Source organism: Rhodococcus sp. GQ147 (assembly GCF_059759155.1).
In genome coordinates this window covers 343,253-399,184 of sequence record NZ_JCAXDU010000002.1, presented here as the reverse complement: position 1 = coordinate 399,184, position 55,932 = coordinate 343,253, and the positions used below count along the sequence as shown (strand labels likewise).

Annotated in this window: 56 protein-coding genes and 1 tRNA gene (2 of these 57 only partly in view); 36 read left to right on the top strand and 21 right to left on the bottom strand. The window is 68.5% G+C overall.

Annotated features, from left to right (window positions below; genetic code table 11):
- From AC6CID_RS04245 to AC6CID_RS04225, 5 genes are all read left to right on the top strand, one after another.
- Window positions 1-792, top strand: the 3' portion of a protein-coding gene (locus AC6CID_RS04245) for a S1C family serine protease (RefSeq protein ID WP_174556320.1). 423 nt of this gene lie to the left of the window's left edge; only the last 792 of its 1,215 coding nucleotides appear in the window; its start codon lies off the left edge, out of view; the stop codon is at window positions 790-792.
- Window positions 793-866: 74 nt separating this feature from the next.
- Entirely contained in the window at window positions 867-1,364 is a 498-nt protein-coding gene (locus tag AC6CID_RS04240) for a MogA/MoaB family molybdenum cofactor biosynthesis protein (protein WP_006553786.1), read from the top strand.
- Window positions 1,365-1,371: 7 nt separating this feature from the next.
- Entirely contained in the window at window positions 1,372-1,581 is a 210-nt protein-coding gene (locus tag AC6CID_RS04235) for a hypothetical protein (RefSeq protein WP_006553787.1), read from the top strand.
- A 637-nt stretch (window positions 1,582-2,218) separates the two neighbouring features.
- Window positions 2,219-2,995: an MspA family porin gene (locus tag AC6CID_RS04230; RefSeq protein WP_442978755.1), complete on the top strand. Its 777-nt coding sequence runs from the start codon at window positions 2,219-2,221 to the stop codon at window positions 2,993-2,995.
- A 53-nt stretch (window positions 2,996-3,048) separates the two neighbouring features.
- Window positions 3,049-3,687 (top strand): MspA family porin, encoded by a 639-nt coding sequence (locus AC6CID_RS04225; RefSeq protein WP_217580086.1) that lies wholly within the window; start codon window positions 3,049-3,051, stop codon window positions 3,685-3,687.
- An 89-nt stretch (window positions 3,688-3,776) separates the two neighbouring features.
- Here the strand turns inward: AC6CID_RS04225 and mscL (AC6CID_RS04220) are convergent, their stop codons facing one another.
- From mscL (AC6CID_RS04220) to AC6CID_RS04205, 4 genes are all read right to left on the bottom strand, one after another.
- Window positions 3,777-4,208, bottom strand: a complete 432-nt coding sequence (gene mscL / locus AC6CID_RS04220) for a large-conductance mechanosensitive channel protein MscL (protein ID WP_006553790.1) — start codon at window positions 4,206-4,208, stop codon at window positions 3,777-3,779.
- A gap of 125 nt (window positions 4,209-4,333) precedes the next feature.
- Window positions 4,334-5,059 carry an SAF domain-containing protein gene (locus AC6CID_RS04215; RefSeq protein ID WP_006553791.1) on the bottom strand — a complete coding sequence of 242 codons (726 nt, stop codon included), beginning with the start codon at window positions 5,057-5,059 and terminating at the stop codon, window positions 4,334-4,336.
- A gap of 103 nt (window positions 5,060-5,162) precedes the next feature.
- Window positions 5,163-5,453, bottom strand: coding sequence for an FmdB family zinc ribbon protein (locus tag AC6CID_RS04210; RefSeq protein WP_217580085.1), 291 nt, complete (start codon window positions 5,451-5,453; stop codon window positions 5,163-5,165).
- Between the two features lie 84 nt (window positions 5,454-5,537).
- Window positions 5,538-6,140 (bottom strand): 5-formyltetrahydrofolate cyclo-ligase, encoded by a 603-nt coding sequence (locus AC6CID_RS04205; RefSeq protein WP_217580084.1) that lies wholly within the window; start codon window positions 6,138-6,140, stop codon window positions 5,538-5,540.
- A 61-nt stretch (window positions 6,141-6,201) separates the two neighbouring features.
- Here AC6CID_RS04205 and AC6CID_RS04200 point away from each other — a divergent pair, with 61 nt between their 5' ends.
- The 7 genes from AC6CID_RS04200 (at window position 6,202) to AC6CID_RS04170 (ending at window position 11,598) form a co-directional block, all read left to right on the top strand.
- Window positions 6,202-7,113: a UTP--glucose-1-phosphate uridylyltransferase gene (locus AC6CID_RS04200; protein ID WP_498353609.1), complete on the top strand. Its 912-nt coding sequence runs from the start codon at window positions 6,202-6,204 to the stop codon at window positions 7,111-7,113.
- Between the two features lie 31 nt (window positions 7,114-7,144).
- Window positions 7,145-8,398: a molybdotransferase-like divisome protein Glp gene (glp, locus tag AC6CID_RS04195; RefSeq protein WP_024103192.1), complete on the top strand. Its 1,254-nt coding sequence runs from the start codon at window positions 7,145-7,147 to the stop codon at window positions 8,396-8,398.
- Window positions 8,398-9,033, top strand: coding sequence for a GNAT family N-acetyltransferase (locus AC6CID_RS04190; RefSeq protein ID WP_255027780.1), 636 nt, complete (start codon window positions 8,398-8,400; stop codon window positions 9,031-9,033). Before glp ends, AC6CID_RS04190 begins: the two co-directional genes overlap by 1 nt.
- A gap of 256 nt (window positions 9,034-9,289) precedes the next feature.
- Window positions 9,290-10,108, top strand: a complete 819-nt coding sequence (sepX, locus tag AC6CID_RS04185; protein ID WP_498353608.1) for a divisome protein SepX/GlpR — start codon at window positions 9,290-9,292, stop codon at window positions 10,106-10,108.
- A gap of 163 nt (window positions 10,109-10,271) precedes the next feature.
- Window positions 10,272-10,344 (top strand) — tRNA-Ala (locus AC6CID_RS04180).
- A gap of 101 nt (window positions 10,345-10,445) precedes the next feature.
- Window positions 10,446-10,589: a hypothetical protein gene (locus AC6CID_RS04175; RefSeq protein ID WP_153811617.1), complete on the top strand. Its 144-nt coding sequence runs from the start codon at window positions 10,446-10,448 to the stop codon at window positions 10,587-10,589.
- 160 nt (window positions 10,590-10,749) lie between these two features.
- Window positions 10,750-11,598, top strand: a complete 849-nt coding sequence (locus AC6CID_RS04170; protein WP_024103196.1) for an SDR family oxidoreductase — start codon at window positions 10,750-10,752, stop codon at window positions 11,596-11,598.
- A 61-nt stretch (window positions 11,599-11,659) separates the two neighbouring features.
- Here AC6CID_RS04170 and AC6CID_RS04165 read toward each other — a convergent pair whose 3' ends face one another.
- Window positions 11,660-12,127, bottom strand: coding sequence for a heme-binding beta-barrel domain-containing protein (locus tag AC6CID_RS04165; RefSeq protein ID WP_217580082.1), 468 nt, complete (start codon window positions 12,125-12,127; stop codon window positions 11,660-11,662).
- A gap of 100 nt (window positions 12,128-12,227) precedes the next feature.
- Here AC6CID_RS04165 and arcA point away from each other — a divergent pair, with 100 nt between their 5' ends.
- Window positions 12,228-13,439, top strand: a complete 1,212-nt coding sequence (arcA, locus tag AC6CID_RS04160; RefSeq protein ID WP_006553799.1) for an arginine deiminase — start codon at window positions 12,228-12,230, stop codon at window positions 13,437-13,439.
- Window positions 13,440-13,446: 7 nt separating this feature from the next.
- Here the strand turns inward: arcA and arsC are convergent, their stop codons facing one another.
- A complete protein-coding gene (gene arsC / locus AC6CID_RS04155; RefSeq protein ID WP_006553800.1) occupies window positions 13,447-13,794 on the bottom strand; it encodes an arsenate reductase (glutaredoxin) in 348 nt (115 codons plus the stop codon).
- 150 nt (window positions 13,795-13,944) lie between these two features.
- On the opposite strand from arsC, the gene mscL (AC6CID_RS04150) reads away from it, so the two are divergent.
- The 5 genes from mscL (AC6CID_RS04150) to AC6CID_RS04130 all read left to right on the top strand — a co-directional run bounded on the left by mscL (AC6CID_RS04150) (window position 13,945) and on the right by AC6CID_RS04130 (window position 17,826).
- Entirely contained in the window at window positions 13,945-14,394 is a 450-nt protein-coding gene (mscL, locus tag AC6CID_RS04150) for a large conductance mechanosensitive channel protein MscL (protein WP_006553801.1), read from the top strand.
- A 12-nt stretch (window positions 14,395-14,406) separates the two neighbouring features.
- On the top strand, window positions 14,407-14,769 hold the full coding sequence (locus tag AC6CID_RS04145; RefSeq protein ID WP_006553802.1) for a GntR family transcriptional regulator: 363 nt from the start codon (window positions 14,407-14,409) through the stop codon (window positions 14,767-14,769).
- A gap of 114 nt (window positions 14,770-14,883) precedes the next feature.
- Complete coding sequence (locus tag AC6CID_RS04140) at window positions 14,884-16,494, top strand: BCCT family transporter (protein WP_498353607.1); 1,611 nt, start codon at window positions 14,884-14,886, stop codon at window positions 16,492-16,494.
- The gene (locus AC6CID_RS04135) at window positions 16,491-16,937 is read left to right on the top strand and encodes a hypothetical protein (RefSeq protein WP_498353606.1); all 447 of its coding nucleotides are present in this window, start codon (window positions 16,491-16,493) and stop codon (window positions 16,935-16,937) included. The genes AC6CID_RS04140 and AC6CID_RS04135 overlap by 4 nt, the downstream gene beginning before the upstream one ends.
- Before the next feature lie 88 nt (window positions 16,938-17,025).
- A complete protein-coding gene (locus AC6CID_RS04130; RefSeq protein ID WP_498353605.1) occupies window positions 17,026-17,826 on the top strand; it encodes a T3SS (YopN, CesT) and YbjN peptide-binding chaperone 1 in 801 nt (266 codons plus the stop codon).
- A 31-nt stretch (window positions 17,827-17,857) separates the two neighbouring features.
- On the opposite strand, the gene AC6CID_RS04125 is transcribed toward AC6CID_RS04130, so the two are convergent.
- Entirely contained in the window at window positions 17,858-19,435 is a 1,578-nt protein-coding gene (locus AC6CID_RS04125) for a dolichyl-phosphate-mannose--protein mannosyltransferase (RefSeq protein WP_498353604.1), read from the bottom strand.
- A 23-nt stretch (window positions 19,436-19,458) separates the two neighbouring features.
- Between AC6CID_RS04125 and rsmI the strand changes: the two genes are divergently transcribed.
- The 3 genes from rsmI (at window position 19,459) to AC6CID_RS04110 (ending at window position 26,235) form a co-directional block, all read left to right on the top strand.
- Window positions 19,459-20,346 carry a 16S rRNA (cytidine(1402)-2'-O)-methyltransferase gene (rsmI, locus tag AC6CID_RS04120; RefSeq protein ID WP_071934491.1) on the top strand — a complete coding sequence of 296 codons (888 nt, stop codon included), beginning with the start codon at window positions 19,459-19,461 and terminating at the stop codon, window positions 20,344-20,346.
- A 224-nt stretch (window positions 20,347-20,570) separates the two neighbouring features.
- Window positions 20,571-21,974 carry an alanine/glycine:cation symporter family protein gene (locus tag AC6CID_RS04115; protein ID WP_041803560.1) on the top strand — a complete coding sequence of 468 codons (1,404 nt, stop codon included), beginning with the start codon at window positions 20,571-20,573 and terminating at the stop codon, window positions 21,972-21,974.
- Between the two features lie 286 nt (window positions 21,975-22,260).
- On the top strand, window positions 22,261-26,235 hold the full coding sequence (locus AC6CID_RS04110) for an nSTAND1 domain-containing NTPase (protein WP_064061784.1): 3,975 nt from the start codon (window positions 22,261-22,263) through the stop codon (window positions 26,233-26,235).
- Here the strand turns inward: AC6CID_RS04110 and AC6CID_RS04105 are convergent.
- The 5 genes from AC6CID_RS04105 to metG all read right to left on the bottom strand — a co-directional run bounded on the left by AC6CID_RS04105 (window position 26,199) and on the right by metG (window position 32,534).
- The gene (locus AC6CID_RS04105) at window positions 26,199-27,551 is read right to left on the bottom strand and encodes an aminodeoxychorismate synthase component I (protein ID WP_071934493.1); all 1,353 of its coding nucleotides are present in this window, start codon (window positions 27,549-27,551) and stop codon (window positions 26,199-26,201) included. The genes AC6CID_RS04110 and AC6CID_RS04105 overlap by 37 nt on opposite strands.
- Window positions 27,552-27,563: 12 nt before the next feature.
- The gene (locus AC6CID_RS04100; RefSeq protein ID WP_024103206.1) at window positions 27,564-28,445 is read right to left on the bottom strand and encodes an RNA polymerase sigma-70 factor; all 882 of its coding nucleotides are present in this window, start codon (window positions 28,443-28,445) and stop codon (window positions 27,564-27,566) included.
- A complete protein-coding gene (locus AC6CID_RS04095; protein ID WP_081263403.1) occupies window positions 28,442-29,593 on the bottom strand; it encodes an NAD(P)/FAD-dependent oxidoreductase in 1,152 nt (383 codons plus the stop codon). Before AC6CID_RS04095 ends, AC6CID_RS04100 begins: the two co-directional genes overlap by 4 nt.
- A 134-nt stretch (window positions 29,594-29,727) precedes the next feature.
- On the bottom strand, window positions 29,728-30,867 hold the full coding sequence (locus AC6CID_RS04090; RefSeq protein ID WP_051121661.1) for a DUF2786 domain-containing protein: 1,140 nt from the start codon (window positions 30,865-30,867) through the stop codon (window positions 29,728-29,730).
- Window positions 30,868-30,953: 86 nt separating this feature from the next.
- The gene (metG, locus tag AC6CID_RS04085; protein WP_006553813.1) at window positions 30,954-32,534 is read right to left on the bottom strand and encodes a methionine--tRNA ligase; all 1,581 of its coding nucleotides are present in this window, start codon (window positions 32,532-32,534) and stop codon (window positions 30,954-30,956) included.
- A gap of 22 nt (window positions 32,535-32,556) precedes the next feature.
- On the opposite strand from metG, the gene AC6CID_RS04080 reads away from it, so the two are divergent.
- From AC6CID_RS04080 to AC6CID_RS04050, 7 genes are all read left to right on the top strand, one after another.
- Window positions 32,557-33,387 carry a TatD family hydrolase gene (locus AC6CID_RS04080; RefSeq protein WP_060652139.1) on the top strand — a complete coding sequence of 277 codons (831 nt, stop codon included), beginning with the start codon at window positions 32,557-32,559 and terminating at the stop codon, window positions 33,385-33,387.
- A 40-nt stretch (window positions 33,388-33,427) separates the two neighbouring features.
- Window positions 33,428-34,504 (top strand): maleylacetate reductase, encoded by a 1,077-nt coding sequence (locus tag AC6CID_RS04075; protein WP_220666131.1) that lies wholly within the window; start codon window positions 33,428-33,430, stop codon window positions 34,502-34,504.
- A 79-nt stretch (window positions 34,505-34,583) separates the two neighbouring features.
- Entirely contained in the window at window positions 34,584-35,012 is a 429-nt protein-coding gene (locus AC6CID_RS04070) for a DoxX family protein (protein ID WP_019288774.1), read from the top strand.
- A 141-nt stretch (window positions 35,013-35,153) separates the two neighbouring features.
- On the top strand, window positions 35,154-36,833 hold the full coding sequence (locus AC6CID_RS04065; protein ID WP_024103212.1) for a sulfatase family protein: 1,680 nt from the start codon (window positions 35,154-35,156) through the stop codon (window positions 36,831-36,833).
- Window positions 36,834-37,225: 392 nt separating this feature from the next.
- The gene (locus AC6CID_RS04060) at window positions 37,226-38,353 is read left to right on the top strand and encodes a resuscitation-promoting factor (RefSeq protein WP_006553818.1); all 1,128 of its coding nucleotides are present in this window, start codon (window positions 37,226-37,228) and stop codon (window positions 38,351-38,353) included.
- A gap of 53 nt (window positions 38,354-38,406) precedes the next feature.
- Entirely contained in the window at window positions 38,407-39,315 is a 909-nt protein-coding gene (rsmA, locus tag AC6CID_RS04055) for a 16S rRNA (adenine(1518)-N(6)/adenine(1519)-N(6))-dimethyltransferase RsmA (RefSeq protein ID WP_006553819.1), read from the top strand.
- 226 nt (window positions 39,316-39,541) lie between these two features.
- Entirely contained in the window at window positions 39,542-39,748 is a 207-nt protein-coding gene (locus tag AC6CID_RS04050) for a cold-shock protein (protein ID WP_006553820.1), read from the top strand.
- 63 nt (window positions 39,749-39,811) lie between these two features.
- Here AC6CID_RS04050 and AC6CID_RS04045 read toward each other — a convergent pair whose 3' ends face one another.
- A complete protein-coding gene (locus AC6CID_RS04045) occupies window positions 39,812-40,078 on the bottom strand; it encodes a hypothetical protein (protein WP_006553821.1) in 267 nt (88 codons plus the stop codon).
- A gap of 89 nt (window positions 40,079-40,167) precedes the next feature.
- On the opposite strand from AC6CID_RS04045, the gene AC6CID_RS04040 reads away from it, so the two are divergent.
- Both AC6CID_RS04040 and AC6CID_RS04035 read left to right on the top strand, forming a co-directional pair.
- Window positions 40,168-41,103, top strand: coding sequence for a 4-(cytidine 5'-diphospho)-2-C-methyl-D-erythritol kinase (locus tag AC6CID_RS04040; protein ID WP_037216304.1), 936 nt, complete (start codon window positions 40,168-40,170; stop codon window positions 41,101-41,103).
- A gap of 43 nt (window positions 41,104-41,146) precedes the next feature.
- Window positions 41,147-42,940, top strand: coding sequence for an ABC-F family ATP-binding cassette domain-containing protein (locus AC6CID_RS04035; RefSeq protein ID WP_498353603.1), 1,794 nt, complete (start codon window positions 41,147-41,149; stop codon window positions 42,938-42,940).
- A gap of 308 nt (window positions 42,941-43,248) precedes the next feature.
- Here AC6CID_RS04035 and AC6CID_RS04030 read toward each other — a convergent pair whose 3' ends face one another.
- Genes AC6CID_RS04030 through AC6CID_RS04020 form a run of 3 tightly spaced genes read right to left on the bottom strand, consistent with a single transcriptional unit; the run spans window position 43,249 to window position 45,892 of the window.
- A complete protein-coding gene (locus tag AC6CID_RS04030; protein ID WP_064060580.1) occupies window positions 43,249-43,584 on the bottom strand; it encodes an acyl-CoA dehydrogenase family protein in 336 nt (111 codons plus the stop codon).
- A 2-nt stretch (window positions 43,585-43,586) separates the two neighbouring features.
- The gene (locus tag AC6CID_RS04025; RefSeq protein WP_220666129.1) at window positions 43,587-44,381 is read right to left on the bottom strand and encodes an enoyl-CoA hydratase/isomerase family protein; all 795 of its coding nucleotides are present in this window, start codon (window positions 44,379-44,381) and stop codon (window positions 43,587-43,589) included.
- The gene (locus AC6CID_RS04020) at window positions 44,378-45,892 is read right to left on the bottom strand and encodes a TLP1 C-terminal extension domain-containing protein (RefSeq protein WP_024103218.1); all 1,515 of its coding nucleotides are present in this window, start codon (window positions 45,890-45,892) and stop codon (window positions 44,378-44,380) included. The genes AC6CID_RS04025 and AC6CID_RS04020 overlap by 4 nt, the downstream gene beginning before the upstream one ends.
- A 101-nt stretch (window positions 45,893-45,993) precedes the next feature.
- On the opposite strand from AC6CID_RS04020, the gene AC6CID_RS04015 reads away from it, so the two are divergent.
- The 5 genes from AC6CID_RS04015 (at window position 45,994) to AC6CID_RS03995 (ending at window position 49,455) form a co-directional block, all read left to right on the top strand.
- Window positions 45,994-46,602, top strand: coding sequence for a TetR/AcrR family transcriptional regulator (locus AC6CID_RS04015; protein WP_024103219.1), 609 nt, complete (start codon window positions 45,994-45,996; stop codon window positions 46,600-46,602).
- A gap of 134 nt (window positions 46,603-46,736) precedes the next feature.
- On the top strand, window positions 46,737-47,219 hold the full coding sequence (locus AC6CID_RS04010; RefSeq protein WP_024103220.1) for a nuclear transport factor 2 family protein: 483 nt from the start codon (window positions 46,737-46,739) through the stop codon (window positions 47,217-47,219).
- Window positions 47,220-47,233: 14 nt separating this feature from the next.
- On the top strand, window positions 47,234-47,668 hold the full coding sequence (locus AC6CID_RS04005) for a VOC family protein (RefSeq protein WP_024103221.1): 435 nt from the start codon (window positions 47,234-47,236) through the stop codon (window positions 47,666-47,668).
- Window positions 47,669-47,693: 25 nt separating this feature from the next.
- Window positions 47,694-48,365: a pyridoxine/pyridoxamine 5'-phosphate oxidase gene (locus AC6CID_RS04000; RefSeq protein ID WP_006553831.1), complete on the top strand. Its 672-nt coding sequence runs from the start codon at window positions 47,694-47,696 to the stop codon at window positions 48,363-48,365.
- A gap of 49 nt (window positions 48,366-48,414) precedes the next feature.
- Window positions 48,415-49,455, top strand: a complete 1,041-nt coding sequence (locus tag AC6CID_RS03995) for an enoyl-CoA hydratase/isomerase family protein (RefSeq protein ID WP_217580072.1) — start codon at window positions 48,415-48,417, stop codon at window positions 49,453-49,455.
- Between the two features lie 34 nt (window positions 49,456-49,489).
- On the opposite strand, the gene AC6CID_RS03990 is transcribed toward AC6CID_RS03995, so the two are convergent.
- Together AC6CID_RS03990 and AC6CID_RS03985 are read right to left on the bottom strand one after the other, a co-directional pair.
- A complete protein-coding gene (locus AC6CID_RS03990; protein ID WP_217580071.1) occupies window positions 49,490-50,167 on the bottom strand; it encodes a hypothetical protein in 678 nt (225 codons plus the stop codon).
- A 95-nt stretch (window positions 50,168-50,262) separates the two neighbouring features.
- Complete coding sequence (locus tag AC6CID_RS03985) at window positions 50,263-51,972, bottom strand: peptide chain release factor 3 (protein ID WP_498353602.1); 1,710 nt, start codon at window positions 51,970-51,972, stop codon at window positions 50,263-50,265.
- Window positions 51,973-52,177: 205 nt separating this feature from the next.
- Here AC6CID_RS03985 and AC6CID_RS03980 point away from each other — a divergent pair, with 205 nt between their 5' ends.
- Entirely contained in the window at window positions 52,178-53,815 is a 1,638-nt protein-coding gene (locus AC6CID_RS03980) for a fatty acyl-AMP ligase (RefSeq protein WP_006553835.1), read from the top strand.
- A gap of 55 nt (window positions 53,816-53,870) precedes the next feature.
- On the opposite strand, the gene pth is transcribed toward AC6CID_RS03980, so the two are convergent.
- From pth to AC6CID_RS03965, 3 genes are all read right to left on the bottom strand, one after another.
- On the bottom strand, window positions 53,871-54,443 hold the full coding sequence (pth, locus tag AC6CID_RS03975) for an aminoacyl-tRNA hydrolase (protein WP_006553836.1): 573 nt from the start codon (window positions 54,441-54,443) through the stop codon (window positions 53,871-53,873).
- A gap of 95 nt (window positions 54,444-54,538) precedes the next feature.
- Window positions 54,539-55,147: a 50S ribosomal protein L25/general stress protein Ctc gene (locus tag AC6CID_RS03970; protein ID WP_006553837.1), complete on the bottom strand. Its 609-nt coding sequence runs from the start codon at window positions 55,145-55,147 to the stop codon at window positions 54,539-54,541.
- 218 nt (window positions 55,148-55,365) lie between these two features.
- Window positions 55,366-55,932 carry the end of an aminotransferase class V-fold PLP-dependent enzyme gene (locus AC6CID_RS03965; protein ID WP_498353601.1) on the bottom strand. 612 nt of this gene lie beyond the right edge of the window, so 567 of the gene's 1,179 nt are visible here — the last part of the coding sequence; its start codon lies off the right edge, out of view; its stop codon occupies window positions 55,366-55,368.

The window sequence follows — 55,932 nt, the reverse complement described above, 5'->3', positions numbered from 1 at the left end:
CTCACCAACAACCACGTCGTGGCGGGTGGAGGTCAGGGGGCGCAACTGACGGTCTTCTTCTCGGACGGGTCCACCGCGCCGGCGACGGTCGTCGGTGCGGATGCGGTGTCGGACATCGCTGTCATCCGGACCGAAGGGCGCACCGATCTCACTCCCATCGAACTCGGTAGTTCGGAGAATCTCGCGGTAGGCCAGGAGGTCGTGGCCGTCGGATCACCGCTCGGACTGCAGAGCACCGTGACGGCGGGCATCGTGTCCGCACTCAACCGGCCCGTGTCCACGAGCGGGGACAACGCCAATCAGGCGTCGGTCATCGACGCGATCCAGACCGACGCGGCGATCAACCCCGGCAACTCCGGCGGTGCGCTGGTCGACATGGAAGGCCGCCTCGTCGGCATCAACACCGCGATCGCCACGGCCGGCGGACAGTCGGGTTCGATCGGCCTCGGTTTCGCGATCCCCGTCGAACAGGCCCGGCGTGTCGCGCAGGAACTCGTCGACACGGGTAAGGCGACGCACGCGATCATCGGTGTCCAGGTTCCGTCCCGGGACGACGCCTACGGTGCGCGCGTCGTGGAGGTCGTGCCCGACGGGCCGGCCGACCGAGCCGGAATCCCCGACAACGCGATCATCGTCCGGATCGACGATCGGGTCGTGACCGACGGCGACTCGCTCATCGCCGCGATCCGCTCCCGCGCGCCGGGGGACACCGTGAAGATCACCTACAAGACGCCCGACGGCAACGAGACCACAGTCGACGTGGTGACTGCGTCGGATTCGGCCGGACGATGAGGAACGACATGGACATAGCTCACATTCCGGTACAAGAGCCGCATGCTTTCGAGCCGCAAACTACCGTGGACCTCATGGAACTCGAAGCTCCCAGAAAAGGCCGCGCACTCGTCGTCGTCGTCGACGATCGCGTCTCCCACGGCGACAGTCCGGACTCCGCGGGCCCGCTCGTCACGGAGCTTCTCGTCGAAGGTGGCTTCGCCGTCGACGGTGTCGTCACGGTCGCTGCCGACGAGGTCGAGATCCGAAATGCACTCAATACCGCAGTGATCGGCGGCGTCGACCTGGTGATCTCCGTCGGTGGCACCGGTGTCACCCCGCGCGATGTGACTCCCGACGCGACCGAGGACGTACTCGATCACGAGATCCGCGGCATCGCCGAGGCGCTGCGTTCGTCGGGCCTGGCGTCGGGCGCCGTCGACGCCGGCCTCTCCCGCGGTCTCGTGGGAGTCTCCGGATCGACGCTCGTGGTGAACCTCGCGTCGTCGCGTCCCGCCATCCGCGACGGAATGGCGACGTTGTTGCCTCTCGCCGCGCACGTCATCGAAGAGTTGTCCTGGATGGAGGAGTGACGACGCCGTGTCCGACGACCGTGATCCCTCGCACGACGAGGTGACCGGCGAGCAGCAGCAGAGCCGTGCCCGGATCGACCGGGCACGGCTGGCGCGCATCTTCGGGGATGTACTTCCCGAGACGACACGCGACGAACGCGGCGAGAACGACTCCGGCGGTGGCGACTCGGATGAATGGCTGCGCAGGCAGGTGCCTCCGCACCATTCCGGTGGGTGATCTGTATCACTGATGTCGAGTTGCGCTCAACCGGATTCCAACCCGTTGTCGACCGCAACGAAACGTCGCCGCAACGGTCCGTTCATCTCCATCTGGTCCGCGCGATCTTTTGGATCTGTGTTTCCAGTCACAGAAGGCATTTCGTCCTGCACTCCGAGTGCACTGAATATGTGGCTTCTACCTGCGCCGATGTGGCGGTGGGCGGGTCATGTACGTGTAATCCCGGGTTACATATTCCACCCCGAAAAGTGTCCGATTTGCCCGCTTCGGTGAATCGCTGGGCGTGTGGCCTGCACCGCGCCTATACCGGAGCGTTACGAAAGCTAGGCGTTGCTCCAGGAATGGTCACGGTCTAATCTCCCTCTCAGGTTCAAACCGGTCGAGCCCAGGCTTCACGGCCTGGGCTCGGTCACGAATCGGTAAAGCAAAACCGTGCGGACGATGGACGTACCGACACACCGACGGGTGATCCGCCGGTGTGTTCGCTGTGGACAGCGGCCCGCGGGCGACAGGGCGACCACTTGTTGTCGGACGCGGTGCGCAACCCGGCACGCAGAGAACGGATGAGGCATTCATGAAGATTCAGACGCGACGTGGCTTCCGGGCCACCCGCAACGCCACGGTGGCAGCAGCTGCTGTGGCCGGTCTGGTTCTCGGATCGGCCGGCGCCGCAGGTGCCGAGGTCAACGACCAGAACCGGATCGTCTCCAACGGCCACGAGGTCATCGTCACGCAGGAGGACACCTTCATCAACGGTGTGCCCCCGATCGGTGGCAGCCCGCTGAGCCGTGAGTGGTTCCACAACGGCCGCGGCATCGCCAACATCGTCGGCCCCGAGGCGGCGGACTTCGAGGGTTCGACCTTCCAGTTCGGCTACCAGGTCGCGTGGTCGGCCGCCATCGACGGTTCAATTGGGTTTAACTGGACCAGTCCCGACGCGTCTCTGAAATCTGCGGAGAAGCTGGTACCTCAGTACAAGATGATCCCGAATCGCTCCGAGCAGGACGGCGAGTACGTGGACGCTAACGGCAAGGTCGTCAAGAAGGGCGATTTGGTCGACTACGACGGAAACAAGATCGAAGACGCTTCGAAGGCGGTGCCGAAGAAGGACGCCGAAGGCAAGGAGTTGTACACGCCTACGGGTGAATCTAGCCCGGAGGTTGTGGACACGTTGACGGTCAAAAGCATCCTTCCCCAATTGACTGCGGGTATCGAACTGACACCTGCTCCTGGCATCGAGGAACTTGTTGTCGCCGAGGGGCAGTTCGACGGCGACTACAAGGAAGTCCAGATCGCCAACGTCCACGGTGCCGCCACCGGCGTGGTCGGTCCTGTCTCCGTCCGCCCGTTCGTCCGTGTGATCACCGAGAACGGCGACAACGTCACCACCTACGGCCAGGTCTGGACCCTCTAGTCCTGCTCCGCGCCATCCCGCAAGAAATCCCCACCACCACAAACGGAGTAATCATGGGAATCAAGTCGCGTGGCTTCAAGGCCGCTCGTAACGCCGCCGTCGCCGGTGCCGCCGTCTTCGGCCTGGTCCTCGGTGCCTCGGGTGCCGCCTCGGCCGAGGTCAACGACCAGAACCGCATCGTCTCCGACGGCCTCGAGGTCGTCGTGACCCAGGAAGACACCTTCATCCAGGGTGTTCCGGCTCTCGGCGGCAGCCCGTTCAACCGCGAGTTCTTCCACAACGGCCGCGGTACGGCCAACCTGATCGGTGAGGGCGCTGCCGACGCCGAGGGCACGACCTTCCAGTTCGGTTACCAGTTCGCCTGGGCAGGCAGCATCGACGGTGCCATCGGCGTCACCTACTCCACCCCGCAGCTCGAGGTCGGACTGAGTGCCAAGGACGGCGCATCCGCCACGGTCACCGACATCCTTCCGCAGGCCTACGCCGAGCTCGAGCTGACCCCGGCTCCGGGCATCGAGGAGCTCGTCGTCGCCGAGGGCGAGTTCGACGGTGATTTCAAGACCGTTCAGTTCTCCAACGTCCACGGCACGGCCTCCGGCGTCCTCGGCGCCGTCCAGGTCCGTCCGTTCGTCCGCGCCATCACGGCCAACGGCGACAACGTCACCACCTACGGCGCTCCCTGGACCGTCTAGGTAGACGTCCGGCTCAGGCCGAACACAGCACGACAAGACCGGGCTCGCTCGAATCTCGAGCGGGCCCGGTCTTTTTCGTCGTCGACCACCTACTCGATGCCCGGGTTGGGTTTGGCGTGAGCGCCCTGAGTAGCCTGGCCGGCCTGTGCCTCGAGGATGTCGCGGATCTGGATGAGCAGGTCCTCGGCGCTGGCCTGCTTGTCCTCCGGTTCGGTGACGAACTTCTTCTTCGCCGCGTTGGCGGGGACGATGAGCACGAAGTACACGACCGCGGCGATGATGATGAAGTTGATGATCGCGGAGATCACCGCGCCGATGTTCACGAAGGTCTCCGGGTTGCCGCTCACGATCTCGAAGCCCCAGCCCATCTCGTTGTCGCCGCCCACCGCGCTGATGAGCGGCTCGATGATGTTCGCGGTGAAGGCGGTGACGATAGCGGTGAATGCCGCACCGACCACGACCGCGACGGCGAGATCGAGGACGTTGCCCCTGAGTATGAAGTCCTTGAAGCCCTTCAGCATGGTGTGCTCCTTTTCGCGGCCTGTCCGCCGGAGCCGCGCACATGAGGTAGGTCACACGGACGTTCACACGATAAACCGCGAGGTCGGTTACGGGTGGCGATTGCGCTGGGGAAACGAGCGGATGCTCAGTGCAGTGTGACGGTCAGAGCACTGACGAGTGACGCCGCCGCGACCGCCGTGGCAGGTTCGGGCTCCAGCGCGACCAGCACGACCCGCTCGTTCCGATCCCGCGTCGAGCCGCCGGATTCGGCCAGCACCACCACTGCACCCCGAGCGAGGACGTGGGCGCCGGGCAGGGGTCCCTCTTCGGTCTCCGTCACCGTCAGGACATCGACGCGGTCGCCCTCACGGAGCAGTTCGCTCACCCCGGCATCGGCGAGCCGGATGGGCACTACGCGGGCCTCGGTGGAGCCGGTGGCGACTGCGGCGAGACGAGGACCGAGAAGGCGGGTGTCCACGAGGGGTTCACCGGCCGGCACAGGGCCGGCGAGAGTGTGGCCCACGGCATCGTCGACGTCGTGCAGGGTCCCGGCGACCACAGTGGACCGATCGCGCTCCACGTGCGCGACATCGTCGGCCGTGAGGGTGTGCCCGGGCGCGAGATCGTGAGCCGCGACGACGACACCCACACGATCGGTGTCGGGGTCGCCGCGCAGCGCGAGGATCACCGCGAGGACGGCGAGGAGTCCGGCCGCGATCCGGCGGGCCCGGACGATGCGCGACCAGCCGGGGCGGAGGAGTTCGACGAACCGGTCGGGGAGGGTGGGCTGCAGCGAGGCACCCGCAGAGGAGCGCGAGTGGTGCGGATGCGCGCGCGCACGCTGGAGGAACGAGAAAGGGCCGACGGGCATGCCCCGAACCTAGAAGGTGGGGATGCTCTGTCGGCCCCGATGAACCCTCGGAGACGGCGGTCTGTGGATGACTCGACCGCCTGTGGACAAAGGAGTCCGGAGGTCAGCTCGCGGCGGCCGCCGGAGCCGAGGACGTGCTGCTCGACGACGACGAGCTGCTGTCGCTCGACGAGGAGCTGCTCGAGCTCGTCGCCGCGGATTCGCTCGCGGTGCTGCCGCTGCGGGAGTCGGTGCGGTAGAAGCCGCTGCCCTTGAACACGATGCCGACCGAGTTGAAGAGCTTGCGCAGCTTGCCCTCGCACTGCGGGCATTCGGTCAGGGAGTCGTCACTGAAGGACTGCACGATGTCGAACTTGTTGTCGCAGGCCGTGCAGGCATATGAGTAGGTGGGCACCGGTTGATCCTCCGCCAGTTCGTCGAACCGCAGTATTCGTCGTACTGCAGTTTTGGCACTCTACCGCCGACAGTGCCAACAACGCTAGGGAGTGTGTTGTTCCGCACGGTCGCCGCTACCGAGCCGGACCAGCCCTTTCCCGGGTGTCAGCGCCCATCCCATACGGATGTCGTGGGGGTCCTCGGGAAGCTCGTCGACGAGCTCTTCATCGCGGACCACCGCGATGATCACGGCCTCGGGAGAGGCGAGGTGCAAGGTGCGGTCGTAGAAGCCGGCGCCGCGGCCGAGCCGCACGCCCCGCGCGTCCACCGCCAGGGCCGGGACGAGCACCGTGTGAGCCTTCGCCACCGCCTCGGGCGGGAAGATCTCACCACCCGGCTCGCGCAGCCCGAAATCGGCCGCCATCAGCGTCTTCTCACCTATGTAGCGGGCCCATGACAACGGTTCGCCGGTGCGGGTCACCGGGACGAGCACCGTCGTTCCGGCCTCGGTCAGAGCGTCGAGGAGCGCGATCGATCCGGGCTCCGAACCCACGGGCACATATGCGCACACCACCGACCCCGCCGGGGCCAGCGTCGAGGCCACCGTGGCGAGCGCGGTGTCCTCGATTCTGCGCCTCGCAGCACTCAGCTCGCGCCGAGCTGTAAGAATGCGGTCACGCCAGACCGCTTTCGGGGGTGGGGGCATGTCTGAGCCTTACGATCGCCGAACCACCGTCCTCGGTGGCCGAAGTTTAGGGTGGGAGTCTATGACGAACAGTACGACCGGAGGCACGCGGCATTTCAAGACCGCGGTTGTCCCCGCAGCAGGTATGGGGACGCGGTTCCTTCCCGCAACCAAGACGGTCCCGAAGGAACTCCTGCCGGTGGTCGACACGCCCGGCATCGAGCTCGTGGCGGGTGAAGCCGCGGAGTCGGGCGCCGAACGCCTTCTCATCGTGACGGCGCCGGGTAAGGACGGCGTGGTCGCGCACTTCGTCGAGGACCTCGTCCTCGAGTCCAAGCTCGAGGAGAAGGGCAAGTACGAGCTCCTCGCCAAGGTCCGCAAGGCCCAGGGGCTGCTCGAGGTCGAGTCCGTGGTCCAGGAGAAGCCGCTCGGCCTCGGTCACGCCGTGGCGTGCGCCGAAGAGGCGCTCGATCCCGACGAGGACGCGATCGCCGTGCTGCTGCCCGACGACCTCGTGCTGCCGGTCGGCGTGCTCGAGACGATGCAGCGCGTCCGCGCCAAGCGTGGCGGTTCTGTGCTGTGCGCGATCGACGTGCCCAAGGAACAGGTCAGCGCGTACGGCGTCTTCGACGTCGAGGTCGTGCCGGACGCCGTCAACTCCGACGTGCTCAAGGTACTCGGCATGGTCGAGAAGCCGGCCGTAGAGGACGCACCGTCGACCTTCGCCGCCGCCGGCCGATACCTGCTCGACCGGGCGATCTTCGACGCACTGCGTCGCATCGAGCCCGGAGCCGGGGGAGAACTGCAGCTCACCGACGCGATCGCCCTGCTCATCTCCGAGGGCCACCCCGTTCACGTGGTGGTGCACCGCGGCACCCGACACGACCTCGGAAATCCCGGGGGCTATCTGCGCGCTGCGGTTGACTCGGCGTTGAACACGGAAGAGTACGGGCCCTCGCTGCGCGAGTGGCTCATCGAGCGCTTGAAGCGCTGACTGCAGGACGGGCTGGAGGACGAGAAGCGGTATGCGGTCGGTTGAGGATCAGCAGGCCAGGGTCACGGCGGCGGCAGTCGCACCCCGGCCGGTCCGGGTGGCCATTTCCGAGGCGCAGGGTCTGCTGTGCGCGGAGGAAGTGGTCACCGAGCGACCCCTACCCGGATTCGACCAGGCGGCGATCGATGGCTACGCCGTGCGCAGCGTCGACCTCCAAGCCCCGGCCGAGACCGACGGCGGGTCCGCGCCCGCCGAGGTGACGCTGCCGGTCGTGGGCGAGGTGCGTGCCGGTTCGCGTCAGCCGATCCGTCTCCAGCCCCGTCAGGCGGTGCGCGTCGACACCGGTGCGCCGCTGCCGACGCTCGCCGACGCGGTGCTGCCGCTCGACAACACTGACGGCGGTGCCGCGCGCATCAAGGTGCTCGAACCGGTGCGGTCCGGCGACTACGTGCGCCGCACCGGCGACGACGTCCAGCCCGGCGACATCGCAGTGCGGGCCGGGACGATCATCGGGGCCGCCCAGGTAGGTCTGCTCGCCGCGGTCGGCCGCGACAAGGTGCTCGTCCATCCGCGCCCGCGACTGTCGGTCATCTCCGTCGGCGGCGAACTCGTCGACGTCGACCGCACCCCGGGGCCGGGACAGGTCTACGACGTCAACTCCTACGCGCTGGCCGCGGCCGCGCGTGACGCCGGAGCCGACGTCAACCGGGTCGGGATCGCCAGTACCGACCCGAAGCGGCTGCGCGAGGTCGTCGAGGGTCAGCTGATCCGCGCCGAGATCGTCGTGATCGCCGGGGCCGTGGGCGGCGGCGCGCTCGAGGAGGTCCGCGAGGCGCTGTCCGATCTCGGCGAGATGGGCGTCGAGCGGATCGCGATGCATCCGGGCTCGGTCCAGGGCTTCGGACGTCTCGGCCGCGACGAGGTGCCGACCTTCCTGCTGCCCGCCAATCCGGTGAGCGCGCTCGTCGTCTTCGAGGTGATGGTCCGGCCGCTGATCCGCATCGCGCTCGGCCGTCGCCAGCCGATGCGCCGCGTGGTCTCGGCACGCACGGTCGCCCCCATCACCTCGATCCCCGATCGCAAGGGTTTCCTGCGCGGCCAGCTCATGCGCGACGAAACGACGGGCGACTATCTCGTGCAGGCGCTCGGCGGCGCCGCGGGTTCGTCGTCGCATCTGCTCGCCACCCTCGCCGAGGCGAACTGTCTCGTCATCGTCGATCCCGAGGTCTCCGAAATCCGCACGGGAGACCCGGTGGACGTGGCGTTCCTCGGGCAGCGTGGTTGATGTCCCGTCATCCCGGCTGGCCGGCGGAGCTCGGGCCGCTGCGGGTGGCAGGGGGCGTGGTGACTGTCCGATCGATCCGACTGCGCGACGCCGCGGCGTGGAGCCGTCTGCGTCTGCGAGATCGCGCGCATCTCGAGCCGTGGGAGCCGACCGGTGAGGCGCCGTGGGACATGCGGCACCACATCTCGGTGTGGCCCGGGCTCTACCGGAGTCTGCGCTCGGAGGCCCGCAAGGGCCTGATGCTGCCGATGGCAATCGAGCTGGACGGCAGATTCTGCGGGCAGCTGACGGTGGGCAACATCGTGCGCGGAGCGTTGCGCTCGGCCTGGATCGGCTATTGGGTGGAGAAGGAGGTCAACGGCCTCGGTGTCGCGACCGCCGCCGTCGCCCTGGGCCTCGACCACTGCTTCGGCCCGGTCGGGCTGCACCGCGTCGAGGCCACCGTGCGCCCGGAGAACGAGGCCAGCCGCGCGGTGCTGCGCAAGGTCGGCTTCCGCGAGGAAGGTCTGCTGAAGCGCTACCTCGACGTCCAGGGCCGGTTCCGCGACCATCTGCTGGTCGCGATGACGGTCGAGGAGGTGCCGGGCTCGGTCTCGGATCGCCTCGTCCGTGCCGGTCGCGCGACCTGGTCCTGATCGCTTTCCGTCTCGAGTCGGGTTCGTCCGCTATGTAACGCAGGTTACTCGCAACTCGAGTAACAATCCCCAGCGCGTGTGGGATCTCTGTGATTAGAGTGAAGAAAGTGTCAATTGGTTTCGCGTGACTCGAGTGACGTCTGTTGTCGATCGAGTCGGCGTTTCTGTACAGGTAAACGCGGTGATGCCGTTAGCCTCATGTAGGTCGGTGGCGTCGACGGGCTGGTAGGGCGACGACTGGAGGGAGGACCACCGGATGCCGAACTCGCTTCTGTGGATCGGGCTCGTTGCCGTGTGGTTGTTCGTTCTGGTTCCCATGCTGGTCACGAAGCGTCCTCGAATCCGGCAGACGACCGACGCCGCGCTCGCAACTCGAGTTCTGCACCGCGGAGACGACGAGCCGATCACCCCTCGAGGGCCGGCCGCCGGGCACCGCAGCGATCCTCATTGGCGTCCGAGTCGTGACCGCACGCACCGCACCCCCGCGGAGGACCGCATGAACACTGAACTCGACGACAGGCCGGAGATCGATTCCGACGAGGCCGACGTCCACCACGAAGCAGCACCCGATCGTGAGCCCGTGCGCGCACACGTACCGCAACGCCGGGGCCGCGGCGGATTCGACCCGCACGCCGATGCGGTCGCCAGCGCCGCACGATACGAATTCCGGCAGCGGGCCGTCCTCGGCCTGCTGATCGCCGCGATCATGACCTCGGCGCTCGCCCTGATCGTCTCGTCGGTCATGTGGTGGCTCGCCGGTCTCGCGGCCGTGGCCCTCGTCGCCTATCTGTTCTACCTGCGGCGCCAGGTGCATCTCGAGCAGGAGATCCGGCGGCGTCGCCTCGCGCGACTGCAACGGTCCCGCGCGGGGGCCCGCGGCGGCCACGACGACGTTCCGCAGCGCCTGCGTCGCCCGGGGGCCGTGGTCCTCGAGGTCGACGACGAGGATCCGGAGTTCGAGCACCTCGATCGCTACGAGGACGACTACGGCATCGACCACGGCTACGACGTCCGAGCGAGCGACGGCGACGACGAGTCCGGCGACTACGTCGTTCCCCGCGCAGTGGGGGAATGATCGTCCTGCGACGCTTACGGCGGGGCCCGCACCGAATCTGTGCGGACCCCGGCCCGTCTTCGGAGCAGGCCGTGAAATCGCCCGTCACCTGCGCCGACACTCCGATTTCGTGATGGACGGGGTGGTTTGCTAGAGTTTGCGAGTCGGTTCCCTCGGAACCTACGGGGCTGTGGCGCAGTTGGTAGCGCGCTTCGTTCGCATCGAAGAGGTCAGGGGTTCGATTCCCCTCAGCTCCACCCCTGAAAGCCCCGCCCTCGGCGGGGCTTTCGTCGTATGCAGGGCCATTCGCTGGCGGGTCCACGCCGAACCCGGCAGACTGTGTGGCATGGACCACAGGATGAGTGACGACGAGTTGCGTCGGGCGATCCGGGTACTGCGCGAGCGCGCCGACCTCGCGCGCAGCGAGAATCGCCACGACGATGTCGAGATGATCGAGCGCACGATTCGGCAATACCAGGAGGAGATGGCCCAGCGGCTCTGAGTTTCCATCCGCCGGAGCCCAACACTCCGGCTCACAGGTCGCTTCGCTCGGACACACAAGTCGCTTCGCTCGGACACACAAGTCGCTTCGCTCCGGCGCATCCGGTTCGTCCGTGGCGCGCCGGAGCGTCGAGTCGTCACGGCGAGGCTAGGGTGTCGCCATGGCGATCACCGACCTGCGCGGAACCAAATTCCTTGTGACCGGCGCGGCCAGCGGAATCGGCCGCGCCCTGGCCCATGCGGCCTCCGATCGCGGGGCCCGGCTGGTGCTCACCGACCTGCAGGAGGAGGCCCTCGACGAGGTCGTCCGCAGCGTTCGTGAACGCGGCGGCACCGTGCTGCACTCGGCCGCCCTCGACATCTCCGACTACGAGGCCGTCACCGCCTTCGCCCGCGACGTGCACGAGGCGTGCGGGTCGCTCGACATCGTCGCCAACGTCGCCGGAGTGTCGGTGTGGGGCACCGTCGACCGGCTGCAGCACGAGCACTGGAAGCTCATGGTGGACGTCAACCTCATGGGGCCCATCCACGTCATCGAGAACTTCGTGCCGGCCATGATCGAGGCCGGTCGCGGCGGGCACATCGTCAACGTCTCCTCGGCCGCCGGGCTGCTCGCCCTGCCGTGGCACGCCGCCTACAGCGCAAGCAAGTTCGGTCTGCGGGGAGTGTCGGAGGTGCTGCGGTTCGACCTCAAGCGCGACGGCATCGGTGTCTCGCTGGTCGTCCCGGGGGCCGTGCGTACACCGCTCGTCGACACCGTGCAGATCGTCGGCGTCGACCGTGATCGTCCCGAGGTCCGCAAACTCACCCAACGGTTCGTCCGCCACGCCGCGACTCCCGAGAAGGTGGCCGAGCGCATCGTCACCGGCATCCTGAAGAACCGCTTCATGGTCTACACGTCCTTCGACACCCGGTTCGGTTACTGGTGGGCGCGTAAGTTCGCGCCGCCCTACAACCTCGTCATGCAGGCCGCCAACGACTACTTCCGTCGCGTCGTCGGCACCAAATGAAATTCGGCGCGACATGATTCAGTGGATCCGACACCGCTCGGCGGGGCCGGAACCACCTGAATCATTCCGGCGCGCGGTGCAGCTCGGCGTGCAGATGATGCGTCAGAGGGGTGTCGGCGTGGGCCATCCAGAAGTCGTAGACCAGCAGGTCGCCGTCGACCTCGAAACGCCGCCGGACCTCGTGCACGGGCTTGGCGTCGGGTGAGCGCTCCAGGGTGAGGGTGGTGAAGTCCAGCACGCCGCCCTCCGGCCGGGCCCGCTGGATCTCGACGAACCCGGTGGGCTGCGAGACGAGCAGTTCGACGTCGTCGCCGCTGCGGCGCAGGTAGCCGTTCTCGGTGTGCAACGGGCGTCCCTCCGTGCGGTGCCGCGTACGGCTGACGTACATCAGGAAGGGCTTTCCGGGAATGGTGGCGAACTCGATCGTCTCGTCGTACGCGAAGTCGTCGATGGTGCGGTAGTGGCCGTCGCCACCTCCGGTCCAGCGCCCGGCGAACGGTGCCAGGCACCCGAGCGGGTCGTCGGCCATGAAATCTCCCTCGTGTTCTCGGTGTGTTCTTCGCAATCGTTGCCGCCGTACTCGACGCGCCTGACCCGGATGCCGCCGTCCTGCGCGATACCGTGAGCATATGAGTCATCGCTGGGGTGTCGAGTCCGAAGTCGGTGAACTCCGCGCCGTGATGCTGCACCGGCCCGGTGCCGAACTCGAACGCCTCACGCCCCGCAACAACGACCAGCTGCTCTTCGACGCCCTGCCGTGGGTGGCGCGCGCCCAGGAGGAACACGACGCCTTCGTCGAGCTGCTGCGCAGCCGCGGGGTGGAGGTGTTCCTGCTGGCCGACCTGCTCACCGAGACACTCGAGGCCAGTGGCGCCGCGCGGGTGCAAAGCGTGTCGTCGGCCGTCGACGCACAGCGTCTCGGTTATGCCCTCGCGGAGGAGTTGACGGGCCATCTGCGTGCCCTGCCCGCTGCCGAGCTCGCCCGGATCCTCATCGCGGGCATGACCTTCGACGAACTGCCCGCGGTGGGCAACGGCGCTGCCCCGTCCCTCGTGCGGCTGATGCACCACGGTTCCGATTTCGCGATCGCACCGCTGCCGAACCTGCTCTTCACGCGCGATTCGTCCTTCTGGATCGGCTCGCGCGTGGCGATCCCCAATCTTGCGCTGCCCGCGCGCCGGCGCGAGACCAGCCTCACCGACCTCATCTACGCCTTTCACCCGCAATTCCTCCACGTGCGACGCGCGTACGAATCGCACACCGCGCCCGTCGAGGGTGGCGACGTGTTGCTCCTCGCGCCCGGCGTCGTCGCCGTGGGGGTGGGGGAGAGGACGAGTCCCGCCGGTGCGGAAGCGTTGGCGCGCAGTGTCTTCGACGACGAGCTCGCGCACACCGTGTTGGCGGTCCCGATCGAGCAGCGCCGGGCGTCGATGCACCTCGACACCGTGTGCACGATGGTCGACGTCGACGCGGTGGTGATGTACCCGGCGATCCGGGACAGCCTCCAGGCGTTCGCCATCCACCGCGAGAACGGCGCGGTGCAGATCTCGGGGCCGCGCCCCTTCCTCGAGGCCGCCGCCGACGCGATGGGGATCGAGAAACTGCGTGTCATCGACACCGGTCTGGATTCCGTTGTCGCCGAGCGTGAGCAGTGGGACGACGGGAACAACACGCTGGCCGTGGCGCCCGGCGTCGTCGTCGCCTACGAACGCAATGTCGAGACGAACACCCGCCTCGAGGATTCGGGGATCGAGGTACTGCGGATCGCCGGGTCGGAACTCGGTTCCGGCCGCGGCGGTCCACGATGCATGTCGTGCCCGCTCTCGCGGGCGGTCCTGTAACTCCTCGTCAGAGGATCTCGCGCACCTTGTCGACCGGACGCGCGAGCACGGTGCCCTTGTCGGTGACGACCAGCGGACGCTCGATGAGGATCGGATTCGCGACCATCGCATCGAGCAGTTCATCCTCGGACGCCTCGGCCAGGTTCAGCTCCTTGTAGAGCGATTCCTTCTTCCGGATCGCTCGACTCGGTGTGAGACCTGCCGCATCGAGCAGCGCCTGCAGTTCGTCTCGGGAGGGCGGAGTCTCGAGATATTTGATGACCGTGGGTTCGAGTCCGTTCTCCTTCAGCAACGCCAGAGTGTTGCGTGACGTGCTGCAGCGCGGGTTGTGATAGATCGTCGCCGTGGTTGCCATGGCCCGATTCTGCCCCGGCGCAATCCGTAACCCGCTGCCACCCGCCGCCGTGTTGCCCGATTCGTCCCTGTTGAAGCCGGTGGGCAGCGTTACTACGATCTCCGCGCACTGAAGTTTTTCGAATTCTCACCAGAAAAGGTACGGAGCACGATGCTCAAAGGTTTCAAGGATTTCCTGCTGCGCGGAAATGTCGTCGAACTCGCCGTCGCAGTGGTCGTCGGCGCGGCGTTCACGTCCATCGTCACGGCGTTCACCGATCACATCGTGAACCCGCTGGTCGCTGCTGTGGGTGGCGACAATGAGATGGGCTTCGGCTTCCGCCTGCTCTCGTCGAACGACGCGACCTTTGTCAACCTGGGCGCCGTCATCTCCGCGGCGATCAACTTCTTGATCATCGCGGCCGTCGTCTACTTCGTGCTCATCGTGCCGGTCAACGCGGCCAAGGCCCGCTTCGCGCCGGAGAAGGAGCCCGAGGACGAGCCGCTGAGCGAGACCGATCTGCTCATCCAGATCCGCGACCTGCTCGAGACCGGGAGTTACAACCACGCCCCTGCCGAGGTGCCCTCGGCCGAAGCGCCCGTCAAGGTCACCGAGCGCTGATAACCTGCGAGAATGTTCGACCTCGCCATCGATCCAGACTCGCCTGTCCCGCCGTTCGAGCAACTGCGGCGACGCATCGTCGACCTGGTCCACGATGGTGAGCTGATCGCTGGTACCAAGCTGCCCACCGTCCGGGGCCTCGCCGACACCCTCGGCATCGCTCCGAACACGGTCGCCAAGACCTACCGGGAACTCGAGAAGGTGGGTGTGCTCGAGGCCCGGGGGCGGGCGGGGACGTTCGTCGCCGACACGGGCGATCCCACCCGCACGCGGGCCCAGCGATCCACCAACGAGTACGTAACCGAGGTGAGGGCACTCGGGATGTCCGACGAGGAGATCCTCGAGTTCGTCTCGGCCGCCCTGCGCGCGGGTTGACCTGCCGATCTTCCGGTTCGTGCAGAGAATGCACGGCGCGTCCGGAATGTGATGATTTTCTCGGGTTCGACGATTCCGCTCCGCAGGCGCCCGAAACTTGCAAGGTTTGTTCGCATGAATGTCCCTGGTGATCGGCCCGGGTCCGAGGAGATCGACGAGGTCTCGGGCGCCCGTGCTTCTGAAGTAGCCGCGTCCGCGGCGCATCCGCCGCAGACCGACAAAGTGGTCTTCGGAGTCGCTGCCGCGCTGGTCGCGGCGATCGTGGTGTGGGGCCTGGCCGCCACCGACAATTTCGGGACCGTTACCGGGAACATCCTCGACTGGATCGTCGTCGAGTTCGGTTGGTTGTTCGTGCTCACGGCGAGCGGATTCGTGTTCTTCGCGCTCTGGCTGGCGGTGAGCCGATACGGCCGCATTCCGCTCGGCAAGGACGACGAGAAGCCGGAGTTCCGCACAGTCAGCTGGATCTCGATGATGTTCGCCGCCGGCATGGGCATCGGCTTGATGTTCTTCGGTGTCGCCGAACCGCTCTCGCACTTCGTCGAGCCGCCACCGGGCAGCACCGGCGGCACCGGCGTCGCGATGGCGACCTCGATGTTCCACTGGAGCCTGCATCCCTGGGCGATCTACGCCGTGGTGGGTCTGGCCATCGCCTACGGCACCTTCCGCAGGGGTCGCAAGCAGCTCATCAGCTCGGCGTTCATCCCGCTGCTGGGACGCCGGGCCGAAGGTCCGCTCGGCAAGGTCATCGACATCCTCGCCCTGTTCGCGACCCTGTTCGGCACCGCGGCGTCGCTCGGCCTGGGCGCGCTGCAGATCGGCTCGGGCTTCGAGGTCACCGGCTGGCTCGAGACGGCCGGGGTGATGCTGCTCGTCGCGATCGTCGCACTGCTCACGCTCGCGTTCATCGCCTCCGCGGTCACGGGTGTCGCCAAGGGCATCCAATATCTGTCGAACATCAACATGGTGCTCGCCGCGATCCTGGCGATCTTCGTGTTCGTGCTCGGACCCACCGTCTTCATCCTCAACCTCGTGCCCACCACCCTCGGTGCCTACGCCGCGGAGTTCGCCCGCATGTCGGCGCGCACGGCCGCCTCCAACGAGGCCGCAGGTGAGTGGCTGTCGAGCTGGACGATCTTCTACTGGGCGTGGTGGGTCTCGTGGGCGCCCTTCGTCGGCATGTTCCTCGCCCGCATCAGCCGCGGCCGCACCATCCGCGAGTTCATCGTCGGTGTCATCCTCGTCCCGAGCCTCGTCAGCCTCATCTGGTTCTCGGTGTTCGGCGGCGCCGGTATCGGACAGCAGCTGGACGGCCTGGACATCGCGGGTGCCGACAGCGTCGAAGGACAGCTGTTCGGGGTGCTCGGCAACCTCCCGCTCACCGGCATCGCCACGGTCGTCGCGATGCTCCTCATCGCCATCTTCTTCATCTCCGGAGCGGACTCCGCGTCGATGGTGATGGGCAGCCTCAGTCAACGCGGCACCCTCGCGCCGAATCGCGGCGTCGTGGTCTTCTGGGGCGGACTCACCGGCGGTGTCGCGGCCCTGCTGCTGTGGAGCGGCGGCGAGGAAGCCCTCAACGCCCTGCAGACGATGACGATCATCGCGGCAGCTCCCTTCCTCCTCGTGATGATCGGTCTGTGCGTGTCGCTGTACCGGGATCTGAAGCGCGACCCCCTGATCACGGGCGGGCGCAGGAAACGGACACTGCGCAAGGTCGAATGACCGAGCAGTCCCACATCGAGGACGTCGAGTTCCTGCTCGACGTCCTCGATGCGCGTCCGGGCACGTCCGTCCTCGCGATCGACGCCGGGCCCGCCTCCGCCGTGGTCGCCGAGAACGTCGGTCTCCACGGCCGCGTGCGCGTGGCACCCTCGGTGACTCGCGCCCACGAGTTCGCGCAGCGGGAGAAGTTCGACCGCATCTACGCACTCGACATCCCCGACCTCCGCGAGGACACCGCCGCCGCGGCCGCCCTCGCGCCGCTGCTGACCGACGACGGACAACTGTGGGTGATCGACGGGGCAGGACCGGGGGAGGACACCGGAACCGTCTCGATGACCGTGAGTACCGTTCTCGCACGGGCAGGATTCGCGATCGTCGACATCCTCGAACGCGGATCGCGAGTCGCGGTGTGGGCGGCGGCCGGACGACGGCATCACGGGTGACACACGACGCCGCGTGCCTGCGGTGAGTTGTCGCCCACCCCGAGTACGGTGTCGCCTGCCCGGCAGTTGCTCTTCGAGAGGAGTGCGCGTGACCGACACCGACCGATTCGACGAGGCCCTCGACCGCGATTGGTCCCGTTACGCCTCGCAACTGGCCCGGCGCATCTCCGAACTCGCCGGACCCGACGCCTTCGAACTGCACGCCGAGACCGCCTCGGGGCCCGCGGCCTGCGTGCGGGTGCTCGCGAGCGCCGGGGGATACGCCACGATCGAGGTCACCGGATCCGAGCCGGTCACCAGGCCCGTGTCCGAGGCCGACACGCTCGCCCGGCACATCGTGTCGGTGCTGCGCGGTCGCGGGAAGGTGCCGCATCCGGCCTTCTTGCAGGCACACCCGCCCTCAGCCCTCGGCGACCTCCGCGAACGCGTGAGCGATGCGCTCGCGCACGCCCTCGGCCGCCCTGTGCCGGTCGACGCCGACGGCGACTTCGTCGTCGTCCTCGACTCCCATGTGGTCTTCGTCGTGATCGACGACGACGGCAGCATCCGGCTGTGGGCACCGCTGCTGCACGCCATCCCCGAGGACGACACCCCGGGAGCCGCGCCCACCGGCGGTCGCACCCACGCGCTCGCCGAGCTCACCGAACTGAACCGGACGTGGCCGCACATCAAGGTGGTGCTCGTCGAGGACCGGCTTGTCGCCACCGTCGACCTGCTCGGCGATCCGTTCGTGCCCCGCCACCTGTCCGAGCTGCTCCAACGACTCAAGGGCTTCCTCACGGTCGTCGACGAGCGATTCGAGCGCCGCTTCGACGGCATCCGCTACGGCTCCGACAGGGACCGCGACGTCGAGCTGGCCGAGGGCAGCGTGCTCGACGAACCCAACTGAGCTCTCCTCGGGACGAGCGACTGCGCTCCGCTCAGCGCCAGCTGGGGAGCCACAGCTGGTCGTTCCAGTGCTCCGGGGTGATCGGCAGCGCCGTGAGAATCGGCCACAACCACACGAAGTTCGCGATGACGAGCCCGACATACAGGCACACCACGAGCAGCCCGGTCGTCCGTCGTTCCGTCGAGGCGTGCGGCGACCCGAGGATGTCGCCGAGCACCAGCGCGACACCCATCACCAGGAACGGCGCCATCGGCACCGCGTAGAAGTAGTACATCTGCCGGTCGAGGCTCGCGAACCACGGGAGGATCCCCGCGCCGTATCCGGTGAGCACCGCGGCCCACCGCCAGTCGCGGCGGACGAGCAGCTGCCACAGTCCCCATCCGAGCACCGGCACCGACACCCACCACAGCGCCGGCGTTCCGATCAGCATCACGGCCTTGACGCACTGCTCGGCGTCGCATCCGCTGATCCGCTCGCCGTCGGCGAAGTAGTACAGCATCGGACGCAGGCCCATCGGCCACGTCCACGGCTTCGACTCCCAGGGATGCTGGTTGCCGGCCGAGTTCGTCAGGCCGGAGTGGAACTCCAGGACGCTCGCGCTGTAGTACCAGAGTGACCGCAGCGCGTCGGGCACGAACGAGAACATCCCGTCGTGGCCGATCCGCGAGCCGACCGCGTGACGGTAGACGCCGGTCTCGCTCGCGAACCACGCCCAGTAGGTCGACAGGTACACCCCGAGCGGGACGAGCACGAGGGCATACAGCGCCGGACCGATGTCGCGCAGGGCCGTCCCGATCCACGGTCGCTGCACCCGGTACGCGCGACGCGCCGCGAGGTCGAAGGCCACGGACATCAGCCCGAAGAACGCGATGAAGTACAGACCCGACCACTTGGTGCCGACCGCGAGACCCAGCAGGATGCCCGCACCGAAGCGCCACCAGCGCACACCGAAACGCGGACCCCACACACTGTCGAGGACACGGCCCTCGGCGTGCACCTTCGCCATGCGGGAACGCACATCGTCGCGATCGACGATCAGGCAACCGAAGGCCGCGACGACGAAGACCGCCTGGAAGATGTCGAGCATGCCGAGGCGGGACGACACGAAGGTCACCCCGTCGACGACGAGCAGCAGACCGGCGATCGCGCCGAGCATCGTCGAGCGGGTCAGCCGCCGCACGATCCGCACGACCAGCAGGACGAGCACGACGCCGGCCGCAGCGGCCGAGAAACGCCAACCCCACGCGGTGTATCCGAACAGTGCCTCGCCGAGCGCGATCATCTGTTTGCCGACGGGCGGATGCACGACGAGCCCGTAGCCGGGATTGTCCTCGATCCAGCCGCCGGTGAGCACCTGCCAGCCCTGCGGTGCGTAGTGCTTCTCGTCGAACACCGGCGTCTTCGCATCGGTGGGGTAGTTGAGCATCGTGAACCGCGTGATCGCGGCGAGCGCCGTGACGAAGGCGGTGACGATCCAGCCCCGCGCCCGATCTCCCGGAAGGGGCTCGGGTCCGGGCACCAACGGGCCTGGACCGATGAGGCGACGATCCTGCGCTGCCGACGGACCACGGCCGGGGGCCTGTGAAGGGCTGCGGTCCGTCACGGTCACGTTCCGATCGTAGGCTGAGCCGTATGCAGGCAGCCAAACCGGTCCACGGCGCGAATCCGGGAGAGGGCCGGCTCGTGCTGGCCGCCACTCCGATGGGAGATATCGGTGACGCCTCGGCGCGTCTCCGCGACGCTCTCGGCACCGCCGACGTCATCGCCGCCGAGGACACCCGGCGCACCAAGGCACTCGCCGCGGCGCTCGGCGTCACCATCACCGGGCGGGTCGTGAGCTTCTACGACCAGGTCGAGGTGTCGCGACTGCCGGGCCTGGTCACCGACATCGAGGAGGGCCGCACCGTCCTGCTCGTCACCGACGCGGGCATGCCGTCGGTGAGCGATCCCGGCTATCGGCTCGTCGCGGCGTGCGTCGAGACCGGTCTGCCGGTGACCTGCCTGCCCGGCCCGTCCGCCGTGACCACCGCCCTCGCCCTGTCGGGCCTGCCGGTCGAGCGGTTCTGCTTCGACGGGTTCCCACCCCGCAAACCGGGCCAGCGACGCGCGTATTTCGGCACGCTCGTCCAGGAGCCTCGCGCCGTGGTGTTCTTCGAGGCACCGCACCGGCTCGCGGCCTGTCTGGCCGACGCCGTCGACGTGCTCGGCGGTGACCGTCGCGCCGCCGTCTGCCGCGAACTCACCAAGACCTACGAAGAAGTGCGCCGCGGCACGCTCGCCGAACTCGCCGAGTGGGCCGTCGAGGGCGCGCGCGGTGAGATCACCGTGGTGCTCGAAGGGGCGGTTGCCGTGGCCACCGACCCCGTCGACCTCGTCGACGAGGTGGAACGGAAGGTCGAGGACGGGATGCGGCTGAAGGACGCCTGCGCCGTCGTCGCCGAAGCGGCGTCGACGTCGTCCGGTGCGACGGTCTCGAAGCGCGAACTGTACGACGCGGTGCTGGAAGCGCGTCGCGACTGACGCGGTGCTGGAAGCGCGTCGCGACTGACGCGGTGCTGGAAGCGCGTCGCGACTGACGCGGCCTGCCGCCCACCGATCGAGAAGAACGCATATCGGACGCGCCGCGGGGTCCGGGGACATTGCGTGCCACGGAAGCCTAGACTCTGCCGGGTCCCGAGCGCAGACGTCACCGGCACCGGCCGGTCGGACGCTGTCGGGGGCTTCGGACGATCAGGAGGACGCGGATGGATTCGGTGAACGATTTCCTCGTCGAGGTGGGCGGGGTGGTGTGGGGGCCGTACCTGCTCATCCCGCTGCTGTTGGGCACGGGCCTCGTGCTCACGATTCGGCTGAAGGGCATCCAGTTCCGCAAGCTGTGGCCCGCACTGCGGCTGGGTCTGATCACTCGCCACGACGAAGGCGCCACCGAAGGCGACATCTCCCAGTACCAGGCACTGACCACCGCGCTCGCCGCGACGGTGGGCGTGGGCAACATCGCCGGTGTCGGCACCGCGATCTACTTCGGCGGGCCCGGCGCGCTGTTCTGGATGTGGGTCACCGGCCTGGTCGGCATGGCCAGCAAGTACTCCGAGGCGTTCCTCGGCGTGAAGTACCGCACGACCGACGCCAAGGGTGAGCAGAGCGGTGGTCCGCAGTACTACCTCGCCCGCGCCATCCCCAACAAGGCCGGTCTCGTCCTGAGTCTGCTGTTCGCGGTGTTCGCCGTGCTCGCCAGCTTCGGCATCGGCAACATGACCCAGGCCAACACCGTCGCTACCCAGCTCGACGGCACCTTCGGTGTGCCGACCTGGCTCAGTGGCATCGTGATGACCGTGCTCGCCGCGGCAGTCCTGCTCGGCGGCATCAAGTCCATCGGCAGGGTCACCGCCGGCTTCGTGCCCGCGATGATCCTCCTCTACGTCGGCGCCGGCATCATCGTCCTCGCGGTCAACTTCACGCAGATCCCCGATGCCTTCGCGCTCATCTTCACCGATGCCTTCACCGGCACGGCGGCCACCGGTGGCTTCATCGGATCGGTCTTCATGATCGCTCTGCGTTACGGCGTGGCGCGCGGCATCTTCTCGAACGAGTCGGGCATGGGCAGCGCGGCGATCGCCGCCGCGGCCGCCCAGACCACCCACCCGGTGCGTCAGGGCCTGGTGTCGATGACCCAGACGTTCATCGACACGATCATCGTCGTCACCTTCACCGGTCTGGTCATCGTCACGACCGGAGCCTGGGAGTCCGGCGAGCAGGGCGCCGCGATGACATCGGCCGGCTTCGCCGACGGCCTCGGTGGGGACTGGGGTCACTGGATCGTTGCCATCTCGGTCGTCTTCTTCGCCTTCTCGACGATCCTCGGCTGGTCGTACTACGGCGAGCGGTGCGTCGAGCGTCTCGTCGGTCGCCGCGGCGTGGTGCCCTACCGCGCGATCTTCGTGATCGTGGTGTTCATCGGTGCCACCACCCAGCTCGAGGTGGTCTGGAACTTCTCGGACGTGATGAACGGCCTCATGGCCCTGCCGAACCTGATCGGCCTGCTGGTGCTGTCGGGTCTGATCGCGCGGGAGACGAAGGCCTACCTGGATCGCGATCCGTATCTGTTGAACGGCCCCGTCGCGACGGACGATCCCGACGTCGTGAAGTAGGCCGGGGATACGCGAAGGGCCCCGCGTGATGCGGGGCCGAACGTATGTGGAGCATGCCTCCACGCCGACCCGGAACTACCCCTCGTCAGTCCCTATCGGCGTGGAGGCCCCCGCCCCACACTGCAAGGCCGAACCTTGCGTGGTCACCACTCTTCCCCGTGTTTGATGGGGACGAAGAATACCGACCGGCGCGGAACCGGTATCATCCCTGCTCAGACGTGGTGAGGAATTTTTCCGCAGCGGATGTTTGCAGGCGGGGAACGGGAGCACGAAGGGCGCGGAACGGATGTCAGAGACCGGCGGAAAGCCTGGTTCGGCGCAGCGTCAGTTCTTCGCCGACCAGTTGCGCATGCTGTTCGCCGCAGCCGGTCGTCCCGCCCTCAAGAAGGTCGTCTCGGATGCCGCGACCGTCGCCCGGGCGGTGGGCAGCGACCGGACCGTCTCCGTACAGCGGGTCAGCGACTGGCGCAGCGGCAACCGGATGCCGGCCAACTTCGAGTCGGTGCATCCGGTGCTCGTGGTCCTCATCCGCGCGGCGCGGGAGCTCAACGCCGAACCGCCGGCCCCCGGTCTGTACTCTCTGAAGCAGTGGGAGAACTGGTGGAAGGCCGCGCGCGGCCAGGCGAACGCTCCGCGCACCAAGGAATCGGCATCGGTATCGGTGCCGCCCGGGATCCGCCCTTACAAGGGACTCGCCTCCTACCGTCAGAACGACGCCCGGTTGTTCTTCGGGCGCGCCCAGAGTGTGCGGACCCTCGCCGACGTGGTGACGGCCTCCCACGGGCAGGGCCCGGTCGTGGTGACCGGTGCCTCCGGCGTCGGCAAGTCCTCGCTCGTACAGGCCGGTCTCATTCCCCAGCTGTGTTCCGCGCCGGACTGCCACCCGGTGGTCCTCACCCCCGGCACCGACCCGGTGGCACGACTCGTCGACGCGCTCCCCGAACTGACCGACGTCGGCGACCCCGCCGACCACACCGCCGTCCACGCGGCCCTGCGTGCCGCGACCTCCCGTACGTCGTCGTCCTTGCTGCTGATCGTGGTCGACCAGATCGAGGAACTGTTCACCCAGTGCAGCGACGTCGCTCTGCGCACCGAGTTCCTCACCCTGATCGAGACGGCGTCGACCGGTTCGGACGGCGACGCGCCCGCACTCGTCGTCGCGACGATGAGGTCGGACTTCTACGACCAGGCAGTGGGCACTCCCGTGCTCGCCCGGGCCCTCGAACGGCGGACCAAGACCGTCCAGCCCCTCGACCGCGACGATCTCGTCGAGGTCATCACCGCGCCCGCCAAACTCGTGGGTGTCCGCCTCGAACCAGGTCTCGTCGACCTCATCCTCCACGACCTCACCGGACTGGCCGACGGTGAGATCAGCGGCACCGAGCTTCCCCTGCTGTCCCACCTGCTCGACTCCCTGTGGGACAAGCGCAGCGGGGGCACGCTCACCGTCGCCGCCTACCGCGCGACCGGCGGGGTCCGCGGATCCGTCGCCGCCGGCGCCGAACGAGCGTGGGAGAGTCTCGCCGACGATTCCGACCGTGCCCGTGCCCGCTCGATGCTCGTCCACCTGGTGTACGTCACCACGACCGGCACGGACGTCAAGATCGCGCGGTCGCTGAACGAACTGCTCGCGGTCGGCGGGGAGGATCGCGACGCGTCGAAGCGCGTCCTCGACCATTTCGTGTCGGCACGTGTGCTCGTCGTCGACGCCGACTATGTCGAACTCATCCACGATGCGGTGATCGACGCGTGGCCCCGACTCAAGTCCTGGATCCAGCAGGACCGCGCCGGTGCCGCCCTGCGACAGCAGATCGAGGCCGACGCGTCGACCTGGCTCGGCTCCGGACGCAACCGCGAGCTGCTCTACCAGCGCGGACGCATGGACGTCGTGTCCGAGCAGAATCCGCACCTCGCCATGGCGGGCACTCCCGAGGGCCGGCGCGGGCCGGTCGCGCTCAGCCCCACCGCGGTGGCCTTCCTCGACGCCTCCCGCCGGCAGATCGCCCGCGAGACCCGGACCCGGCGGGTCGGCATCACCGCGATGGCGCTGTCCACGATCATCGCGTTCGTCATGACCGGACTGGCCTGGGACGCGAAGAGCCGGGCCGAGACGGCACGGAGCACCGCGCAGTTCCAGCAGATCGTCGCGCTGTCCGACTCCCTGCGGGACAAGGACTCCACGATCTCGGCGAACCTGGCGCTCGTCGCGGCCGAACTCCAGCCCGACAGCCCGGTCGCGTACTCGAGGCTCATCGCCAGCCAGGCCGTGCCCCTCGCCTACACACTGAGCGGACACACCGGGCCGGTCTACGGCGTCGTCGTCTCCCCCGACGGGGCCACCCTCGCGTCGGCGAGCGATGACGGCACCGTCCGCCTGTGGGCACTCGACGGCGACGAACCGTCCGCCGTGGGCGAGCCGTTGCGGTTGTCGTCGAAGTACATGGCGTCCGTCTCGTTCAGCCCCGACGGCCGTTTCCTCGCGATCGGGGCAGGTGACGGTGGTGTGTGGATCTACGACGCGTCCGATCGTGCCGCGCCGCACGTGGTGCTCGACCGGCAGGTCTACGCCGACGGCGCCGTGCACAACGTGCGGTACTCACCCAACGGGCGGGTGCTCGCCGTGCCCTACGACGACGGGCACGTCGCACTCGTCGACACCTCGGATCCCGGATCGGGCCGGTTCCCCGTCACCTTGGTCGACGAGCACGACGGTGGTGTGCGGACGGTGGCCTTCCGTCCCGGTGGGCAGGTCCTCGCCACGTCGAGCGACGACCGCACCGTCCGGCTATGGGACGTGAGCACGCCCTCGCGGCCGGTGCCGCTCGGTGAGCCGCTCACCGGTTTCGGCGACGTGGCCCATTCGGTGAGCTTCAACGGCGACGGCACGATCCTCGCGGCGAGCAGCGACGACGGTGTGCTGCACCTGTTCGACACCACCGATCCGCGCGCGGCCCGCCCGCTGGGGGTGCCGACGAACGCCCACACCGGCGGTGTCTGGAACATCGCGTTCCTCCCCGACGGACGCACACTGGCGAGCGCGTCCTGGGACGGCACCGCGAAACTGTGGGACGTCGACCCGTCGACACGAACCCTCGACGAGATCGGCCCGCCGCTGACCGGGCACGGAGGCGGTGTCCCGACGCTCGCGGTGAGCCCGACCGGGACCACCGTCGTCACCGGCGGACAGGATTCCAACGTCCGGGTGTGGACGATGCCGCAGACCCGGATGGCGGTCGCCGACGGAGCGCTGACCAGGCCGGCGATCGATCGTGCCGGAGCCCTCGTCGCGACCGGCAGCTACGGACCGGATGTCACGCTCTGGCGGGTCGGTCAGGGCGGCGACTGGAACCGCGCCGGTGGGATCGCGTTGCCGCGCCCGCTCGGCGGTGCGTACGTGTGCGCGCTCTCGCCCTCGGGCACGATCCTGGCCACGGCACCGACCTCCGGCGGCAGCGTGCAATTGTGGGACGTGCGCGATCCGGCAACACCGAAGCCGTTCGGCGATCCGGTGCCGCTCGACACGAGGTTCACCTCCGCCCTGGCGTTCGGACCCGACGGCACGACCCTCGTGACCGGCGCCGACGACTCCACGGTGCAGTTGTGGGACATCGCGGATCCCGCCGAACCGGTGCCGTGGGGCCAGCCGCTGACGGGACCGAAGAATCTCGTGCGCAGTGCTGCCATCAGCCCCGACGGCCGAAGTCTCGTGGTCACGAGCGCCGACAGCGAGATCTACGCCTGGAACGTGACCGATCCGCGCTCCCCGACACGGGTGAACGTCTCGGACGGGCACGCAACCGGCGTGAACACCGTGGCCTTCGACGGGTCGAGCGACGTGCTGGTGACCGGCGGGGACGACCACGACGTGGTGGTCTGGGACCGCACCGAGTCCGGTGACTTCGTCGCCCGCGAGACCCGGTTGAGCGGCCACACCGGCACGGTCTACTCCGTCTCCATCACCCTCGACGGCACCCGCGCGGTCAGCGGCAGCGACGACGGCACTGTCCGTCTGTGGGACGTCGCCGACCCGGGCGGCATGCACGAGATCGGTGGCCCGGTCACCGACATGGGAACGGGACGATGGCAGGTGACCTTCGCGCCCGACAGCACCATCGTCGCCGCCGGTGGCGACGGTCTGCTCCGCACATGGGGGCTCGACGCCGATGCCGTCGTAGCCCGCATCTGCCGTTCCACCTCGGTGCGACTCGAGGAGGTCCTCGACCGTTACGAGTTGCCGTCGCCTCCCGACGAGGTGTGCTGAACGGCTGCCCGCGCGTCGCCGAGCGCGAGGATGCTGGCGGCCTTGTCGAGGCATTCCTGCCATTCCGCGTCGGGATCGGAGTCGATGGTGATGCCGCCTCCCACACCGAGCGCGCACACGCCGTTGCCGCTGTCGTCGTGCCCGAACTCGACGGTGCGGATCGCGACGTTCAGTTCGGTGCCGGCGATCGGACTCGACATGCCGACGGTGCCGCAGTAGACACCTCGCGCGGAACCCTCCCACCTGGTGAGCAGCGTCCGGGCGCGGAGTTTCGGGCAGCCCGTCACCGATGCGGGCGGGAACGCCGCGTCGAGCACATCGGCGACCGTCACACCCGGTCGCCGCTCCGCCGCGACGGTGGACACCAGATGCCACACGCCGGGTGCGGGACGCACCGTCAGAAGATCCTCGACCCGCACCGAACCGGTCTCGGCGACGCGGCCGAGATCGTTGCGGACGAGATCGACGATCATCACGTTCTCGGCGACGTCCTTGACCGATGCCCGTAGCCCGGCGGGGTCGGCGGAGAGGGGGAGGGTGCCCTTGATCGGACTCGACCGCAGCGTGTCGCCGTGGAGGGAGACGAACAGTTCGGGCGAGAGCGACGCGACCGCACCCCACGATCCCTGCAGGTAGGCGGCGCGCGGAGGGTCAGTCCGGGAGATCCCGTCGGCGAAGAACGCCAGCGGATCGCCGTCCCATCTGCCCGTGAACCGCGTGCACACGCACGCCTGGTACACCTCGCCGGCGCGGATCGCGTCGAGACAGTGTTCGACGCCGCGGCGGTGCTCGTCGCGAGGCGGTGGTGTCCAGTCGATGTGCCAGTCCGTGGCGTTCGTCGACTCTGTGGCGTTCGTCGGCGGGGCGGCGGTCGACGGTGAATCGAGGACTGCCGCGGCGAGATCGTCGGGGCAGGGTGCGGTACCGAGGGTCTCGTACCACCAGCACCCGTCGGCGTCGAGACGCAGGACAGTGTCGGTCCACCCGCTCGCGGCGAGGGGCAGCGCGGGTCGGTCCGGGATGCGATCCGGGTAGGCGAGATAACCGATGCGCCCGCCTCCGATGAGCGGCCGGTCGTCACTCCGCTGGAAGCGCCGATCGGCACCGCCGGGCCCGGGAGCGTCCGCGGGGAGGGAGAAGACCTCTGCCGGTGGGACGGATTCGACGGACACGGACGGGACGAGCACGGCCGCCGCCCCGAACCATTCACCCGACAGTGCCGCCGGGGCGGGGATCGCGAGGATCCTGGCGCGTTCTGCGAGTGCACCGAGCACGCGATCGACGGTGCCGCCGCGGCCGAGTCGTTCCATCCGCATGGCGTCAGCTTGTCATGTCTGGTCGGAAGCATCGGGACGAGCCCGGAGATGCGTGAGCTTGTCGGGATTGCGGACCACGTAGACGCCGGTGATCAGGTGGTCGTCGATCTCGAGGTGCAGCACCATGTCGAGGACACCTGCCGAGTAGACGAGGAAACCGGGCATCGAGTTCACCACGGCCGGCTCGATGGTCATGTCGGGCAGCGGATGCCGGACCAGTCCGAGGAACAGGCCGGCGACCTTCGCGGAGCCGAAGACCGGAACTCGGGCCGCAGTGACCTTGCCGCCACCGTCGGCGAGGTACCGCACGTCGGGAGCCAGCAGCGACAGCAGTCCGTCGAGGTCGCCGGTGGTGGCCGCGGTGAGGAACGCCGCGACCACCCGGTCGGTCTCGTCGCCCGCGGGAGTGAAGCGTCGCTGCCGGGCATGGACGTGCTCGCGGGCGCGGTGCGCGATCTGCCGGACGGCACTCTCGGTACGGTCGACCGTCTCGGCGATGCGCCCGTACTCGAAACCGAACACCTCGCGCATCACGAAAACCGCGCGTTCGACGGGCGTCAATGTCTCGAGCACCAACAGCATCGCGGTCGACACCGACTCGGCGAGTTCGACCTCGGCGGCTGCGTCGGGGGCGGTGAGCATCGGCTCGGGCAACCACGGCCCGACGTAGTCCTCCCGGCGGCGTTGCGCCGAGCGCAGCGAGTTCAGCGCCTGACGCGTCACGATCTGCGCCGCGTAGGCCCGCGGATTGTCGACGCTGCCGGTGTCGGTGCGGGCCCAGCGGATGTAACTCTCCTGCAGGACGTCCTCGCTGTCGGCGACACTGCCGGTGATCTCGTAGGCGATCGAGAACAGCAGTCCCCGATGCTCGGTGAAGACGTCGTCGCCGGTCATACGTGAGCCTTCTCGCGTGCGGCGGTGTCCGGTCCGCGTCGGGACGGCAGGGCACGTCCGCGCGCCTGGAGTTGCATGGTGTGGATGGTCCCACGAACGACGGCTTCCTTCACCGGTGCTGCGAGCCGACCGCGCAGGGCCCACCTCGACGGGGTGTCGTCGCGTGCCGACAACTGCACGACGCCGCGATCGCGGCCGAGAGAGATGCAGGTCGTGACGAAACCGAGCGAGAGCGGTGCCGGCTCGCGTCCCTGCAACAACTGCCACACCGTGTCGGCGCCGTGGATGCCGAGCGGCATCGCCGCCTGGCAGCTCATGCGCAGGTGGTCATTGCCGTCCACCACCACTGCGTCGCCCACGCCGACGATCGGCGAGCCGTCGACCGCCTGCAGGGTGTCGCGCACCCGGAGACGACCGTCGTCGTCGACCGGCAGGCCGCTGCGACGGGCCAGGTCGGGCACGGAGAAACCGGCCGTGCGGACCACGAGGGTCGCGGGGATTTCGGAGCCGTCGTCGAGGACGACCGAGCCGTCGTCGATGTGGGCGACCCGCGTTCCCGACCGGACCTGAACGCCCAGTTCGTCGAGCCGGTGGCGGATGTAACGCTGCGTGTTCACAGGAAGGGCCGCTCCCGGATCGCCGACGAGGACGAGGGTGTGCCGCGGATGCGACTGTGCGAGTTCGGTGACGGTCTCGAGACCGGTGAGCCCGCCACCGATCACGACGACGGAGGCGTGATCGTCCGCCTCGAGGAGCGCGTCGCGCAGGGCAGTGGCGGAGTCGAGGTCGGCGACGGAGAACGCCTTCTCCGCACCGGGGATCGCGCCGGAGCCCGTGGTGCTGCCGACGGCGTAGACCACCGCGTCGCATGGCAGGACCGTGCCGTCGGCGAGGGACACCGCGTAGGGCTCGATCCGTACGGCCGTGCCGACGTGCAGCGTCACCCGCGGGTGCAGGAGATCGGACAGTTCGTGTGTGGCGGTTCCGGATCCGGCCGCCACCTGGTGGAGCCGGACGCGTTCGACGAAGACCGGTCGCGGGTTCACGACGGTGACCGCCACCTCGGGGTGTTCGGCGAGCAAGCGGTTCGCAGCCATCACTCCGGCGTAGCCCGCCCCTACGACCACCACATGGAATTGCGTCGTCATCGCTCTGTTCCCTTCGCTTGTCGGAAGTGGTGTCACCGATAGGACACCGCTCGTGGCAGGGATGTGACACGGCGCCACCGCCAATTCCTGTGACGCCCGTCTCCTGCTGTCGACCTCGTCGGTGATCGATCCGGTCAGCGACCGACCGTGCGGAATTCCGTTGTCAGCGAGGCGGTCTCGGCCGCATCCCGACCGGCGTGGAAGCCGTCGGCGTCGACCCCGCGGCTACGCGAGTCGCGGGTGACGGGGAACAACCGCCGGAACTCGGTGTCGACGGCGTCGGAGCGTCTGGCGAGGATGGGTGCGAGTTTCGTGATGGGCATCTGCGCGTCGGCGGCGGCGTGGGCGGTGGCCCGGACGTCCGCCTCGCGGAGACGTTCGCCGATCCGGTGCGCGTAGCCGGTGAGGAAGGCGCGGCGGAAGGAGGTCGCGGACGATCCGCGCCGCCCCGCCGTTCCGGCCGCCTGCACGGCCCGTCCGGCCTGCACGAGCAGCGAGGTGTACAGCATCTCGGCCTGCTGCAGGTCGGTGGCGGTACCGACGATCGTCGCGATCTGCACCCGGGTGAACCACACCGTGCGCACGCGGTTCGCGTCGCCGATGGCGGTGAGGAGCAGGACCTTCTCGCGGATGTACGGGCTGTCGAGGTGGATGCGCCGGCCGACGACCGGGTCTGTGCCGGAGTCGGGTCCGGCCAGCAGCGCCGCACCCACGGCGTGACGCGAGACGAGTTCCTGCGCCTTCGCGGTGAGCGCTTCGGCCTCGTCGGGGAAGTCGGTGGACTCGGCCTTCGACAGCAGTGCCCGGATGCGTTCGAGGATCCGGGTGTCGGGCGGGGCGGGCGCAGACGGGTCGCCGGACCGGACGGACGGCCATCGCGACGGCGGGGGTGTGAGGATCGCGAAGGACGGCAGGTACTTCCAGGTGAAGGCGAGCCCTTCGATCTCGAAGCGGGTGACGTCGGGGAACGCGCGGAACAGACCGTCGGCCAGGGTCGGGGCTCCGGCGGCGTGGGCCGGACGCGGGTGCCGGCGGGTGATCTCGTCGAGCTGCCGTACCCACTCGACGGGGGCGCGTTCGGCCGCGCGCCGGATCTGCGCGTCGAACAGCATCGTGGCCGCCGTCAGTGCGACATCGGAGGGACCACCCGAGCGGGCCGTCACGTGGAGCACGTCGGCGGGCTGCCATCCCCGCTCGTAGGCACCGCCCAGCTCGGCGAGCAGGGAGTGCTCGTTCAGGCCATCGGATCGAACATGTGTTCTATCGCTGCGCATGCGCCGCAGTGTTGCGCACGGCACCGACAGGTTTGCGCGGCGACGGAGAACACGCAGGTGAAGCTCTCCGTCGCCGGATCGGACGCTCAGTCCTCGTCGACGTAGCGCGGGAACACCGGTGCCGGGGCGGGCAGGGTCGTGCCCGGAGCCAGGCGGGTCGCGACGGCGTCGAACTGCCGTGCCTCGGGTGTCTGACCGAGGAGATCGAGGATGTTCGCGGCGGCATCGGGCATCACCGGCTGGACGAGCAGACCCACGATCCGAACGACCTCGAGCGTGACGTACAGGACCGTCGCCATCCGCTCGGGATCGGTCTTGCGCAGCACCCACGGCTGCTGCGCCGAGAAGTAACGGTTGGTCTCGCCGAGGACGTGCCAGATCGCTTCGAGACCGAGGTGCAGGGCCTGCGCGTCGAACTCGGCGCGCACCTTCGCGAGCAGCGCGTCGGCCTGGGCGAGCATCGCCTCGTCGTCGGCGGTGAACTCGCCCGGCGTGGGCACGGTGCCCTCGAGATTCTTCGCGACCATCGTCAGGGAGCGCTGCGCGAGGTTGCCGAGGTCGTTGGCGAGATCGGCGTTGATGCGGGTGACGATCGCCTCGTGGCTGTAGCTGCCGTCCTGGCCGTAGGAGATCTCGCGGAGCAGGAAGAAGCGCAGCTGGTCGAGGCCGTACCGGTCGACCATCTCGAGCGGGTCGACGACGTTGCCGACCGACTTCGACATCTTCTCGCCCTTGTTGAACAGGAAGCCGTGGACGAAGACCCGCTTCGGCAGTTCGAGCCCCGCCGACATGAGGAAGGCCGGCCAGTAGACGGTGTGGAACCGCGTGATGTCCTTGCCGATGATGTGCAGGTCGGCGGGCCAGTAGCGGCGGTAGGACTCCGATTCGGTGTCGGGGAAGCCGGCGCCGGTGAGGTAGTTGGTCAGCGCGTCGACCCACACGTACATGACGTGATCGGGGTGATCGGGGACCGGCACACCCCAGTCGAAGGTGGTGCGGGAGATCGACAGGTCCTTCAGGCCGCCGGAGACGAAGCTGACGATCTCGTTGCGGCGGGTGGCCGGGGCGATGAAGTCGGGCTGCTTCTCGTAGAGCTCGAGCAGCTTGTCCTGATAAGCCGACAGCCGGAAGAAGTAGGTGGACTCCTCGGTCCACTCCACGGGGGTGCCGGTGTCGGTGGAGATCCGCGAGCCGTCTTCGAGCAGGGTGGTCTCGCCGTCGGTGTAGAACGCCTCGTCGCGGACCGAGTACCACCCCGCGTAGGTGTCGAGGTAGATGTCGCCCGAGTCGACCATGCGCTGCCAGATCGCCTTGCTCGCCTCGAGGTGATCGGCGTCCGTGGTGCGGATGAACCGGTCGTACGAGATGTTCAGCCGCTTGTCCATGGCCTCGAACACGTCCGAGTTGCGGGACGCGAGTTCGGTGACCGGGATGCCTTCCTTCGCGGCGGTCTGCTGCATCTTCAGGCCGTGCTCGTCGGTGCCGGTCAGGAAGCGCACGTCGAAGCCGTCGAGACGCTTGAACCGCGCGATCGCGTCGGTCGAGATGTACTCGTAGGCGTGCCCGATGTGCGGGGCGCCGTTCGGGTACGCGATCGCGGTCGTGACGTAGAACGGCGGGCGGGTGGGATCGCCGGCAGCCGGGCGGGAGGAATCAGGCGCAGTCATGGTGGCCAGTAGTTTATAGGGCGTGAGCGCAGCCCGTCCCGCCCCCGAAGCCCCGCAGCCGTTGAGTCCCCTCGTCGACGCCCACACGCACCTCGACGCGTGCGGTGCCGAGGACGCCGCGACGACCTCCGCGATCGTCGATCGTGCCGCCGCGGTGGGGGTCGGACGCATCGTCACCGTCGCCGACGATCTCGAGGCGGCGCGTTTCGCCGTGCGGGCTGCGCACTGGGACGACCGCGTCCACGCGGCCGTCGCCATCCATCCCACCCGCGCGAACAGTCTCGACGACGCTACCCGCGCCGAGATCGAGAAACTCGCCGCCGACCCGCGCTGCGTCGCGGTGGGGGAGACCGGCCTCGACCTCTACTGGCCCGGCAAGCTCGACGGGTGCGCCGAACCGGCCGAGCAGGAGGAGGGCTTCCGCTGGCACATCGACCTCGCGAAGCGACTCGGCAAGCCGCTGATGATCCACAACCGCGAGGCCGACGCCGACCTGCTGCGTGTCCTGCACGACGAGGGCGCACCCGAGAAGGTGATCTTCCACTGCTTCTCGTCGGATGCCGACATGGCCCGCCGCTGCGTCGACGCCGGATACCTGCTGAGCTTCTCGGGCACCGTGAGTTTCAAGAACGCGAAGGCCCTGCGTGAAGCGGCGCCGCTCGTGCCCCGCGAGCTGGTGCTGGTGGAGACCGACGCGCCGTTCCTGACCCCGCATCCCTTCCGGGGCGCGCCGAACGAGTCGTACTGCCTGCCGTACACCGTGCGCGCGCTCGCCGAGGTGCGGGGCGAGGACGCCGAGGAACTGGCGGCGGCCACCACCGCGAACGCCGAGCGGGTGTACGGACTTTCGTAAAGGGCACGCGCGTCCCCACTCCCGTCGTGAGAATACGGGCATGCGCTCCTTCGTCTACAACTCTCATCCGGTACGTGTGATCTTCGGCCCCGGTACCGCCTCGCGGGTCGCGGACGAAGTACGTCGACTCGATCGTTCCCGCGTTTTGCTGCTCGCCGGCGAGCACGTGCGGCACCAGGCGGAACTGGTCGAGAAGTATCTCGGCGATCTGCAGGTCGCGCGTTTCGACGGCGCGGTGATGCACACGCCGGTCGAGGTGACCGAACGGGTCCTCGGCCGGGTCACCGAGCACGACGTCGATGCGGTCGTCGCGGTGGGTGGCGGCTCGACCACAGGACTGGCCAAGGCACTGGCACTCCGCACGGGGATCGATCAGGTGATCCTGCCGACGACCTACGCCGGGTCGGAGGTGACGCCCGTTCTCGGTGAGACCGCCGACGGGGTGAAAACCACGCGTTCGTCGCCCGACATCCTTCCCGAGACCGTGATCTACGACGTCGAGTTCACCACCTCGATGCCCATTCCGTTGGCGGTGACCAGCGCGATCAACGCGATGGCCCACGCGGTCGAGGCCCTCTACTCCGAACAGGCCAATCCGATCGTCGACGCCCTCGCGCTCGAGGCCGTGGCCGCGATCGCCCGGGGTATCCCGGCGCTCGGTGCGGATTCGGCCGATCCCGAGGGGCGTTCGGATCTGCTGCTCGCGGCGTGGCTCTCCGGAACCTGTCTCGCCTCGGCGGGAATGGGGCTGCACCACAAGCTCTGTCACGTGCTGGGCGGCTCGTTCGACCTGCCGCATGCCGCCACGCATACCGTCGTGCTGCCCCACGCGCTCGCCTACAACGAACCGTCGGTACCGCACGTCATGGTGCGGGTCGCGCAGGCGCTCGGCACGGATTCGGCGTCCGCGGGCGTCTACGATCTCGTGACGGCGGCCGGTGGGCCGACGAGTCTCGAGGAACTGGGGTTCCGGGAGTCCGATCTGGACGAGGCGGCACGACTGGCGACGGCGAAGCCGTATCCGAATCCCCGGGAGGTCACGGAGGTGGGCGTGCGACGGTTGCTGGGGGAGGCGTTCGCCGGTACCCGTCCGGAACCGGCGCAGAAGTCTGGTTGAAGCTACAACCAAGGGCTGCTACTTTAGTTGTCGCTTCAACTAAGTGGGGCTCTCCGGCCTCCTACCCGAAAGGCTCGACATGAAGACCCCTCTCGTCCGCGACCTCGGCATCCTCGTGGCCCGACTCGTACTCGGCGTCATCTTCCTCGCGCACGGACTGCAGAAGTTCAATTCGTGGGGATACGAAGGCACCAAGGCCGGCTTCGAAGGAATGGGCGTGCCCGCCCCGGCCGTCTCGGCGTTCGTCGCCACCTGGATCGAGATCCTCGGCGGTCTCGCGCTCATCCTCGGTGTGCTCGTCCCCGTCTTCGGCGTCCTGCTGTTCCTGCTCATGCTCGGCGCGTTCTTCATCGTGCACGTGGAGAACGGAATCTACGTCGGCGACGGTGGTTTCGAACTCGTGGCCGCGCTCGGCGCAGGGGCCCTCCTACTCGCCGCGGTCGGTGCGGGAGCGTTCAGCGTCGACCGATTCCTCGCGCGGAAGGTTCCGCTCCTGCGCACGGCCTGACCTGCGGTTCCGCGGCGCTGTGGACGATTTCCCCCGATCGTCCTCAGCGCCTCTTCCGTCCGATGACGCGCGCTTAACGCATATGTCTTGTTATTCTCCTGCACGACATACGCGTTCACGGATCTCTCCGACAGGACCGATATGACCGTGCAGCAGGCTGTTCCGCGTCGCGACACCACGTGGAATGTCAATCGACGGACCTTCCTCGTGGGCGCGGGTGCGCTCCTCGCTGCCGGCCTCGTGGGCGCCGGATCATCTGCGGCACAGCCTCGGACACCGCAGCGTCCCAACATCCTCATCATCATGACCGACCAGGAGCGCCAGCCGATGCACTGGCCGGCCGACTGGGCGCGCAACAACCTGCCCAACCGGCAGCGTCTGGCCGACACCGGGCTGACCTTCACGCGGTCGTTCTGCAACGCCGCGATGTGCTCGCCCAGTCGCAGCACGTTCTTCACCGGCCTCTATCCCGCCCAGCACGGGGTGGTGAGCACCCTCACCGAGGGTGGCACGCTCTCGCCCACCGAACCCGTGCTGCCGGTGGACGGCCAGAACATGGCGAAGATGCTGCTCTCCGCCGGATACGACGTCCACTACCGCGGCAAATGGCACATGAGCAAGGGCGCCGACGGCGGCGACCCGTCGCCCGACGACATCGCGCGGTACGGCTTCGCGGGGTGGGAGCCCCCGGAGGCGGGGCAGGACACAGCACCCGAGAACTTCGGGGGTGGCTGCGCCGACCGCGACGGCAAGATCGCCTCCGACGCCGCCGAATTCCTGCGGTCGCGCAGCGCCTCCGACGACAGGCCGTTCGCGCTCATCGTGTCGTTCGCCAATCCTCACGACATCCTCTCGTACCCGAAGACTTGGGATCAGGTCGACGGTGACTGCAACAACTACGGGGCCTTCGCACCCGAAGCCTTCGAGCAGGGAATCGACCTGCCGCCCACCATCGACGAGGACCTGCTCCGCAACTTCAAGCCCACCGCCCAGGCCGAACTGCTCCTGCTGCTCGCAGGTGCGCTCGGTCCGCTCGTCGGTCCCGAAGCGGCACGGCAGTACGTCAACCTGTACGCCTACATGCACAAGGTCGTCGACCAGCACATCGGGACGGTTCTCGATGCGCTGGAATCGGTTTCGGGCATGCGCGAACGCACCGTCGTCTTCCGGGTGGCCGACCACGGTGAGATGGGGCTCTCCCACGGCGGACTCCGCCAGAAGGCCTTCAACGCCTACGAGGAGACGCTCAATGTCCCTCTCGTGGTGAGCAATCCGGTGATGTTCCCGAGGCCGGTCTCCACCGACGCGCTCGCGTCGCTGATCGACGTCATGCCCACCCTCGCGACGATGGCCGCCGTGCCCGACCGTTCGGCGTGGACGTTCAAGGGCGTCGACCTCACGCCCGTCATCGAGGGCGCGTCGTCCGGTGGCACGCCGCCACAGGTGCAGGACACCGTCCTGTTCACCTTCGACGACGAGAATGCCGCCGCGGCCAACGGGCAGACGACGGTGAAGCAGCCCAACCACATTCGTGCTGTCCGGCAGGACAGGTGGAAGTACGCGATGTACTTCGATCCGTCGGGACGCGCGCTGCCGCAGTTCGAGCTCTACGACCTGCACGACGATCCGCTCGAGACGCGCAACCGCGCGAACCCGCTCGATCTCGCGAACTTCGACCCGGTGCAGGTCGCGACCATGCACGCCGTCCTGATGGACGTGATGGCCCGCACGGGCACCACCCCGGCTGTGACGATTCCGCAGTTCCCCGTACCGAGCGGATCCGCCGATCTCCCGATTCCCAGCGGGTCGGCCGGACGCTGACGAAGCCGATCACCGGCAACCGCGACCATCGGTAGGCGGTCCCGGAAACCGCTGCGCCCGCGAAGCCGGCCGCTCCGTCCGAGCCTGTGGGCATCGGCACCTCGAACGCCCCCGCATGGGGCAGGGCACAGCTGCGCGCGATCCTCGGCTACCTCACGGAGTCCATGTCCTTGCCGCCCGAATCGCGAGGAAGTTCTTCTTCCGAGTGTCGATCGAAAATGGCGATTTCGGACACTGGAAAATGATCGAGCTAATATCGATCCGATATCTGTGACGTGCGCCGTGATCTGACAGAAATCATGATCTGTGCAGGTAAAAGCGATGAAGTTGCGATAACAATGCCGTCTCGTTACCGTGCTGTGATCACAGTTGTCGTCCGTCTGGAAATAATCGTGTCACCTTTCACCAAGATCAATCGCCTCAAGTCGCCGGTGTTCTACTCGGTGGTCGCCGCCGTCTTCGTCACCCTCGGTGCCGGTGGCGCCACTGCTGTGGTTCAGCACAAGGACGTCGTCCTCGACGTCGACGGTGAGCAGCGTGCCTTCGGCACGATGAACTCCAACGTCGGCGACATCCTGGCCGCAGCCGGCTACACCGTCGACGAGAACGACGTCGTGGCCCCGGCCGTGGACTCGTCCGTCTCCGACGGCGACACCATCGTCCTGCGACAGGCTCGCGAGCTGCGCCTCACCGTCGACGGTGAGGAGCGCTCGGTGTGGACCACCGCGCTGACCGTCGACGAGGCGCTCGACCAGTTCCGCCTCTCCGACGACGCCTACGTCTCCGCCTCCCGTTCGCACCGCCTCCCGCTCGACGGTGCCGATCTCGAGGTCGTCAACCCCAAGACGGTGCGCTTCGCCGACAACGGCGCGCCCGCCGCCGAGGTGCGCGTCGCAGCGCCGACGGTCGCCGAGTTCCTCGAGGCCCAGGGCGCGAAGCTCGAGCAGGCCGACAGCGTCACCCCTGCCCTCGACGCGGAACTCGCGGAGGGCATGGAGGTCGTGGTCACCCGCGACCGGACCGAGTCGCGGACCGAGAACCTGCCGATCGCCCCGCCGGAGAACCGCGTGGACGATCCGAACATGCTCGAGGGTGAGGCCGCCGTGAGCGACCCGGGTGCTCCGGGCGAGCGGTCGGTGACCTTCGACGTTCACACCGTCAACGGTGTCGAGGTCGGACGCGCCGAGACCGCTTCGAAGGTCCTCGTCGAGCCGCGGCCCGTCGTGGTCCGCGTCGGCACCAAGCCGAAGCCCGCCGTGCCGGCCTCCGGTCGCGGCTCCACCTGGGACGCTCTCGCGCAGTGCGAGGCGACCGGCAACTGGGCGATCAACACCGGCAACGGTTTCTACGGTGGCCTGCAGTTCACGCAGCAGACGTGGGCCGGCTTCGGCGGCACCCAGTACGCGCCGCGTGCCGATCTCGCGACGCGCGAGCAGCAGATCGCCGTCGCGGAGAAGGTCCAGGCGGCCCAGGGCTGGGGCGCCTGGCCATCCTGCACCAGCAAGCTCGGTCTGCGCTGACCGGCGCGGGTGTGCGCGGTGTGACCTGCTCCCGAGTGCGCTAGGTTCACCACGTGTCAGCAGACGATCCCGAAACCACTCCGAGGGCCACTCCGGCTTCTCCGCGCGGCCTCGCCGCGCTGCTCGGGCCCGCCGAGGTCCGCGCACTCGCGGAGGAGTTCGGGGTGCGCCCGACGAAGCAGCTCGGCCAGAACTTCGTGCACGACGCGAACACGGTGCGCCGCATCGTCAACGTCGCCGGGGTCGGCCCTGAGGATGTCGTGCTCGAGGTCGGGCCGGGCCTGGGTTCGCTCACCCTCGCCCTGCTCGACGTCGTCGACCGTGTGGTCGCTGTCGAGCTCGATCCCGTTCTCGCGCAGCGTATTCCCGTTACCGTGCGGGAGCGGGCCCCGCAGCTCGCCGACCGCTTCGACGTCGTGCACATGGACGCGATGAAGGTGCTGCCGAAGGATCTTCCCGTCACGCCCACCGCGCTGGTCGCGAACCTGCCCTACAACGTCGCGGTGCCGGTGCTGCTGCACCTTTTCTCTGAATTCCCTACTCTGCGAACCGCTCTCGTGATGGTGCAGGCCGAGGTCGCCGATCGGCTCGCAGCAGAACCGGGCGGTAAGATCTACGGCGTACCCAGCGTGAAGGCGCGGTTCTTCGGCGACGTCCGCAGGGCCGGCGCCGTCGGGCGTGCGGTCTTCTGGCCCGTTCCCCAGGTGGAATCGGGCCTCGTGCGTGTCGACCGCTATGCGGAGCCACCGTGGCCCACCGACGCCCGGACACGCGCCCGGGTCTTCGCCGTCGTCGACGCGGCCTTCGCTCAACGGCGAAAGACGTTGCGCGCAGCGTTGAGTGGATGGGCAGGTTCGCCCGCGGAGGCCGAGAGGCGCCTGCTGGCGGCCGGTATCGAGCCGTCGACCCGCGGGGAGAAGCTCGACGCCGCAGCCTTCGTGCGGCTCGCAGGGGTGGAGTGATCCCGGTCACTCTTCCTGGCGGTCGGATGCGATGTGTGGTTAAGTTGTCCTCGGTCGTTAGGTAGTGTGTTCGTGGTTTACCCCTCGCACATTTCTGGTTGCGAGCGGATGCGATAGCCACGATGGAATCGTTTCAGCCGTGTAGTGACAGACCCGGGGGCCGAAACCGACTCCCGACGAGACAGAACGTCTACATCCGTTCTGCCTGCAAGTGAAGGACAGCAACATGGCTGAAGGTACTGTGAAGTGGTTCAACGGCGAAAAGGGCTTCGGCTTCATCGCTCCCTCGGACGGCTCCGCTGACGTCTTCGTGCACTTCTCCGAGATCCAGGGCCGCGGCTTCCGCACCCTCGAGGAGAACCAGCGCGTGAGCTTCGAGATCGGCCAGGGCCAGAAGGGCCCGCAGGCCACCGGCGTGAACGTCATCGGCTGATACCGATAACTCTCCGAATCCGGGCCGGCACCTCAGGGTGCCGGCCCGGATTCGTTCGTCCGGTCAGCCGATCATTGCCCCGTAACCGGTGATGCCCAAGTTCGACGAACCGGTCGACGAGCCCGCCGAGTCGGCGGAGCCGGTCGCCATTCCGGCGGAGCCCGTGGGAGGGGTCACGCAGTCCACGAGATTCAGCGAGCGCAGGACCAGGTCGCCGAGCGAGCAGACGCGCGGCGGAGCCGGTTCGGCCGAGGCGACGCCGGCGGTTCCCATGGTGGCCGCCACGGCGACGGCGCAGACGGCGACCGCATTACGTACGGAACGAGTCACATTTCCTCCAGAGTGTTCAGAGTCGATCGATCGTAGAGCGTGGCCGCGGCGGTCGGGAAGCATCCGTATCCCGAGTAAGCTCTGTACTCGTGCTTTCCGTCGTGCCGACCCCCGTGACAGTGAGGGTCCCGTCCAAGGTCAACCTGCATCTCGCGGTGGGTGACCTCCGTCCTGACGGCTACCACGACCTGCACACCGTCTTCCAGGCTCTGTCCCTGTACGACGAGGTGTCGGTGGTCCCGGCCGACACCCTGAGCGTGACGGTGCGCGGCGCGGGCGCCGAGTCGGTACCTACCGATTCGACGAACCTGGCGTGGCGCGCCGCCGAGATGATGGCGGAACGGGCCGCACGTACACCCGACGTGGCGATCACGATCGACAAGGGCATCCCCGTGGCCGGCGGAATGGCCGGTGGCAGCGCCGACGCTGCCGCGACGCTGGTCGCGCTCGACACACTGTGGGGCATCGGGGCGCCCCGGGAGGACCTCGCGGATCTCGCCGTCCGCCTCGGCAGCGACGTGCCGTTCTGCCTCCACGGCGGAACGGCGATCGGAACAGGGCGGGGCGAGCGCCTCGTCCCCGTCCTCACCCGCGGCACCTTCCACTGGGTACTGGCCCTCGCGAAGGGGGGCCTGTCCACACCGGTCGTCTTCCGTGAACTCGACCGGCTGCGTGCCGAGGGAGAACCTCAGCGCATCGGCAGCGCGGATGCCGTGCTCTCCGCGCTCGGCTCCGGCGACGCCCACCAGCTCGCGCCGCTGCTCGGCAACGACCTGCAGGCCGCGGCCCTGTCCCTCGACCCGATGCTGCGACGCACGCTCCGGGCGGGTGTCGAGGCCGGGGCCCTGGCGGGCATCGTCTCCGGTTCCGGCCCCACCTGCGCGTTCCTCGTCGAGGACCAGCACGCCGCCGTCACCGTGAGTGCCGAACTCGCCGGTGCCGGTGTGTGCCGTACGGTGCGGGTCGCCTCCGGTCCGGTGCCCGGAGCCCGTGTCGTCGGCGACGCCGATCCCGCACACTCCTGATCCTGTAGTACATCCCCGCAATTCTCGGAAGGCGTTCCTCCACGTGGCGAATCTGATCAACCTCGAACAGGTCTCGAAGTCGTTCGGCATCAAGCCGTTACTCGACTCGGTGTCCCTCGGCGTGAACGAGGGGGAGCGGATCGGTGTCGTCGGCCTCAACGGCGGCGGCAAGACGACGATGCTCGAGGTGCTCGCCGGCATCGAGGAGCCCGATTCGGGCCGGGTGAGCCGCGTGAACGGTCTGCGCATGGCCGTCGTGACGCAGCGCGGCGGTCTGCCGGAGGGCTCGACCGTCGGCGAGGTGGTCCTCGGGCCGCTCGATGTGGCCGAGCACGAGTGGGCCGGTGATGCGCGCATCCGCTCGGTGCTCACCGGTATCGGCATCGACAATCTCGGTCTCGACGCGGTCGTCGACGGTCTGTCCGGTGGTGAGCGTCGCCGGGTCGCCCTCGCCGCAGCCCTCGTGCAGGATCTCGACCTGCTCGTCCTCGACGAGCCCACGAACCATCTCGACGTCGAAGGCGTGCAGTGGCTCGCCGAGCACCTGCTGTCGCGGCGCAGCGCGCTCGTCGTCGTCACCCACGACCGCTGGTTCCTCGATACCGTCGCGACGCGCACCTGGGAGGTCGTGAACGGCCGGGTCGAGAGCTACGAGGGCGGCTACAACGACTGGATCTTCGCGCGCGCCGAGCGTGCCCGCCAGGCCGACGCGATGGAAGAACGCCGCCGCAATCTTGCGCGCAAGGAACTCGCGTGGCTGCGTCGCGGAGCTCCGGCCCGCACGTCCAAGCCGAAGTACCGCATCGAGGCCGCCGAAGCGCTGATCGCGAACGTGCCGCCGCCGCGCGACTCGGTGGCGCTGGCATCGTTCGCGAAGCGCCGCCTGGGCCGCGTCGTCATCGAACTCGAGGACGCCACCCTCACCACCCCGGACGGGCGCGAACTGGTCCGCGACCTCACCTGGCGTCTCGGTCCGGGCGAGCGGATCGGTCTCGTCGGCGTCAACGGTTCGGGCAAGACGACCCTGCTGCGCACGCTCGCGGGCGAACTCGAACCGGCGCAGGGACATCGCGTCCAGGGGCAGACCGTCGAGATCGGCTGGCTGCGGCAGGAACTCGACGACCTGCCCACCGACATGCGGGTGCTCGACGCCGTCAAGGACGTCGCCGAGCGGATCACACTGGGCGACAAGGAGATTTCCGCCGGTCAGCTCGCCGAACGTCTGGGCTTCACACCGGCGCGGCAGCGCACCCCCGTCGGCGACCTGTCCGGTGGTGAGCGTCGCCGGTTGCAGCTCACGCGCGTGCTCATGGCCGAACCGAACGTGCTGCTCCTCGACGAGCCCACCAACGACCTCGACATCGACACCCTCCAGCAGCTCGAGGACCTGCTCGACGGCTGGGCCGGAACCCTCGTGGTCATCAGCCACGACCGGTATCTCGTCGAACGCATCTGTGATTCGACGTGGGCCCTGTTCGGCGACGGCCGCCTGACGAACCTTCCCGGTGGCATCGAGGAGTACCTGCGCCGGCGCGCGGCCATGGGCGACGGCGACGTGCCGTCGGTGGCGTCGACCGTCTCGAAGACCGGTGACGCCGCCGAGCAGCCGAAGAAGCGCGACGGTGCCGCCGAACGCACCGCGCGCAAGGAACTGTCGCGCCTGGAGCGTCTCGTCGCGAAGCTGACCGAGAAGGAGGAGAAGCTGCACCACGACCTCGCGGAGGCGGCGACCGATCCTGACCGGCTGCAGAAACTCGACGCGCAGTTGCGTGAGGTGGTCGCGGAGAAGGAAGCGGCCGAGGAGCAATGGATGGAGCTCGCCGAAGATCTCGACTGAATCCTCTTGATCTCGAGTCGGCTCGAGGTCGCAGGATGGGCGTCGTCAGAAGGAACGCCCATCAGGAGGATCCATGTCCGTCACCGAAACATCCGGTACCTCTACGCATCTCCCGCAGTCCCGGCTCGCGCGTTCCGCCGTGGTGGTCGTCGTCGCCCTGGAGATGCTCCGTGCGCGTGACTGACACGAGTAGGGGGAGGAAATATGCGCTTCCGCAAGGAAAGTCGCACATTTCCTCCCCCTGATTCGGGCAGAGGCCTACGGTCAGGTCGAAGCAGCGCTGAGCGCGGGACGCGCGAACCGCTCGATCAGGTCGTGTTGCCCGACGAGACGATGTGCGGGGTGGCGATGCCGTGGCTGAACAGCGCCGAGATCAGGCCCGACGAACCACCGGCGAGGATGATCTCTTCGAGGATCGCGAGCATGTCGAGGGCGGTGCCGCCCGACCCGCCGTGCTCCTCTGCGACGGAGGCGCCGATCAGGCCCGCGTCGGCGGTCTTGCGATGCAGTTCGCGCGGGATCTCGCCGGCGCGCTCCCATTCGTCGAGGTGGGGGACGATCTCCTTGCGGGTGAAGTCGGCAGCGAGTTGACGAAGTGCCTTCTGCTCGTCGGTGTCCCAGCGGATCACTTCGGTGGTGGTCATGCCTATTCGCCCTTCCAGACGGGTTCGCGCTTCTGTATGAAGGCCATGACGCCTTCGAGGGTGTCGGCGCTGGTGGTGAGACGTGCGAGGGCTTTGTCGGTGAGTTCCCAGGGCAGGTCCTCGGCGGGGACGTTGCCGTCGATGATGCCGCGGGCGACGGTCTTGCTGGCCTGCACGGCGAGCGGGGCGCCCTTCGCGATGTCGGCGGCGAGAGCGAGAGCGGTGTCGAGGAGCTCGTCCTGTGGGACGACCCGGTTGACGAGGCCCCAGCGCAGCGCGTCGGCGGACGACATCGGCTTGCCCGTCAGGACGAGTTCCATCGCGACGGCGCGGGGGATGGCCTGGCCGATGCGGAACACGCCGCCGGCACCGGCGATCAGGCCGCGGTGCACCTCGGGCAGACCGAATTCGGCGGTTTCGGATGCGACGACGAGATCGCTCGCGAGGGCGAGTTCGGTGCCACCACCGAGCGCGGCGCCGTTGACCGCGGCGATGACGGGCTTGGAGATGTGGTGCTTGACGACACCGGCGAAGCCCCAGTGGGCGGTTTCGGGCGGGGTGACGCCGTCCGGTCCTTTGGTGCCGAGGGCCTCGAGGTCGGCGCCGCCGCAGAAGACGGCGCCGCCTGCGCCGGTGAGCACCACGACGCGCACGTCGCGGTCCTCTTCGGCGCGGTCCCAGGCCTCACCGAGTGCCTGGTGCACGTCGGCGTTGATGCTGTTGGCCGCCTTGGGGCGGTTGATGGTGACGAGCAGGACGTGCTCGCGCTTCTCGACGTGAACGACGGGTTCGCTCACGACCGGTACTCCTCGGGGCACAGGTGTTCGATGCGGGTGACGGTGAGAATGCCGCCGTCGTCGGTGACGTGGACGGTCTCGCCGACGATGTCGGCTCCGGCGGCGAGGACTGCGGCGCCGGTGGCGTCGGTCTGGCCGGAGACACGCCGGCCGTCGGGGGTGAGGCCGACGAGGAAACCGATCGACGGGTTGCCGTCGCGACCGAATTCGGCCGTGGCGGTGACAATCTGGACCTCGCCGCTGTAATCGGTGGCTGTCTCCGGCGCGGACGGCTCGAGCAGCACGTGCTCGGGGTCGCCGACGTAACCGTCGGTGTGCGGCGCGCAGCCGAGGACCACGACGTGCTGGTAGGTCAGGTAGCCACCGTTGCCGTGCACGAGGGCGAGCTCGCCGTCCTGGCGCAGCCGCTTGGCCACCGACACCACCGAGTGCAGCGTGTAGCTGTTGAGCGGGCCGCCGAAGAAGGAGTGGCCGCCGGTCACCGACGGGACGGTGTCGCGGGGGAGGCCGAGCTGCTCGATGAGCAGCTTCGGTACCACGGGGAAGCAGCTGTAGGCGTCGATGATGTCGAAGTCGCCGGGACGCAGGTCGCTCGCCGACAGCGTGCGCCGCAGCGCATCGTCGAGTGCGGCGGAGCGTCCGAAGTCGCCGCGGGCGAGCACGTCCGAGGGCTCGGTCGCGCCGGCGCCGCCCCACACGTAGAGCAGGTGGTCGTCGGGGACACCGAATTCGCGGGCCACGGCGAGCGAGGTGACGACCACGGCAGCGGCCTGGTCGACGAACGGCATCGCGTTGACCATCAGCGGGTACGGGTCGGTGACGAGGCGGTTCTTGCCGGCGATGGTGCGGATGTCGTCGGCGGTGCGGCGCTCGGGGTTCCAGGACGCCGGGTTCTCGGCGGCGAACTCGGAGAAGGCGGCGTACAGCGTCGCCGACCAGTCGAGCGACTTCTCGCGCGAGTGCCCGAGATCGTGGCTGAGCCGGTTCTCGAACAGCGGGTAGACCCGCGTGGGGACGATCATCCCGGCGCGCTGCATCGCGGGGCTGCCGAGGTCCTTGTTGCTGATAGGCGCGGGGCCGCCCGGGGCGGTGGTCCATCCCAGCGTGACCGGATCCGTTCCGGCCTTGTACGAGTTGGTCGCCGAGGCCTGCGCCTCGCCGCCGACGAGCAGCGCGACGGTGCTGGTGCCCGCGGCGATGTCGTGGCCGATGCGATCGAGCAGGGCCGCCGGCCAGTGGCCGCCGATCGGCGTGGTCGACGTGTGCTCGGGCGTCGCGCCGAGACGTTCTGCGAGCAGGCCCGGCAGGTCGTCGTAGTTCCAGCTCGCGGTCTTGATCGCGTGGATGGTGTCGATCCGCGTGGCGAGATCGGCGCCGGAGTCGGCGATCGCGGCGAGGGTGGCCTCGTGGATGAGGTCGAGCGGTTCACGCGGGTCGGCGGGCGCACCGGCACGGCCGGAGCGCAGGTCGCCGACGCCGATCACGACGGGAACCCGAGTGGGGTCGGTCATGGCGTTCCTTCGGTCTGCTCTTGGGGGAGGAGGACGCCGCCAGCTTAATGCGGACGATTTCAGTCTGTAAATCGAGGAGTGGTCTGGCACACTTTCCCGACGTGACCGAAGCACCCGCACCGCGCCGCCGCGGACGCCCCCGCGACGCCGACCTGGAGGACCGCGTGTTCGACGCCGTGCTCGAGGTGTACTCCGAGACGAGCTGGCGTGGTTTCACGCTCGACGCGGTCGGACGACGCGCGCGGGTGGGGCGCGCCGCCCTCTACCGCCGGTGGTCGAGCAAGGACGACCTGCTGGTCCAGGCCCTCGAAGCGCGCAGCCCGCTGCCCGTGCCCATCGACACCGGCGCGCTCCGATCCGATCTCGTCGAACTCGCCCGGCAGCTGTTGCGCGGTTACCGGACCACCCCCGGCCTGGTGAGCCTGCGCGTCGCGCTCGACGCCCGTGCCAACCCCGAACTGCTCGCCCGGCTGATCCACACCCTCAACCGCAGCCGCGTGCTCGCGGCGCGCACGATCGTGCACCGCGCCGTCGAGCGCGGCGAACTCCCCGCCGACACCTCGGCGACGCTGCTGCTCGAAATGGTCACCGGCACCGTGCTCAGTCATGCCCTCTTCGCGTTGGCCACCCCGGACCAGAACGTAGACGACGACTACGCCGAACTCGTCGTCGACGCGACCATCCGCGCGCTGCGTCGTCCCGAGTCGTGACCGGCACGCCCTCCCGTGACCGAATCGCGATCGAATGCTGCCTGGTAACAGTGTGATTCCGGCCGTCTGCGCCGGTCGTCCGGGCTAGCCTGGAATGCGAATACTCGCAGGGGGGCGCCAATGGGAGGCCGACGATGGATGTGCAGGCGGTAGCGGAGATCACGCGGCTCAAATACCGTTATGCGCGAGCGCTCGATACGAAGGACTGGGACGAGCTGGCGAACACCCTCACCCCCGACGCACACGCCGTCTACGGGGAGCATCTCGTTTTCGACTCACGCGACGCCTTCATAGGTTTCCTCGAGAACACGCTGGGAACGCGCTTGATCACGGAGCACACCTGTTCCCATCCCGAGATCGACATCGCCGACGACGGCCGCAGCGCCACCGGGGTGTGGTTGCTGTCCGACACCGTGATCATCCCGGAGGACGGGATGATGTTGCGCGGCTCGGCCTACTATCACGATCGGTACAGCCTCGGCGACGACGGATGCTGGCGGATCAGCCGCACCGGATATCAACGCAACTGGGAGACGGTCACATGCATGGGCGACTCGCCTTCGGTCCGGTTGACGACCAATCGATGGGCGCTGCTGCAGCAACCGAAAGCGTCCTGAGCGGGAACGACGAGATGGTCTCGGAGGGTTCCGGCGATTTTCCCCGTCCGGGGGCGCTGCCCTATCTGACGGTGCCGCGGGCCCACGAGGCGATCGAGTGGTACACCCGGGTCTTCGGAGCCTCGCTGACCGCCGAACCGGTCGTCATGGACGACGGTCGCGTCGGGCACGCCGAACTGCGGTTCCCCAGCGGAATGATCTATCTCGCAGACGAATTCCCCGAACTCGGACTCACGGCGCCGCAGGAAGGGGCGGTCTCGGTGAGCCTGATGCTCGAGGTGGCCGACACCGACACCGTGCTCACCCGCGCCCGTCTGGCCGGCGGTTCGGTCGAGAGGTGGATCAACGAGGCCCACGGTCATCGCAACGCCACCCTGCTCGACCCCTTCGGGCATCGCTGGATGCTCGTCGGCCCGCTGACCGGCAAGCTGCCGCCACCTCGGGAGTGAGCTCCCGAATCGGTACCATGCGGCGATGAGTGAGATCGCGCGTCGCAGTGAGTTTCCCGATACCCGCGGCTGGATCCGGGCCCTGCCCACCCTCACGGCGTCCGCGCCGCCGTTCGCACCGGCCGCGACGCCGCAGGAGACCTTCCTCCGCTGGCTCACCGAGGCGGCCGAGGCCGGCGTCGCCGAGCCGCACGCAGCGACCCTGTCGACCGTCGACCCGTCCGGGACGCCCGACGCGCGCATGCTGCTGATCAAGGACGTCACCGACGACGGCTGGTGGTTCTCCGGCGACGACCGTTCCCCGAAGGGCCGCCAGCTCGACGCGACACCGGCCGCCGCGCTCACCGTGTACTGGCGCGAACTCGGCCGGCAGGTACGCGTGCGCGGACCCGTCCTGGCCGGCCCACCCGAGGTGTGTGCCCGCGACTTCCGGGAACGGTCGGTCTTCGCCCGTGCCGTCGCATCCACGGGACACCAGAGCGAGGTCCTCACCGATTCCGCCGAGTACGACGACCTCGTACGGGAACGCCTGACCGCGCTCGAACACGATCCGGACCTCGTCTCGCCGCACTGGACGGCGTGGTGCGTCGCCGCTGAGGCCGTGGAGTTCTGGCAGGCGGATCCCGGCCGGCGGCACCTGCGGTATCGCTACCGGCGTGCGGGGGACCGGTGGGTCACCGAGGAACTTCATCCGTGACGTGTCGCGTGGCCGGGACGAGTCGCCCGCGACCGGTAGGCTCCCGCCCGTGAACGAGTCCTTCATCCGCACACGCGTCGCCAACGGAGTCGGCGAAGTGCAACTCGACCGTCCCGGTGCGCTCAACGCGCTCGACCGGTCGATGATCCGCGACATCCGCTCGTCGCTTCTCGCCTGGCGCGACGACCCGGCCGTCACGGCCGTGCTCGTCACCAGCACGTCCGACCGCGCGTTCTGCGCCGGTGGCGACGTCAAGCCGGTGCGCGAGCTGGCCCTCGAGGGGTGCTTCGACACCGTCCGCGAGTACTTCGCCGACGAGTACCGCCTCGACGAGCTGGTCGCCACCTACCCGAAGCCGTATCTCGCGGTCCTCAACGGCGTCACGATGGGCGGCGGGCTCGGTATCTCGGTGCACGGCGCGGTGCGCGTCACCACCGAGAAGACCACGATGGCCATGCCCGAGACGGCCATCGGGTTCGTTCCCGACATCGGGTCGAGCCACTTCCTCCCGCGCCTGCGCGGCACCACCGCGCGGTGCGATGCGGTGGGGATGTATCTCGGACTCACCGGCGCCCGCATCGATGCCGGCGACGCGCTGGCCGTCGGCCTGGCCACGCATTACGTGCCCAGTGCCCGCATCGACGACTTCGCCGACCGCATCCGCGCCGGGCAGTGGCGCGACGCCCTCGACGAGTTCGTCGAACCGACCCCCGAATCCTCCCTGGCGCAGCGTTTCCCCGACATCGAGACGGTGTTCGGCGACGGTACGGTGCTCGACATGGTGACCCGCCTCGACAGCCTCGCCGACATCGACGCCGAGTGGGCCGAGCAGACTCGCACGGCCCTGCGGTCGTTGTCGCCGACGAGCGTGTGGGCCACGGCCGAACTGATGCGACGCGGTGCCGAGAGCACGCTCGAAGAATGCTTCGCCCGCGAACTCGACGTCGCCGTGCGCGTCGCTGCGACGCCGGACTTCATCGAAGGTGTACGCGCCGTGCTCGTCGACAAGACCCGCGACCCGCAGTGGTCGCCCGCGACGCTCGAGGACGTCGATCCGGCGGCGATCGCCGCACTGTTCGGCGACGGATAACCCGCGACCTGCCCGTCTCTACCGGGCGTGACCTCTACCGGGCGTGACGCTGCGGTACCTGCAGGTCGACGACGATCGGCTGCCCACCGAGGGTCGCGTGGATCTCGGGCTTCTCGAGTCCACCGGCCAGCAGGTACTCGCCGAGCAGCGTGAGCAGTTCATCGTTGTCCGCTATCGGGTCGCCGTGCGATCCGGTGCTACGCGGGTCGCCGTGCGCTCCGGTGCTACGCGGGTCGCCGTGCGCTCCGGTGCTGCGGGAGTCGCGGGAGGTCAGTTCGTTCTGTGCGAGTCGCGCGGCGATACGCACCGACGCCACGCCCATCGAATTGCGCCGTGACGGGACCGGACCCGGTGCGGTGATCGTGCCCAGGCTCTCGGTGGCCGTCGGGGTCGTCGTGGTGGTGGCGGGCCCACTCGCGGAGCCGTTCGTGCCGGTGCTGCTCACCAGGGTCGTTCCTTCCTCGGAATTGCCGGCGCCCACCCCGCCGGCCGGGTCACCTTCGAGCGACGATGCATCCCCCACGCTCATGCGGTGTGTTCCGGGATCCGGCGTGCTCGTCAGCGGGGTACTGCTCGGAAGAGGAGTGCTCGGCAGCGGGTAGACGAAGGTGCCCGAGCGCTTCGCGCGTCCGGATCGCCTGCTCGTATCCGCCGTCCCACCGGACGACAGGTCCTCACCGGCTGCGGCCGGTACGTCGTCGTTCATCGACACAACTCCTGATTCCACCCGAATACGTCGGATCGACGAAAGGGAAAGTATCAGTAAAATCCGCTGGACGCACCACCCGTCCGGCGTCGCCGGGACGCTCAGTCGGTCGCCGCGACCAACGGTTCGAGAGTCAGCTCCGGCAACTCCTTGAGGATGTACTGCAGCCGCCACTTGTCGCTGACGAGAGCGAGGAGCACGCCGTCCGACCGGGTGAACACCTCCACGCCGCGCTGGCGGTTCAGTTCGTCGGCCGAAGCCACATCGGTGCGACGCGCGAGCGAGTAGCCGAGATGCTCGATCTTCGGGTCGACGTTGTACTCGGCCTTCATCCGCGCCGCGACCACCTCGAACTGCATCGGACCCACGGCCGCCATCACCGGCGACGCGTCGCCGCGGACGTCGTTGCGGAGGATCTGCACGACGCCCTCGGAATCCAGCTGGTCCACGGCCTTGCGGAACTGCTTGTACTTCGAGGCGCTCTCGGCCCGCAGGATCGCGAAGTGCTCGGGCGCGAACGACGGAATGGGCGGGAACTCCACCTTCTTGTCGACGTAGAGGGTATGCCCCGGCGCCAGCGCGGTGGCGTTGACCAGGCCGACGACATCGCCGGGATAGGCGTTCTCCACCGTGGAACGTTCGCGGCCGAAGACCGTCAGCGCGTACTTGGTGGCGAAGGGCTTACCGGTCTGCGCGTGCGTGACGACCATGCCGCGCTCGAACACACCCGAGACGACACGCATGAACGCGAGCCGGTCGCGGTGGGCGGTGTCCATGCCGGCCTGCACCTTGAACACGACGGCGCTGAACGGATCGTCGACCTCGCGAGCGGTCTCGTCGATGGCGAGACGGGCATGCGGTGGCGGTGCGAGCGTGACCAAGGTGTCGAGGATCTGCCGCACACCGAAGTTGAGCATCGCCGACGCGAAGATCACCGGCGAGGTCTGCCCGGCGAGGAACAATTCCTGATCGTGATCCTGGCCGTTGGACGACAGCAGTTCGGACTCCTCGGCGGCCTCGACCCAGGTGTCGCCCTCGAGGGCGAGCGCCTCGGCGGGGGACAGATGCTCCTCGGGCGCGATCTTGGCGCCACCGGCCGTGCGGGTGAACTTGATGTACTCGGCCGCGTCTCCGTCCTCGCCGCGACGCAGCAGACCGCGGAAGTCGCCGGCGATGCCCACGGGCCAGAACAGGGGAGTCGGCATCAGGCCGATGCGCTCGTCGATCTCGTCGAGCAGTTCCAGCGGCGTCCGGCCCGGTCGGTCCCACTTGTTGATGACGGTGACCACGGGGATGCCTCGGTGGCGGCACACCTGGAACAGCTTCAGGGTCTGCGGCTCGAGACCCTTCGCCGCGTCGATGAGCATGACGGCGGCGTCGACGGCGGTGAGGACGCGGTAGGTGTCCTCCGAGAAGTCGGAGTGACCGGGGGTGTCGACGAGATTGACGACGTTGACGACCTCGTCGTCGGTGCCCGCGACGTCCGAGCGGGTGTAGTTGAACTGCAGGGCCGTGGAGCTGACGGAGATGCCGCGGGCCTTCTCCATCTCCATCCAGTCGGAGACCGTCGACTTGCGGCCGGCCTTGCCGTGGACCGCGCCGGCCTCGGAGATGACCTTCGCGTGCAGGGCGAGCGCCTCGGTGAGCGTCGACTTACCGGCGTCGGGGTGGGAGATGACGGCGAAGGTGCGTCTGCGCTCGGCTTCGGCTCTGACCTCCTTCGCGGCCCCGGGCTTCGCTGTGCCGGAGGACTGCGCAGGCTCCGTCGTGCCGGTGGATTGACTGTCGGCCGAAGCGTGCGGGGTGCTCAACGGGAAAAACCTCTCGAAGGGGGCAGGGAGTAGGGGCGCTATCGCCGCCAACTCGTCCATGTTACTCGGCGATTCGGTGTCGATTTCCGCCAGATTCGATCACGTTTCCCCGAGGCCGGCCCATACCGACCACTCGACGGCGCACGCTGATGTGCAACTACCGGATCTTGATCGAGGTCGTGCACCACCGGACGAGGAGCGGGTCGTGAGCAGGTTCACCGAGGAGATGTACGCGACGGCGGAGTCGGACACCGGGGCTCTGGTCACCGGCGAACCGGATACGCCGTTGCGGCAGAACTGGGGAGAGATCCACCGGCAGGCCCGCCGCATGGCCGGCGCACTGGCCGCGGCGGGTATCGGACCCGGCGACGCGGTGGGTGTCCTCGCAGGACAACCGGTGGACATCGCACCGGTCTGCCAGGCCGTGTGGATGCGCGGCGGAAGCGTGACGATGCTGCACCAGCCCACGCCGCGCACCGACCTGCAGATGTGGTCGCGCGACACCGAGGTGGTCCTGCGGATGATCGACGCCCGCGCCGTCGTGCTCGGCGCACCCTTCGAGATCGCGGAGCCGCTGCTGCGCGAGCGGGGCATCTCCGTCGTCACCGTGGAGCGGATGCGGGAGGGGAGGCCCGTCGATCCCGTCGACACGGCGGAGTCCGACATCGTGCTCCAGCAGCTGACGTCCGGGTCCACCGGCTCGCCGAAGGCGGTGCGGATCACGCACGGCAACTTCTACGCCAACGCGACGGCGATGATGGACCGCGTCAAGTTCTCGCTCGACGACGACGTCATGATCAGCTGGCTGCCGCTGTTCCACGACATGGGCATGGTGGCCTTCCTCAGCGTCCCCATGCAGGTGGGCGCCGAGGTCGTGTCGGTCACGCCGCTGGACTTCCTGCGCTCTCCGATCCTGTGGGCGGAGCTGATCAGCAAGTATCACGGAACGCTCACCGCAGCACCGAATTTCGCGTACTCGTTGCTGGCCCGGAAGTTGTCGCAGGCGCCGGACGGCGCGCTCGACCTGTCGTCGATGCGCTGGATGTGGAACGGCGCCGAGCCGGTCGATCCCGACACGATGGAGGCCCTCGCGGAGGCCGGGGAGCGCTTCGGTCTCGACCCGTCCGCCCTCGCGCCCTCCTACGGGATGGCCGAGACCACGCTCGCGGTGTCGGTCCCCGATCCGGGACGCGGGATGGTGCTCGACGTGGTGGACCCCGACCTGCTCGAGGCCGGCGGGATGGCCGTGCCGACCAACCGCACCCACACGCGCCGCATGCCCACCCTCGGCCGTCTCGTGGCCGGTCTCGAGGGCCGGGTCGTCGGCCGTGACGGACAGGTGCTGCCACCCCGCGGCGTGGGCATCATCCAGTTGCGCGGCGAGGCCGTCACGCACGGCTATCTCACCGTGGACGGACCCGTACCCGCGCAGGACGCCGACGGCTGGCTCGACACCGGCGACGTGGGTTACTTCACCGAGGAAGGTCTCGTCGTGGTGTGCGGCCGGGTGAAGGACGTCATCATCATGGGCGGCCGCAACATTTATCCCACCGACATCGAGCGAGCGGCGGGGACCGTCGACGGGGTGCGTCCCGGCAACGCCGTCGCCATCCGGCTCGACGCGGGGGACAAGCGCGAATCGTTCGCGGTGGCCGTGGAGACCAAACTCTTCGACCACCCCGACGAGGTGCGCCGCATCGAACACGACGTCGTGCACGCGGTGGTCGCCGAGGTGGGCGTGCGGCCCCGCACGGTCGCGGTACTCGGTCCCGGCAGCATCCCGAAGACCTCCTCGGGCAAGCTGCGTCGCGGCACCTCGCTGGCACTGCTGACGCGGGCCTGAGCACCGCGCCACGCGACGCCGCTGCGACCGCGCCGGCCTCGGCGGAGGCGGGCGGTCAGTGGATGCGGTTCTGGGCGCCCTCGAGGCCGAGCCTCAGCAGCAGTTCGACGGCGTCGGCGCCTTCCTCGCACCACACGTCGAGCTCCTTGCGTTCGGTCGCCGAGAACGGCTTGAGCACGAAGTCGGCGGGATCCTGGCGGCCGGGAGGGCGGCCGATGCCCATCCGGACCCGCAGGTAGTCCTTGGTGCCGAGCGCCGACGAGGTCGACCGCAGGCCGTTGTGCCCGTTCTCGCCACCGCCGAGCTTGAGCCGAATCGTGCCGAAGTCCAGGTCGAGTTCGTCGTGTAGGACGATCACGTTCGAGGGATCGACCGAGAAGAACTTGGCCAGGGAGGCGACCGGACCGCCGGACAGGTTCATGTAGGTGCGCGGCTTCGCGATGATCACCTGCCGCCCGTCGAGCCGGGCCTGCACGATGTCGGCGTTGCTGCGCTTGTGCGCGGAGAACTTGCCGCCGACGCGTCCGGCCAGCACGTCGGCCACCATGAATCCGATGTTGTGCCGGGTGTTCTCGTACTTCGGGCCGGGGTTGCCGAGACCGACCACGAGCGCGGCGTCGTCGCCCACGAACTGATCCTTCCGTGCATTCGAACGACGTGCGGCGCGCCACCCCGAAGGGATGACGCGCCGCACGAGTGACTTCACAGGGAGCCGGTGAAGGCTCAGGCCTCCTCGGAGGCCTCTTCTGCGGTCTCTTCGCCCTCGGCGCCTTCCAGGGCGTCGGCGGAGGGAGCCTCGACGATGTTCACGAGCAGCAGCTCGGGATCGTCCTGCAGGGTCGCGCCGGCGGGCAGCTCGACGCCACCGGCCAGGATCTGGGTGCCGGCCTCGGCGCCCTCGATCGAGACGGTGATCTCCTCGGGGATGTTCAGGGCGTCGGCCTCGAGCTTGATCGTGTTGACCTCGTTGACCACCAGCGTGCCGGAGCCGGCCTCACCGGAGAGGACGACGGGCACCTCGACGGTGACCTTCTCGCCCTTCTTCACGACGAGCAGGTCGGCGTGCTCGATGTAGCGACGGATGGGGTGGACGACGACCGACTTGGTCAGCGCGAGCTGATCCTCGCCGTCGACGTCGAGGGTGAGGATGGCGTTGGTGCCGTGGTTACGCAGCACGGCTGCGAACTCGAGGTCGGGGAGGGCGAGGTGCCGGGGCTCGGTGCCGTGGCCGTAGAGGACGGCGGGGACCTGGCCGGCGCGACGGGCGCGGCGTGCGGCACCCTTGCCGAACTCGGTGCGGACGCTGGCTACGAGACGATTCTCGTCGGACATGATGTGACGGCTCCTACGCTGGTGGCACTTGGTGGTCGGGTGTTCTCGAACGAACGGATCCGACACGTGCGACCGGGGAGCACATTGCTTCCGTCGCAGCCGCGTCGATCACGGTGATCCAGCGATATTGCGGTTCACCCTCGCCGAGACAACTCGAACCACTTTACCGGACGACGTCGATCAGGGACAAACAGCCCTGTCGTCGACGCGCGTGAGCTTCACGACCGGGCGATGTCGTGCACCGAGGCGAGGAACCTGTCGACGTCGGCGGGGGAGACGAAGTAGTGCGGCGACGCCCGCACCACCGACTGCAGGTCGCGCGAGGTCATGTCCAGCAGCGTCGAACTGCGGCTGCTGACCGTGACCGTCACGGACCGCTCGGCCAGGGCGTCGCGGACCTCCCGCGGGTCGCGGCCGTCCACGGTGAACGAGACGATGCCGCTGCGCTGCTCGCCGAGGTCGGTGACGGTGACGCCGTCGATGCCCGCGAGCCCCTCGCGCACGTGCCCGGCCCGGTAGGCCACCGCCTCGGCCACGGCGTCGACACCCAGATCGAGGAGATAGTCCACGGCCGCGCCGAGCCCGAGCCGGGCCGCCACTCCGGCCTCCCACATCTCGAAGCGGGTGGCGTCCGGAGCGAGTTCGTAGCTGTCGGCCGAGGTCCACGAGGCGCTGTGCAGGTCGAGAACGGCCGGTTCGAGTTCGCTCACCAGGCGCGGCCGAACGTAGAGGAAACCGGTGCCGCGCGGCCCGCGGAGCCACTTGCGCCCGGTGCCCGACAGTGC

What these genes read in the sequence shown, in the direction of transcription:
- AC6CID_RS04170 (WP_024103196.1), top strand. Translation starts at nt 10,750, where the DNA reads ATGGCGATCACCGACCTGCGCGGAACCAAATTCCTTGTGACCGGCGCG.
- AC6CID_RS04115 (WP_041803560.1), top strand. Translation starts at nt 20,571, where the DNA reads ATGGATTCGGTGAACGATTTCCTCGTCGAGGTGGGCGGGGTGGTGTGG.
- AC6CID_RS04090 (WP_051121661.1), bottom strand. Translation starts at nt 30,867, where the DNA reads ATGCGCAGCGATAGAACACATGTTCGATCCGATGGCCTGAACGAGCAC.
- AC6CID_RS04225 (WP_217580086.1), top strand. Translation starts at nt 3,049, where the DNA reads ATGGGAATCAAGTCGCGTGGCTTCAAGGCCGCTCGTAACGCCGCCGTC.
- glp (WP_024103192.1), top strand. Translation starts at nt 7,145, where the DNA reads ATGCGGTCGGTTGAGGATCAGCAGGCCAGGGTCACGGCGGCGGCAGTC.
- sepX (WP_498353608.1), top strand. Translation starts at nt 9,290, where the DNA reads ATGCCGAACTCGCTTCTGTGGATCGGGCTCGTTGCCGTGTGGTTGTTC.
- AC6CID_RS04020 (WP_024103218.1), bottom strand. Translation starts at nt 45,892, where the DNA reads ATGACCGACCCCACTCGGGTTCCCGTCGTGATCGGCGTCGGCGACCTG.
- AC6CID_RS04240 (WP_006553786.1), top strand. Translation starts at nt 867, where the DNA reads ATGGAACTCGAAGCTCCCAGAAAAGGCCGCGCACTCGTCGTCGTCGTC.
- AC6CID_RS04030 (WP_064060580.1), bottom strand. Translation starts at nt 43,584, where the DNA reads ATGACCACCACCGAAGTGATCCGCTGGGACACCGACGAGCAGAAGGCA.
- AC6CID_RS04065 (WP_024103212.1), top strand. Translation starts at nt 35,154, where the DNA reads ATGACCGTGCAGCAGGCTGTTCCGCGTCGCGACACCACGTGGAATGTC.
- AC6CID_RS04005 (WP_024103221.1), top strand. Translation starts at nt 47,234, where the DNA reads ATGGTCTCGGAGGGTTCCGGCGATTTTCCCCGTCCGGGGGCGCTGCCC.
- AC6CID_RS04135 (WP_498353606.1), top strand. Translation starts at nt 16,491, where the DNA reads ATGACCGAGCAGTCCCACATCGAGGACGTCGAGTTCCTGCTCGACGTC.
- arsC (WP_006553800.1), bottom strand. Translation starts at nt 13,794, where the DNA reads ATGGCAACCACGGCGACGATCTATCACAACCCGCGCTGCAGCACGTCA.
- AC6CID_RS04070 (WP_019288774.1), top strand. Translation starts at nt 34,584, where the DNA reads ATGAAGACCCCTCTCGTCCGCGACCTCGGCATCCTCGTGGCCCGACTC.
- metG (WP_006553813.1), bottom strand. Translation starts at nt 32,534, where the DNA reads ATGACTGCGCCTGATTCCTCCCGCCCGGCTGCCGGCGATCCCACCCGC.
- rsmI (WP_071934491.1), top strand. Translation starts at nt 19,459, where the DNA reads ATGCAGGCAGCCAAACCGGTCCACGGCGCGAATCCGGGAGAGGGCCGG.
- AC6CID_RS04010 (WP_024103220.1), top strand. Translation starts at nt 46,737, where the DNA reads ATGGATGTGCAGGCGGTAGCGGAGATCACGCGGCTCAAATACCGTTAT.
- arcA (WP_006553799.1), top strand. Translation starts at nt 12,228, where the DNA reads ATGAGTCATCGCTGGGGTGTCGAGTCCGAAGTCGGTGAACTCCGCGCC.
- AC6CID_RS04095 (WP_081263403.1), bottom strand. Translation starts at nt 29,593, where the DNA reads ATGACGACGCAATTCCATGTGGTGGTCGTAGGGGCGGGCTACGCCGGA.
- AC6CID_RS04200 (WP_498353609.1), top strand. Translation starts at nt 6,202, where the DNA reads ATGACGAACAGTACGACCGGAGGCACGCGGCATTTCAAGACCGCGGTT.
- AC6CID_RS04215 (WP_006553791.1), bottom strand. Translation starts at nt 5,059, where the DNA reads ATGCCCGTCGGCCCTTTCTCGTTCCTCCAGCGTGCGCGCGCGCATCCG.
- AC6CID_RS04050 (WP_006553820.1), top strand. Translation starts at nt 39,542, where the DNA reads ATGGCTGAAGGTACTGTGAAGTGGTTCAACGGCGAAAAGGGCTTCGGC.
- AC6CID_RS04175 (WP_153811617.1), top strand. Translation starts at nt 10,446, where the DNA reads ATGAGTGACGACGAGTTGCGTCGGGCGATCCGGGTACTGCGCGAGCGC.
- AC6CID_RS04105 (WP_071934493.1), bottom strand. Translation starts at nt 27,551, where the DNA reads ATGCGGATGGAACGACTCGGCCGCGGCGGCACCGTCGATCGCGTGCTC.
- AC6CID_RS04075 (WP_220666131.1), top strand. Translation starts at nt 33,428, where the DNA reads ATGCGCTCCTTCGTCTACAACTCTCATCCGGTACGTGTGATCTTCGGC.
- AC6CID_RS04140 (WP_498353607.1), top strand. Translation starts at nt 14,884, where the DNA reads ATGAATGTCCCTGGTGATCGGCCCGGGTCCGAGGAGATCGACGAGGTC.
- AC6CID_RS04145 (WP_006553802.1), top strand. Translation starts at nt 14,407, where the DNA reads ATGTTCGACCTCGCCATCGATCCAGACTCGCCTGTCCCGCCGTTCGAG.
- AC6CID_RS04110 (WP_064061784.1), top strand. Translation starts at nt 22,261, where the DNA reads ATGTCAGAGACCGGCGGAAAGCCTGGTTCGGCGCAGCGTCAGTTCTTC.
- AC6CID_RS04190 (WP_255027780.1), top strand. Translation starts at nt 8,398, where the DNA reads ATGTCCCGTCATCCCGGCTGGCCGGCGGAGCTCGGGCCGCTGCGGGTG.
- AC6CID_RS03970 (WP_006553837.1), bottom strand. Translation starts at nt 55,147, where the DNA reads ATGTCCGACGAGAATCGTCTCGTAGCCAGCGTCCGCACCGAGTTCGGC.
- mscL (WP_006553790.1), bottom strand. Translation starts at nt 4,208, where the DNA reads ATGCTGAAGGGCTTCAAGGACTTCATACTCAGGGGCAACGTCCTCGAT.
- AC6CID_RS04205 (WP_217580084.1), bottom strand. Translation starts at nt 6,140, where the DNA reads ATGCCCCCACCCCCGAAAGCGGTCTGGCGTGACCGCATTCTTACAGCT.
- AC6CID_RS04000 (WP_006553831.1), top strand. Translation starts at nt 47,694, where the DNA reads ATGAGTGAGATCGCGCGTCGCAGTGAGTTTCCCGATACCCGCGGCTGG.
- AC6CID_RS04100 (WP_024103206.1), bottom strand. Translation starts at nt 28,445, where the DNA reads ATGACCGGCGACGACGTCTTCACCGAGCATCGGGGACTGCTGTTCTCG.
- AC6CID_RS04165 (WP_217580082.1), bottom strand. Translation starts at nt 12,127, where the DNA reads ATGGCCGACGACCCGCTCGGGTGCCTGGCACCGTTCGCCGGGCGCTGG.
- mscL (WP_006553801.1), top strand. Translation starts at nt 13,945, where the DNA reads ATGCTCAAAGGTTTCAAGGATTTCCTGCTGCGCGGAAATGTCGTCGAA.